The 57671-nt window shown below is 69.6% G+C and carries 51 protein-coding genes, 2 tRNA genes and 1 pseudogene (2 of these 54 cut by a window edge); 35 read left to right on the forward strand and 19 right to left on the reverse strand.

Annotated elements, in window-relative coordinates; all coding sequences use genetic code 11:
- The 3 genes from ACTWPP_RS06765 to ACTWPP_RS06775 form a co-directional block, all read left to right on the forward strand.
- Positions 1-583: the 3' portion of an inositol-3-phosphate synthase gene (locus tag ACTWPP_RS06765; RefSeq protein ID WP_443103207.1), read on the forward strand. Its footprint begins 497 nt before the window's first position; the window shows 583 of its 1080 coding nt (coding positions 498-1080); its start codon lies beyond the left edge, outside the window; it ends in the stop codon at positions 581-583.
- A 174-nt stretch (positions 584-757) separates the two neighbouring features.
- Positions 758-2527, forward strand: coding sequence for an ABC transporter substrate-binding protein (locus ACTWPP_RS06770; protein ID WP_443103208.1), 1770 nt, complete (start codon positions 758-760; stop codon positions 2525-2527).
- 171 nt (positions 2528-2698) lie between these two features.
- Positions 2699-4009, forward strand: a complete 1311-nt coding sequence (locus ACTWPP_RS06775) for an MFS transporter (RefSeq protein WP_443103209.1) — start codon at positions 2699-2701, stop codon at positions 4007-4009.
- Between the two features lie 8 nt (positions 4010-4017).
- Here the strand turns inward: ACTWPP_RS06775 and ACTWPP_RS06780 are convergent, their stop codons facing one another.
- Positions 4018-5331 (reverse strand): adenosylmethionine--8-amino-7-oxononanoate transaminase, encoded by a 1314-nt coding sequence (locus ACTWPP_RS06780; RefSeq protein WP_443103210.1) that lies wholly within the window; start codon positions 5329-5331, stop codon positions 4018-4020.
- Positions 5328-6797: a CCA tRNA nucleotidyltransferase gene (locus ACTWPP_RS06785; protein ID WP_443103211.1), complete on the reverse strand. Its 1470-nt coding sequence runs from the start codon at positions 6795-6797 to the stop codon at positions 5328-5330. Before ACTWPP_RS06785 ends, ACTWPP_RS06780 begins: the two co-directional genes overlap by 4 nt.
- A gap of 377 nt (positions 6798-7174) precedes the next feature.
- Between ACTWPP_RS06785 and ACTWPP_RS06790 the strand changes: the two genes are divergently transcribed.
- The 6 genes from ACTWPP_RS06790 (at position 7175) to ACTWPP_RS06815 (ending at position 15445) form a co-directional block, all read left to right on the forward strand.
- Positions 7175-7708, forward strand: coding sequence for an aminoacyl-tRNA deacylase (locus ACTWPP_RS06790; protein WP_443103212.1), 534 nt, complete (start codon positions 7175-7177; stop codon positions 7706-7708).
- A gap of 206 nt (positions 7709-7914) precedes the next feature.
- Positions 7915-10359, forward strand: coding sequence for a DUF6049 family protein (locus ACTWPP_RS06795; RefSeq protein ID WP_443103213.1), 2445 nt, complete (start codon positions 7915-7917; stop codon positions 10357-10359).
- Between the two features lie 112 nt (positions 10360-10471).
- Complete coding sequence (gene murJ, locus ACTWPP_RS06800; RefSeq protein ID WP_443103422.1) at positions 10472-12085, forward strand: murein biosynthesis integral membrane protein MurJ; 1614 nt, start codon at positions 10472-10474, stop codon at positions 12083-12085.
- Between the two features lie 192 nt (positions 12086-12277).
- On the forward strand, positions 12278-13888 hold the full coding sequence (locus ACTWPP_RS06805; RefSeq protein WP_443103214.1) for an AMP-binding protein: 1611 nt from the start codon (positions 12278-12280) through the stop codon (positions 13886-13888).
- A 169-nt stretch (positions 13889-14057) separates the two neighbouring features.
- Positions 14058-14681 (forward strand): RNA polymerase sigma factor SigM, encoded by a 624-nt coding sequence (gene sigM / locus ACTWPP_RS06810; RefSeq protein WP_443103215.1) that lies wholly within the window; start codon positions 14058-14060, stop codon positions 14679-14681.
- Positions 14678-15445 (forward strand): anti-sigma factor family protein, encoded by a 768-nt coding sequence (locus ACTWPP_RS06815; protein WP_443103216.1) that lies wholly within the window; start codon positions 14678-14680, stop codon positions 15443-15445. The genes sigM and ACTWPP_RS06815 overlap by 4 nt, the downstream gene beginning before the upstream one ends.
- 57 nt (positions 15446-15502) lie before the next feature.
- Here the strand turns inward: ACTWPP_RS06815 and ACTWPP_RS06820 are convergent, their stop codons facing one another.
- Positions 15503-16075: a dienelactone hydrolase family protein gene (locus tag ACTWPP_RS06820; protein ID WP_443103218.1), complete on the reverse strand. Its 573-nt coding sequence runs from the start codon at positions 16073-16075 to the stop codon at positions 15503-15505.
- A gap of 330 nt (positions 16076-16405) precedes the next feature.
- Here ACTWPP_RS06820 and trxB point away from each other — a divergent pair, with 330 nt between their 5' ends.
- Positions 16406-17359, forward strand: coding sequence for a thioredoxin-disulfide reductase (trxB, locus tag ACTWPP_RS06825; protein ID WP_443103219.1), 954 nt, complete (start codon positions 16406-16408; stop codon positions 17357-17359).
- 111 nt (positions 17360-17470) lie between these two features.
- Positions 17471-17785 carry a thioredoxin gene (trxA, locus tag ACTWPP_RS06830; RefSeq protein ID WP_443103220.1) on the forward strand — a complete coding sequence of 105 codons (315 nt, stop codon included), beginning with the start codon at positions 17471-17473 and terminating at the stop codon, positions 17783-17785.
- Between the two features lie 114 nt (positions 17786-17899).
- Here trxA and ACTWPP_RS06835 read toward each other — a convergent pair whose 3' ends face one another.
- Positions 17900-18517 carry a GNAT family N-acetyltransferase gene (locus tag ACTWPP_RS06835; protein WP_443103221.1) on the reverse strand — a complete coding sequence of 206 codons (618 nt, stop codon included), beginning with the start codon at positions 18515-18517 and terminating at the stop codon, positions 17900-17902.
- A 385-nt stretch (positions 18518-18902) separates the two neighbouring features.
- Here ACTWPP_RS06835 and ACTWPP_RS06840 point away from each other — a divergent pair, with 385 nt between their 5' ends.
- Together ACTWPP_RS06840 and ACTWPP_RS06845 are read left to right on the forward strand one after the other, a co-directional pair.
- Positions 18903-20135, forward strand: coding sequence for an aminotransferase-like domain-containing protein (locus ACTWPP_RS06840; RefSeq protein WP_443103423.1), 1233 nt, complete (start codon positions 18903-18905; stop codon positions 20133-20135).
- Positions 20136-20247: 112 nt separating this feature from the next.
- Positions 20248-21189, forward strand: coding sequence for a D-alanine--D-alanine ligase family protein (locus ACTWPP_RS06845; protein ID WP_443103222.1), 942 nt, complete (start codon positions 20248-20250; stop codon positions 21187-21189).
- A gap of 599 nt (positions 21190-21788) precedes the next feature.
- On the opposite strand, the gene ACTWPP_RS06850 is transcribed toward ACTWPP_RS06845, so the two are convergent.
- From ACTWPP_RS06850 to rsmG, 3 genes are all read right to left on the reverse strand, one after another.
- Entirely contained in the window at positions 21789-22802 is a 1014-nt protein-coding gene (locus tag ACTWPP_RS06850) for a ParB/RepB/Spo0J family partition protein (RefSeq protein ID WP_443103223.1), read from the reverse strand.
- Positions 22799-23614 (reverse strand): ParA family protein, encoded by an 816-nt coding sequence (locus ACTWPP_RS06855; RefSeq protein WP_443103425.1) that lies wholly within the window; start codon positions 23612-23614, stop codon positions 22799-22801. The genes ACTWPP_RS06850 and ACTWPP_RS06855 overlap by 4 nt, the downstream gene beginning before the upstream one ends.
- A 347-nt stretch (positions 23615-23961) precedes the next feature.
- Positions 23962-24639: a 16S rRNA (guanine(527)-N(7))-methyltransferase RsmG gene (rsmG, locus tag ACTWPP_RS06860; protein ID WP_443103224.1), complete on the reverse strand. Its 678-nt coding sequence runs from the start codon at positions 24637-24639 to the stop codon at positions 23962-23964.
- Positions 24640-24810: 171 nt separating this feature from the next.
- Here rsmG and ACTWPP_RS06865 point away from each other — a divergent pair, with 171 nt between their 5' ends.
- Entirely contained in the window at positions 24811-25278 is a 468-nt protein-coding gene (locus ACTWPP_RS06865; RefSeq protein ID WP_443103225.1) for a DUF6458 family protein, read from the forward strand.
- 211 nt (positions 25279-25489) lie between these two features.
- Here ACTWPP_RS06865 and ACTWPP_RS06870 read toward each other — a convergent pair whose 3' ends face one another.
- Genes ACTWPP_RS06870 through rpmH form a run of 5 tightly spaced genes read right to left on the reverse strand, consistent with a single transcriptional unit; the run spans position 25490 to position 27993 of the window.
- Complete coding sequence (locus tag ACTWPP_RS06870) at positions 25490-25975, reverse strand: Jag family protein (RefSeq protein ID WP_443103226.1); 486 nt, start codon at positions 25973-25975, stop codon at positions 25490-25492.
- Positions 25976-26012: 37 nt separating this feature from the next.
- A complete protein-coding gene (gene yidC / locus ACTWPP_RS06875; RefSeq protein WP_443103227.1) occupies positions 26013-27077 on the reverse strand; it encodes a membrane protein insertase YidC in 1065 nt (354 codons plus the stop codon).
- Positions 27070-27477 (reverse strand): membrane protein insertion efficiency factor YidD, encoded by a 408-nt coding sequence (gene yidD / locus ACTWPP_RS06880; protein WP_443103228.1) that lies wholly within the window; start codon positions 27475-27477, stop codon positions 27070-27072. Before yidD ends, yidC begins: the two co-directional genes overlap by 8 nt.
- Positions 27474-27842 (reverse strand): ribonuclease P protein component, encoded by a 369-nt coding sequence (rnpA, locus tag ACTWPP_RS06885; RefSeq protein WP_443103229.1) that lies wholly within the window; start codon positions 27840-27842, stop codon positions 27474-27476. Before rnpA ends, yidD begins: the two co-directional genes overlap by 4 nt.
- Positions 27843-27855: 13 nt before the next feature.
- Positions 27856-27993 (reverse strand): 50S ribosomal protein L34, encoded by a 138-nt coding sequence (gene rpmH / locus ACTWPP_RS06890; protein WP_358453316.1) that lies wholly within the window; start codon positions 27991-27993, stop codon positions 27856-27858.
- Between the two features lie 698 nt (positions 27994-28691).
- Between rpmH and dnaA the strand changes: the two genes are divergently transcribed.
- The 10 genes and pseudogenes from dnaA to ACTWPP_RS06940 all read left to right on the forward strand — a co-directional run bounded on the left by dnaA (position 28692) and on the right by ACTWPP_RS06940 (position 42901).
- On the forward strand, positions 28692-30878 hold the full coding sequence (gene dnaA, locus ACTWPP_RS06895; protein ID WP_443103230.1) for a chromosomal replication initiator protein DnaA: 2187 nt from the start codon (positions 28692-28694) through the stop codon (positions 30876-30878).
- Positions 30879-31531: 653 nt separating this feature from the next.
- Positions 31532-32674: a DNA polymerase III subunit beta gene (gene dnaN / locus ACTWPP_RS06900; protein WP_443103231.1), complete on the forward strand. Its 1143-nt coding sequence runs from the start codon at positions 31532-31534 to the stop codon at positions 32672-32674.
- A 224-nt stretch (positions 32675-32898) separates the two neighbouring features.
- Complete coding sequence (gene gnd / locus ACTWPP_RS06905; RefSeq protein ID WP_443103232.1) at positions 32899-33819, forward strand: phosphogluconate dehydrogenase (NAD(+)-dependent, decarboxylating); 921 nt, start codon at positions 32899-32901, stop codon at positions 33817-33819.
- A gap of 161 nt (positions 33820-33980) precedes the next feature.
- Entirely contained in the window at positions 33981-35105 is a 1125-nt protein-coding gene (recF, locus tag ACTWPP_RS06910; protein WP_443103233.1) for a DNA replication/repair protein RecF, read from the forward strand.
- A gap of 267 nt (positions 35106-35372) precedes the next feature.
- Positions 35373-35909, forward strand: a complete 537-nt coding sequence (locus ACTWPP_RS06915; protein WP_443103234.1) for a DUF721 domain-containing protein — start codon at positions 35373-35375, stop codon at positions 35907-35909.
- 477 nt (positions 35910-36386) lie between these two features.
- The gene (gene gyrB / locus ACTWPP_RS06920) at positions 36387-38303 is read left to right on the forward strand and encodes a DNA topoisomerase (ATP-hydrolyzing) subunit B (protein ID WP_443103426.1); all 1917 of its coding nucleotides are present in this window, start codon (positions 36387-36389) and stop codon (positions 38301-38303) included.
- A gap of 87 nt (positions 38304-38390) precedes the next feature.
- Positions 38391-40895: a DNA gyrase subunit A gene (gene gyrA / locus ACTWPP_RS06925; RefSeq protein ID WP_443103235.1), complete on the forward strand. Its 2505-nt coding sequence runs from the start codon at positions 38391-38393 to the stop codon at positions 40893-40895.
- Positions 40896-41711: 816 nt separating this feature from the next.
- A pseudogene (locus ACTWPP_RS06930) lies at positions 41712-42083 on the forward strand (DUF3566 domain-containing protein); the annotation flags it as partial.
- Positions 42084-42150: 67 nt separating this feature from the next.
- Positions 42151-42224, forward strand: a tRNA-Ile gene (locus ACTWPP_RS06935).
- A gap of 398 nt (positions 42225-42622) precedes the next feature.
- Positions 42623-42901: a hypothetical protein gene (locus ACTWPP_RS06940; protein ID WP_443103236.1), complete on the forward strand. Its 279-nt coding sequence runs from the start codon at positions 42623-42625 to the stop codon at positions 42899-42901.
- A gap of 308 nt (positions 42902-43209) precedes the next feature.
- On the opposite strand, the gene ACTWPP_RS06945 is transcribed toward ACTWPP_RS06940, so the two are convergent.
- The gene (locus tag ACTWPP_RS06945) at positions 43210-44100 is read right to left on the reverse strand and encodes a dioxygenase family protein (protein WP_443103237.1); all 891 of its coding nucleotides are present in this window, start codon (positions 44098-44100) and stop codon (positions 43210-43212) included.
- A 1303-nt stretch (positions 44101-45403) separates the two neighbouring features.
- Here ACTWPP_RS06945 and ACTWPP_RS06950 point away from each other — a divergent pair.
- From ACTWPP_RS06950 to ACTWPP_RS06960, 3 genes are all read left to right on the forward strand, one after another.
- Positions 45404-45637, forward strand: a complete 234-nt coding sequence (locus ACTWPP_RS06950; protein ID WP_443103238.1) for a hypothetical protein — start codon at positions 45404-45406, stop codon at positions 45635-45637.
- The gene (locus ACTWPP_RS06955) at positions 45594-46511 is read left to right on the forward strand and encodes an AraC family transcriptional regulator (protein ID WP_443103239.1); all 918 of its coding nucleotides are present in this window, start codon (positions 45594-45596) and stop codon (positions 46509-46511) included. The genes ACTWPP_RS06950 and ACTWPP_RS06955 overlap by 44 nt, the downstream gene beginning before the upstream one ends.
- Before the next feature lie 355 nt (positions 46512-46866).
- On the forward strand, positions 46867-47784 hold the full coding sequence (locus tag ACTWPP_RS06960; protein WP_443103240.1) for a DMT family transporter: 918 nt from the start codon (positions 46867-46869) through the stop codon (positions 47782-47784).
- Positions 47785-47910: 126 nt separating this feature from the next.
- Here the strand turns inward: ACTWPP_RS06960 and ACTWPP_RS06965 are convergent, their stop codons facing one another.
- Together ACTWPP_RS06965 and ACTWPP_RS06970 are read right to left on the reverse strand one after the other, a co-directional pair.
- The gene (locus ACTWPP_RS06965) at positions 47911-48702 is read right to left on the reverse strand and encodes an SDR family NAD(P)-dependent oxidoreductase (RefSeq protein WP_443103241.1); all 792 of its coding nucleotides are present in this window, start codon (positions 48700-48702) and stop codon (positions 47911-47913) included.
- A gap of 17 nt (positions 48703-48719) precedes the next feature.
- Complete coding sequence (locus tag ACTWPP_RS06970) at positions 48720-48929, reverse strand: hypothetical protein (protein WP_443103242.1); 210 nt, start codon at positions 48927-48929, stop codon at positions 48720-48722.
- Positions 48930-49158: 229 nt separating this feature from the next.
- On the opposite strand from ACTWPP_RS06970, the gene ACTWPP_RS06975 reads away from it, so the two are divergent.
- Both ACTWPP_RS06975 and ACTWPP_RS06980 read left to right on the forward strand, forming a co-directional pair.
- Positions 49159-49278, forward strand: a complete 120-nt coding sequence (locus tag ACTWPP_RS06975) for a DLW-39 family protein (RefSeq protein WP_358453362.1) — start codon at positions 49159-49161, stop codon at positions 49276-49278.
- A 23-nt stretch (positions 49279-49301) separates the two neighbouring features.
- Positions 49302-50018, forward strand: a complete 717-nt coding sequence (locus ACTWPP_RS06980; protein ID WP_443103243.1) for an HAD family hydrolase — start codon at positions 49302-49304, stop codon at positions 50016-50018.
- 111 nt (positions 50019-50129) lie between these two features.
- On the opposite strand, the gene ACTWPP_RS06985 is transcribed toward ACTWPP_RS06980, so the two are convergent.
- Entirely contained in the window at positions 50130-51032 is a 903-nt protein-coding gene (locus tag ACTWPP_RS06985; RefSeq protein ID WP_443103244.1) for an SDR family oxidoreductase, read from the reverse strand.
- A 35-nt stretch (positions 51033-51067) separates the two neighbouring features.
- On the opposite strand from ACTWPP_RS06985, the gene ACTWPP_RS06990 reads away from it, so the two are divergent.
- The 3 genes from ACTWPP_RS06990 to ACTWPP_RS07000 all read left to right on the forward strand — a co-directional run bounded on the left by ACTWPP_RS06990 (position 51068) and on the right by ACTWPP_RS07000 (position 52667).
- Positions 51068-51628 (forward strand): TetR/AcrR family transcriptional regulator, encoded by a 561-nt coding sequence (locus ACTWPP_RS06990; protein ID WP_443103245.1) that lies wholly within the window; start codon positions 51068-51070, stop codon positions 51626-51628.
- A 385-nt stretch (positions 51629-52013) separates the two neighbouring features.
- Positions 52014-52181 carry a hypothetical protein gene (locus ACTWPP_RS06995; protein ID WP_443103246.1) on the forward strand — a complete coding sequence of 56 codons (168 nt, stop codon included), beginning with the start codon at positions 52014-52016 and terminating at the stop codon, positions 52179-52181.
- 315 nt (positions 52182-52496) lie between these two features.
- Entirely contained in the window at positions 52497-52667 is a 171-nt protein-coding gene (locus ACTWPP_RS07000; protein ID WP_443103247.1) for a hypothetical protein, read from the forward strand.
- Positions 52668-52734: 67 nt separating this feature from the next.
- Here ACTWPP_RS07000 and ACTWPP_RS07005 read toward each other — a convergent pair whose 3' ends face one another.
- Positions 52735-53328 carry a TetR/AcrR family transcriptional regulator gene (locus ACTWPP_RS07005; RefSeq protein ID WP_443103248.1) on the reverse strand — a complete coding sequence of 198 codons (594 nt, stop codon included), beginning with the start codon at positions 53326-53328 and terminating at the stop codon, positions 52735-52737.
- A gap of 100 nt (positions 53329-53428) precedes the next feature.
- On the opposite strand from ACTWPP_RS07005, the gene ACTWPP_RS07010 reads away from it, so the two are divergent.
- Together ACTWPP_RS07010 and ACTWPP_RS07015 are read left to right on the forward strand one after the other, a co-directional pair.
- Complete coding sequence (locus ACTWPP_RS07010) at positions 53429-54676, forward strand: erythromycin esterase family protein (RefSeq protein WP_443103249.1); 1248 nt, start codon at positions 53429-53431, stop codon at positions 54674-54676.
- A gap of 277 nt (positions 54677-54953) precedes the next feature.
- Positions 54954-55026 (forward strand) — tRNA-Ala (locus ACTWPP_RS07015).
- A gap of 364 nt (positions 55027-55390) precedes the next feature.
- Here ACTWPP_RS07015 and ACTWPP_RS07020 read toward each other — a convergent pair.
- A complete protein-coding gene (locus ACTWPP_RS07020; protein ID WP_443103250.1) occupies positions 55391-55594 on the reverse strand; it encodes a hypothetical protein in 204 nt (67 codons plus the stop codon).
- Between the two features lie 219 nt (positions 55595-55813).
- Between ACTWPP_RS07020 and ACTWPP_RS07025 the strand changes: the two genes are divergently transcribed.
- Positions 55814-56800: a formylglycine-generating enzyme family protein gene (locus ACTWPP_RS07025; RefSeq protein ID WP_443103427.1), complete on the forward strand. Its 987-nt coding sequence runs from the start codon at positions 55814-55816 to the stop codon at positions 56798-56800.
- Here ACTWPP_RS07025 and ACTWPP_RS07030 read toward each other — a convergent pair.
- Positions 56789-57671, reverse strand: partial view of a sulfatase-like hydrolase/transferase gene (locus ACTWPP_RS07030; protein ID WP_443103251.1) — the 3' portion only. It continues 974 nt past the right edge of the window; only the last 883 of its 1857 coding nucleotides appear in the window; its start codon lies beyond the right edge, outside the window; the stop codon is at positions 56789-56791. The two genes, ACTWPP_RS07025 and ACTWPP_RS07030, sit on opposite strands and share 12 nt — an antisense overlap.

The raw sequence follows: 57671 nt of genomic DNA on the forward strand, positions 1-57671 counted from the left end.
CGACCCCGAGTGGGCCCAGAAGTTCACCGACGCGGGCGTCCCGATCGTCGGTGACGACATCAAGTCGCAGGTCGGCGCGACCATAACGCACCGCGTGATGGCCCGGCTGTTCGAGGACCGCGGTGTTGAGCTGCTGCGCACCTACCAGCTCAACTTCGGCGGCAACATGGACTTCATGAACATGCTGGAGCGCAAGCGCCTCCAGTCCAAGAAGATCTCCAAGACGCAGTCGGTGACCTCGCAGATCCCGCACGAGATGGCGAAGGCCGACGTGCACATCGGCCCGTCCGACCACGTGCCGTGGCTGGACGACCGCAAGTGGGCCTACGTCCGGCTGGAGGGCAAGTCGTTCGGCGACACGCCCCTCAACCTGGAGTACAAGCTGGAGGTCTGGGACTCCCCGAACTCCGCCGGCGTGATCATCGACGCGGTGCGCGCGGCGAAGATCGCCAAGGACCGCGGTATCGGCGGCCCGATCCTGTCGGCCAGCTCCTACTTCATGAAGTCGCCGCCGGAGCAGTACAGCGACGACCAGGCGCACGAGGCGGTGGAGAGCTTCATCCGCGGCGAGGTCGACCGCTGAGAGCCTGATCACAAAGTTTCCCGGGGACGCCCTGGCAGTGGACATTCCACTGTCAGGGCGTCCTTACTTCTGTAGGGAAAACGGTGATGCACCGGCCCCTTGTCACGCTCCGGCCCTACTGTGACACCGCCGGTGACTGCGCGCCAAGTTCCGAGTCTTCGAGGTGAGAACCTGATGGCACGCGAGATGATCAAGGTGACGGTGGGGCTGACGGGGCTCGTGCTCGGGCTCACGGGATGCACAGGGGGAGGTGACGACGCCTCCGCCGAGGGCCGTCCCCGCGACGGCGGCACGCTGAAGATCGTCGGCTCCTCCGACGTCGAGCACCTCGATCCGACGTCCGTGGCCAGCGTCGGCGCGTACGGGCTCGCCCGCACGTTCGCGCGGACGCTGTTCGGGACGCGTGCCTCCAACGACTTCCAGGAGACGATCCCCGTCCGGCCCGACATGGCCGCGCGGATCCCGACCCGCGAGAACGGCGACGTCGGCAAGGACCGCCGCACGTACACGGTGCGGCTGCGCGAGGGCGTCCAGTGGAACACGGACCCGCCGCGTCCGGTGACCGCGCACGACTTCGTCCGCGGCTTCGAGCGGCTGTGCAACCCGGCGTCGCCGTCCGCCGGCAAGGGGTACTTCATCTCCACTCTGAAGGGCATGAAGGAGTTCTGCGCGGGCTTCGGCTCCGTGGACGCCAAGGACGCCGCGGCGATGGCCGACTACCAGCGCGACCACGAGATCGAGGGCGTCCGCGCGAAGGACGACCAGACGCTCGTCTTCGAGCTGGAGCAGCCCGCGAGCGACTTCCTCCACCTGCTCTCCCTGCCGTACACGGCCGCCGCACCGCAGGAGTACGACCGGTACGTCCCGGATTCGGCGGAGTTCAGGCAGAACACGATCTCCAACGGCCCGTACCGGATCAGCGAGTACCGTCCGGGCCTGTCGTACCTGCTCACCCATAACCCGGCATGGCGGCAGAACGGCGACCCTCTCCGCGAACGGCATGTCGACAAGATCCAGATCACGCTCGGGCAGGACTCGCCGGAGACCGTGCAACAGCAGATCGAGCAGGGCGTCGCCGATCTCGCCTGGGACCAGCCCGTCCCGACGTCCGCGATCCCCCGGCTGCGGGACGACCCCCGGTTCGCGATCAGGGACACCCCGAGCAACAGCCCGTACCTGGTGTTCAACACGCTCAGCCCGAACAACGGCGGCGCGCTGGGCAAGCGCGAGGTCCGGCAGGCGCTGGAGTACGCCGTGGACCGCAGCGCCCTCATCAAGATCGTCGGCGGCCCGTCGGTGGCCGAGCCGCTCCACACGGTCATCCCGCCCGGCAACTCCGGGTACGCCCCCGCGAATCACTACCCGACGCCCGGCGAATCCGGCAACCCCGCCAAATGCCGCGAACTACTCGGCAAGACCGGTCACACCGACCTCACGCTGAAGTTCCCGTACCGCACCAACAGCGTCCACAAGCTCATCGCCCAGTCCATCGCCGAGAACCTCGACGCCTGCGGCGTGAAGACCGAACTCGGCGCCGACTCCGGCGGCTCCTTCTACGCCGGCACGATCTCCACCCCCGCGAACGCCCGCGAAGGCCAATGGGACATCGCCGCCCCCGGCTGGACACCCGACTGGTACGGCAACAACGGCCGATCGATCATCCAGCCGCTGTTCGACGGCCGCACCTACGGGCAGAACTCCACCAACTACGGCGGCTACAACAACCCGGAGGTCAACGGCCTCATCGACGCGGCCCTCACCGCATCCGACCCGTCCCGCGCCGCCGGCTACTGGCAGCAGGCCGACCAGAAGATCATGGAGGACGCGGCGATCATCCCGCTGCTCGACCGCGCCCACACGATCTTCCACTCGTCCCGCGTCCACAGCGCCTTCTTCCTCCCCACCACAGCCGGCTACGACTACACGCGGGTTTATTTGCAGTGATCGCTGCATCGCTCCGGCTCACCCTTGGGGCTCGCTGCGCGATCAGGTCCTCGCTCCGCTCGAACTTGCTTCCGGACGCGATCGCGGCTGTTGAGGTCGGTGCGGGGCTCAGGTTTCGTTGACGTGGGCGGAAGCGTCCTTCTAGGTCAACGGAGCACATATGGTGATCTGATGCGGGCTGGCGAGTTGCGGGAGATCTTGCGTGGGCGGGATTTTCGGCGGCTCTATGCGACGCGGCTGGCCTCGCAGTTGACCGACGGCGTCTTCCAGGTGGCGTTGGCCGGTTACGTGTTCTTCTCCCCCGAACGGCAGACGACGGCGGGCAAGGCCGCGGCGGCGTTCGCGGTGACGTTGCTGCCGTACTCGGTGCTCGGGCCGTTCGCCGGGGTGTTCATCGACCGCTGGCGGCGGCGGCAGATCCTGGTGTGGACCCCGGTGCTGCGGGCCGTGCTGGTGCTGCTCGTCGCGGGGCTGGTCGCGGCCGGGCAGGACGGGGCCGGCTTCTTCCTCGGCGTGCTGGTCGTGCTCGGCGTCAACAGGTTCTTCCTCGCGGCGCTGTCGGCGGCGCTTCCCCATGTGGTCCGCCGCGATCAGCTCGTGACGGCGAACGCGTTCTCGGTCACGTCCGGGACCGTCATCGCGTTCATCGGGGCCGGGATCGGTTACCTGCTGCGGCTTCTGTTCGGTGCCGGACACGGCGGGACGGCGCTGATCCTCGTGGCGGCGGCGGCGCTGTTCCTGCTGGCGGGCACGATCGCGACGATGTTGCCGAGGGGGCTGCTGGGGCCGCACCCGGCCGAGGGCGCCGTGACGGGACTCGCGAAGAAGGATTCCCCGCGACTGGTCGAGGCGCTTCGCACCGTCCTGGACGGCCTGGTGGACGGGGCGCGGCACATCGGGCAGCGGCCGCATGCGGCGCTGGCGCTCGGCGCCATCTCGTTCCACCGGTTCCTGTACGGCATCGTCCTGATCATGACGCTGCTGCTGTGCCGGAACCATTTCGCGGACGATCCCGACCAGGGCCTGCGGACGTTCGCGGTGATGCTCGGCGTGTCCGGCGCCGGTTACTTCGCCGCGGCGCTGATCACCCCGGCGGTGGTGCGGCGGATCAGCAAGCAGGCGTGGGTGGCGTGGCTGCTGGCGGGAGCGGCGCTGAGCCTGCTCGTGCTCGGGATGCCGTTCACCGAACGTCCCTGGGCGGTGGGGGCGTTCGCGCTGGGGGTCGTGTCGCAGGGCGTGAAGCTGTGCGTCGACACGACGCTGCAGGAGTCGATCGACGACGCCTACCGGGGCCGGGTGTTCGCCGTCTACGACATGCTGTTCAACGCGCTGTTCGCGGCGGCCGCCGCGGCGGCCGCGACATGGCTGCCGGCCGACGGACGCGCCGGCCTCACCCTCCTCATGGTCATCGCCGCGTACGCCGGGGGCGCGGTCGTCTACCGGTCGGCCGTCGCTCGCAGGCCCGCCCACGCCCTCCGCTGACGCGCGTTCTACAGGGATTCGGCGATCGCGTGGAGCGCGGCGGCGATGTGCAGAACCTCGTCGTCCGTGCAGATGTAGGGCGGCATCGTGTAGATCAGCTTGCCGAACGGCCGCAGCCAGACACCGTGCGCCATGGCGATCTCCTGGACGGACGGGATGTCGACCGGTTCCCGCGCCTCGACCACCCCGATCGCGCCGAGGACGCGGACGTCGGCGACGCCCGGGAAGTCCGCGGCGTCGTGCAGCTCGCTGGTGAGGATCGCCTCGATGGCGTCCACCTCGTCCCGCCAGTCACGCGACAGCAGCAGGTCGATGGACGCGGAGGCGACGGCGGCCGCGAGGGGATTGGCCATGTAGGTGGGGCCGTGCATGAGCGCGCCCCCCTCACCCGACGTGATGCCGTGGGCGACGCGGTCGGTGCACATGGTGGCGGCCATCGTCAGGTAGCCGCCGGTCAGGGCCTTGCCGAGGCACATGATGTCCGGGGTGATCTCGGCGTGGTCGCAGCCCCACAGCTCACCCGTCCGGCCGAACCCGGTCGCGATCTCGTCCAGGACGAGGAGAAGGCCGTGCTCGTCGGCGATGTCGCGGAGGGCGCGCAGGTACTCGGGGGCGTAGAAGCGCATGCCGCCCGCGCCCTGGACGACCGGCTCCACGATGATCCCGGCCAGTTCGCCCGCGTGCTCGGCGGCCAGCCGGGACAGCTCGTCCAGGTACGACCGGTCGGGGTCGGCGGAGTAGCCGAGCGGGGGCGGCGGCGCGAACACCTGCTTCGCGAGGACGTCGCGGAACAGGTGGTGCATGCCGTTCACCGGGTCGCAGACGGCCATGTCCCCGAACGTGTCGCCGTGGTAGCCGCCGCGCACGGTGAGCAGCCGGTGCCGTTCCGGCCGCCCCTGCGACCGCCAGTACTGCAACGCCATCTTGATCGCGACCTCGACCGCGACGGATCCGGAGTCGGCGAAGAACACCTTCGTCAGCGGCTCGGGGGTGATCTCGACGAGCCGTTCGGCGAGCCGGACGGCGGGCGGGTGGGTGAGCCCGCCGAACATCACGTGCGCCATCTTGCCGAGCTGCCCGGTGACGGCCGCGTTCAGCTTCGGGTGGTTGTAGCCGTGCACGGCCGCCCACCACGACGACATCCCGTCGATCAGCTCGGTGCCGTCCGCCAGCGTCAGCCGGACGCCGTCCGCCGACACGACCGGCAGGGCGGGCGTCGGCGCGGGCATCGGCGCGTACGGGTGCCAGATGTGCTCCCGGTCGAACTCCAGCATGCGTTCCGTCTCGCGGGGGCTCATCCGCCCGAGCTGCAGCGGGATCATTCGCCGCGCTCCTTCCCGCCGGCGGAGCCGATGCCTTCGGCGGCGGCCCAGCGGCGCAGCTCGTCCGCCGCGGCGTCCTTGCCGATGATGCCGCGGTCGAGCCGCAGGTCGAGGAGGAACCGGTACGCCCTGCCGACGAGCGGGCCGGGCGTGATGCCGAGGATCTCCTGGATCTCGTTCCCGTCGATCTCGGGGCGCATCGCGGCCAGCTCCTCCTCTTCCGCCAGCCGCTCGATGCGCGCCTCCAGGTCGTCGTAGGTGCGGCGCAGCCGGTCGGCCTTGCGCCTGTTGCGCGTGGTGCAGTCGGCGCGGGTCAGCTTGTGCAGGCGGGTGAGCAGCGGCCCGGCGTCGCGGACGTACCGGCGGACGGCCGAGTCGGTCCACTCGCCTGTGCCGTAGCCGTGGAACCGAAGGTGCAGTTCGACCAGCCGGGACACGTCGGCGATGACGTCCTTGGGGTAGCGCAGCGCGGTCAGGCGCTTGCGCGTCATCTTCGCGCCGACGACCTCGTGGTGGTGGAACGACACCCGTCCGCCCGGCTCGTACCGGCGCGTGCGCGGCTTACCGATGTCGTGCAGGAGAGAGGCCAGCCGCAGGACGAGGTCAGGCCCCTCCTTCTCCTGTGCGATGGCCTGCTCCAGGACGATCAGGGTGTGCTCGTAGACGTCCTTGTGCCGGTGGTGCTCGTCGATCTCCAGCCGCAGCTTCGGCAGCTCGGGCAGGACGTGCGCGGCGAGACCCGTCTCCACGAGCAGCGCGAGCCCCTGCCGCGGGTACAGCCCGCAGACCAGCTTGGACAGCTCGTCCCGTACCCGCTCCGCCGAGACGATCTCGATGCGGCCGGCCATGTCCGTCATGGCGCGGACGACGTCCGGCGCGACCGTGAAGCCGAGCTGCGAGGCGAACCTGGCGGCGCGCATCATCCGCAGCGGGTCGTCCCCGAACGAGTCCTCGGGTTTGCCGGGCGTCCGCAGCACCCTGTCCCGCAGGTCGGTGAGCCCGCCGAACGGGTCGACGAAATCGTGCCCGGGCAGCCGCGCCGCCATGGCGTTCACCGCGAAGTCGCGGCGCCGCAGATCTTCCACCAGGGACGTCCCGTACGAGACGTCGGGCTTGCGCGACTTCGGGTCGTAGGACTCGCTGCGGTAGGTGGTGATCTCCAGCTCGACGCCGTCCTTGCGGAGGCCGACCGTGCCGAACTCGATGCCGATCGTCCAGTGCGCGTCCGCCCAGCCGCGGATGATCTCCAGGGTGCGCTGGGGCGGCGCGTCGGTGGTGAGGTCGACGTCCTTGGTCGGACGGCGCAGCAGCGCGTCCCGGACCGGACCGCCGACCAGCGCCAGCTCGTGACCGGCCGCGGCGAAACGGGCTCCGAGGTCGTCGGCGACGGGCGCGATCCGGCGCAGCAGTTCGGCGATCGCGGTACGCCGCGGCTCGGGGGTCACGTTGTGGTTGGGCACGGCCATCGAGCGTATTTCCTTGATAGACGGGCTGACAAAGGACTTTCTGGTGATCGGTGGGGCCCTCGCGGGAGTCCTTGCGGGGCCGAAGAAGGACTGGGCCCTTCACATGCCGCGATCCCCGGGTTACGTTCTGGTCACTCCGATGACGCCAGCGCGACCGCCGGTGAGCCTCCCGCACGACAACGGTAGCGGGATACGGAAGGCCACGGCCCGCCGCATGTGCGGCAGAGGCGCATCGTGAGGTTTCAGGTGACGTATGGCGAGGGTTAAACCGGACGTCTCGGGTATGTGGGGATATCCCTCGCAAGAGCGCGAAGCATGGGGACACAGGGAAACCAGTTGCGGGGTGAGCGGGCGACCCCCGCGGGATGGAGACGATCATGAAGGACGCTCTGACCATCCACCGTGCGCTACTCGAATGGGAGGCCGTGCACGAGATCGTGCGGCTGCCCATCGCGCTCACCCACGCGGACGAACTCCCCCGAGCGCTCGGCCTGCCCCCCGAACGGTGCCTGGTGACGCGCGTCTACTCCTGCGACGACGTCTACAGGGGCCGCCGGTTCCTCACCGGAGTGATCGTCCCGGCGGGTGGGCGCCCGTCCATGGAGGCGGTGCGGCTCACGGTCGGAGCCAAGACCGTCCACCCGGCCCATGCCGACGTCGTCAACGCCGTCACCGAGTACGCGGCGGGCCTCGTCTGCCCCCTGCTCCTCCCGGAGGACATGCCCCTGCTGATCGACCAGCGCGTCATGGACACCCTCCCGGCCGAGGACGTCGTCTACACGGCGACCGGCGAAGCGTCCACCGCCCTGGGCATCAGGGGCCGGACCCTCTACGCCCTCTCCCGCGCAAAACCAGCAGACCTCTCCAAACCGGCCCCTACCACCCGCGCCCCTCGCCACCCGGTCCCCTGATGCAGCGATCGCACCGCGGTGCCCGCCGAAGGAGGGCGCCCCGGCTCCCGGTGCCCGGTGCCAAGGGCGCCGCAGTAAGCACAGCGATGCAATAAACTCGCAACCGTGCGGGATATCGATGCCCGCCGTCCCGAGGCGGCCAGGTTCGTAGCCGTTGCGGCTTTCGTAGTCGGTGCGGCGTCGGGCGCCCCCTGCGCGGATACGGCGTGAGAAGGGTCAAACGTGCGGTCGCGCTGGCCGCTCTACTGCCTTGCATCGCGTTGTCGGCACCACCGGGTCTGGTGCCGCAGGCCACGGCGTCCGCCCACGCGGAGAAGCGGTCCCAGGTGGGCCTCGCGCTCACGAAGGTCGGCCCGAAGACCGTGCACGCGAACTCGAAGATCCAGATTTCGGGCGTGGCGAAGAACCGGTCGGACGATCGGCTCGACGGGCTCACGATGAGGTTGCGTTACAGCGCGCAGCCGGTCGTCAGCCGCGGCCAGCTCGACCAGTACGCGTCCGGCCGGCCGCAGCAGATGCCCAACATCGGCCCGCAGCAGCGGCTCACGGACATCGTCGCGCCCGGCGCGACGCAGAACTGGACGTTCAAGACCAGCACCAAGGCGTTGCGGCTGCGCGCCCCCGGAGGGACGCCGGGCGTCTACCCGGTGGGCGTCGAGGTGCTGAACTCGGCGCAGCAGGTGGTCGGCGGCCTGACCACGTTCGTGACGTTCATGCCGAAGGACCGGCGGTTCAAGCCGGTGGCGATCAGCTGGGTGTGGCCGCTGATCGACCGGATGCACCGGACGAACGACCGGACGTTCTTCGACGACCAGCTCACCGAGGACATGTCGCCCGACGGGCGGCTCGGCAGGCTCGTCGAGGCGGCCGCGGCGAGCGACACGCCGGTCACGTGGGGGATCGATCCTGCTCTTCTGGACGACGCGCAGCGGATGGCGTCCGGTGAGTACACCGTGAAGCCGTTCGGCGCGAAGAAGGGGACGCAGAAGGAGAAGAGCACGGTCGCGGCGACGTGGCTGACGTCGTTGAAGGAGGCCGTCAAGGACGACCCGTACTTCACCGTCCCGTACGGCGACCCCGACGTCGTCGCGCTCGTCCGCCACAAGATGCCCCACGACATCGGTGTCGCGTTCGACGACCGGAACACCGGTGTCGCGACGAAGGTTCTCGACCGGGCGGCGGACTCGCATGTCGCGTGGCCGCCGTACGGCGCGGCAGGGCCGGGAACGCTCGAACAGCTCGCCGAGCATGAGCTGAAGGGCGGCGGGACGTTCCTGATGAACAGTTCGCAGTTCCAGAACCCGCCGCAGGGGTCGCTGCCGAACGCCACCACGACGATCCAGACGAGGGCGGGCAAGAAGAACGCCCTGCTGTACGACGCCAAGCTCAACCAGATCGTCAGCGAGGGGTCGGACTCCGCCACCGGGGCGCTGCTGACGGAGCAGCGTTTCCTCGCCGAGACGGCGATGATCGCCGCGGAGGCGCCGAACCTGCAGCGCACCGTGGTGGTCGCCCCGGACCGGCACTGGGACCCGGCGCCCGGCCTCGCCGAGAACCTGCTGGATTACACCGCGGACGCGGACTGGCTGCGCGACATGCCGCTGAGCAGGATCGAGTCCGCTGATCCCCAGCCGAGGGTCTTCAACGGCTACCCCGACGCCTACGAGCGGTACGAGCTCACTGACGCGCACCTGGAGCAGGTGCGGGCCATCACCCGCCGGGCCGGGACGTTCCAGTCCGTGATGACGGGCCGGGTCAACATCTCCTACGAGCGTGCCCTGCTCCGTCTGGAGTCGGTGGCGTGGCGGGCGATGCCCGGCCGCGCCAAGCGAGCCCGCAACGAACTCGCGGATCAGCTCGAAGCCGACATGGACCAGGTCCGCATCGTCACCACCAAGAACAAACGGGTGCTGATGGGGGGCAGCACGGGCAAATTGCCGGTGCTCGTGGAGAACACGCTGAGCAACCAGTCGGTGAAGGTCCGGCTCGTCGCGACGCCGGAGAACACCGCGAAGCTCCAGCTCGGGAAGCTGGATCCGGAGGAGGCGGTCATCGAGCTGCGGCCCGGGGAGCGGGCGCAGCGGTGGATTCCGGCGCAGGCGGCGGGCAACGGCAACTTCCGTGTGCAACTGGATCTGATGATCCCGGGCTCGGGCGGCCGGACGTTCGGCAGCGGCGAGACGATCACCGTCGTCACCACCGGGTACGGGCGTATCGCCTTGCTCATCACGGGCGGCGGACTTGCCGTACTCTTCGTGGGCGTCGGAGTGCGGGCCATCAGAGCAAGGCGCCGCCGGAATTCGGAGGCAGCCGGTGACGGGTCGACCGGAACGGGACCAGCAGGGACCGCGGAACAGGGGAACGGGTTCCCCGGCACCTCGTTCGCAGGGCCCGGGGCACCCGCCTCCACCGAATTCCCCGGGACACCCGGGGCAGGGCTACCCGGCACAGGGCGGCCCCCAGGGGCAGGGGCACCCCCAGGGCCCGCCGCCCCAGGGTCCATCGCAGGGCCCGCCGCCCCAGGGGTATCCGGCACAGGGGCCGCAGAACCCCGGGGCGGGGTACCCGAGCCCGCCGCCGACGGGAACTCCGCCGGGCGCGGGAAACGCTCCGCCGGCAACGGGGAACGTCGCGGCCGAGACGGCGATTGACCTTCCCATCCCCAGCGGGAAGCCGCCCGCGGGTGAGACGGTCGTCGACACGCTTCCCGGCGAGAGCCCCGGTGAGCCGGGCGCGGGCGGCAAGGACGCGGGCGGCGGCATCCTGCGCTCCGGCGCGATCATGGCGGTGGGCACCCTCGCGTCCCGCGTCACCGGGTTCCTGCGGACGGCGGTCATCGTCGCCGCGCTCGGCACCGGCATGCTCGCCAACGCCTACAACACCGCCAACACGATCCCCAACCAGATCTACGACCTGCTGCTCGGCGGCATCCTCGTCAGCGTCATCGTCCCGCTGCTGGTGCGGGCCAAGCAGCGCGACCGCGCCTACGGCGAACAGTACGAACAGCGGGTGTTCACCCTCGCGGTGATCGGCCTCGGCGTGCTGACCGTGGTCGCGGTGCTGTGCGCGCCGCTGTTCATCGACGTCCTGGCGGGCAGCTACACCGAGGACCAGCGGGCCGTCGCGATCCTGTTCGCCCGGTTCTTCCTGCCGCAGCTGTTCTTCTACGGTGTCGGCGCGTTCGCGGGGGCCATCCTCAACACGCGGGGCAGTTTCGGCGCCCCGATGTGGGCGCCGGTGCTGAACAACCTCGTGGTGATCGGCATCGGCGGCGCGTTCCTGGCGATCACGGCGGGACCGGTCGACCCGTCCGGCATCTCCGACGGCGAGCTGCTGCTGCTGTCCCTCGGCACCACCGGCGGAATCGTGCTGCAGACGGTCGCGCTGTGGCCGTCCCTGCGCCGGGCCGGGTTCCGGTGGCGGCCCCGCCTGAACTTCCAGCGCGGCGAGATCGGCGAGGTCGGGCGGATGGCCGGCTGGACGCTGGTGTACGTCATGGCCACGCAGGCCGCGCTCGCCGTCGTGACCGCGCTGGCGAACCGGGCGGGGAACCTCGCCGTGGACGAGGGCATCGGCGAGGGCTACGGCTACACGCCGTACTTCAACGCCTACCAGCTCTTCCAGCTGCCCTACGCCATCGTCGGGGTCTCGGTGATCACAGCGCTGCTGCCTCGGATGAGCCGGTTCGCCGCCGAGGGCAAGACCGCCGACGTGCGCGCCGCGTTCTCCAGCGGCCTCCGGCTCTCCGCGGTGATCATCATGCCGGCGGCGGCGCTGATGCTGGTGCTCGGCCCGGAGATCACCACGGTGCTGTTCGCGCACGGCAACACCTCGCCCGCCGACGCCCTGGTCATCGCGCGGGTGATGCAGATGTTCGCGATCGCGCTCGTGCCGTTCTCCACCTACCAGCTGATGCTGCGGGTCTTCTACGCGCACGGCGACACCAGGACGCCCGCGCTGGTCGGCCTCGCCGCCGTGACCACCAACATCATCATGGCGTTCACCGCCTACAACGTCCTCGCCGTGAAGTGGATCGTGGTCGGCATCGCCGGCGGGTTCGCGGTCACCAACGTGGTCGGCGCCATCACCTGCTGGCTGGTGCTGCGCCGCAAGCTCGGCGGCATCGACGGCAGGCGCATCGTCGGCGGCCACCTGAAGCTGCTCGTCGCCATCTGGCCGCTGGTCGGATTCGCGTACGCCACGCACACCGTCGCGGACGCCCTCGGCGACACCACCACCCTGCTCCCGGCGCTGGTCACACTGGTCGTCGGCTCCACCGGCGGCGGCCTGCTGTACCTGGTCTTCGCCAGGCTCATGCGGGTGGAGGAGGTCCAGACGGCGATCTCCACGTTCGCCCGTAAACTCCCCGGCCGCTGACCCGCGGCCGGAAAGCCGGGCAAAGTAAAAAGGACGCGCGGCGATAAGGCGGGCCACTCGTGCGAGTAGCCACTACCATGTGGGGGACCACGGCTTGCGGGGCGACACCCTGGGGAACGCAAAGAGGAGGGTCGGAGGCGTAAGCTGCCACGCCACTAACATGGGATCTGACCACCTTTCCAGGACGCTGCCGTGAGCACGTCCGTCATTGAGCCCGGCACACGTCTCGCCGGCCGCTACCGGCTCGAAGAGCGCATCACCGACTCTGGCGGCTCATGCCTCTGGAAGGCCATCGACGAGATCCTCGCGCGGGCCGTCGCCGTCCGCACCTTCGACCCGGAGTTCCCGCGGATCCGCGAGGTCGTCACCTCCGCCCGCGCCGCCAGCCGGCTGACCGACCCGCGGCTCACCCAGGTGTTCGACGCCGACGACAGCGGCGAGAGCGCCTACGTCGTCAGCGAGTGGGTCGTCGGCGAGAACCTCGAGGGGATGCTCACCAAGGCGCCGCTGGAGCCGGGCCGCGCCGCGACGCTGCTGTACGAGGCGTCCGAGGCCATCGCCGCCGCGCACTCCGCCGGGCTGTCGCACCTGTGCCTGACGCCCCGCGACCTCGTCTGGACGACCGGCGGCACCGTCAAGCTTCTCGGCGTCGCGACCGACGCCGTCCTCGTCGACCGGCAGACCGACGACCCCGCGGCCGAGGACGTCCGCGGCCTCGGCCGGATGCTGTACGCGGCGCTCACCGCGCACTGGCCCGGCGACGAGGACGGATCCGGCCTGCCCGCCGCGCCCGCCGTCGACGGCGTCCCGTACGCGCCCCGGCAGGTCCAGGCCGGGATCTCGCACGCGGTCGACGCGATCGTCTGCCGCTGCCTCGGCATCGGCCAGGCCGAGCCGCTCGCGTCCCCCGCCGACCTGGCCAGGGCGCTGCGCGGCGTCCCGCGGACCCCGCTGCCGCTGTTCGCCGGCCTCGGCCACACCCAGCCGCCCCCGCGGCCCACCGGGCACCGCCGTCCCGCCACGGCGTCCACGTCCGCGTCGACGCAACCGCATCGGCCGCCCTCGCAGGAGCCGGCGCCCTCGCACGTCCCGCCGCCGCGGGCGCGAGGCCAGCGCGGCGACTACCCGCCTCCGCCGGCGGCGTCGTCCACCCGCACCGCGCCGGCGCGCCGCCGCGGTGCGCACGGCGGCGACCGCCGTCCCGGCAACCGCGCCCTCATGGGCGTCGCCGCCGCCGCGCTCACCGTCATCGTCGGGCTCGGCGTGTGGGCGCTGTCCGGCATCGCGGGCGACGGTGAATCCCCGGACGGCGGCGTCACCGACAAGGGCCGGCAGAGCACGCAGCCGGAGCCGTCCACGGCGAAGCTGGACGTGCAGGGCGTGGTCGCCGCCCAGGACTCGCGCCCCAACCACCAGGACACCTCGATCGGCGAGGGCGTCGAAACACTCATCGACGGACGGGCGGACGGCAAGTGGGAGACCCAGAGCTACGCCGACCCCAACTTCGGCCGGTACTCCAAGGGCCTCGGCGTCATGCTCGACATGGGCCGGCCCGTCAAGGTCGCCAAGGTCGAGATCCACTCACCGTCCAGCGGCGGGATCGTGCAGGTCAAGGTCGGTGACTCGCAGTCACCGGGCGGCCTGAAGGCCATCGGCCGGCAGCCCGCCAACGGCGGCGTGCTGAACATCACCGCGAACCCCCAGGCCACCGGCCAGTACGTGCTCGTCTGGTTCACCCAGCTTCCCTCCTCGCCCCACAAGGGCAAGCTGGGCGAGATCACCGTCTACGGTTCCGCAGGCTGAACTCACTCCCCGCGGTGGTCATGAGCTGTGACGTGGAGTGGTGCATGTCTGTATCGTGCCTGTGAGCACGAATGTCCCCTCGCCCCCAGGAATCTGTGGTGCCTTCACCAGCAGCCGGTCGCGGACGCCCGGCACCGACCGGGCGTCCCGAACGAGAAAGCGGTCGCTCATGACGTCGGTGAGCATGCGTCGCGTTGACGAGGTGCCCGACAAGGAGCTCCTCGCCCGCCACGCCCAGGGGGACCCGCACGCCTTCGCCGAACTCGTGCACCGCCACCGCGACCGCATGTGGGCCGTCGCGCTGCGAACCATCGGCGACCCCGAGGAGGCGGCGGACGCGCTGCAGGACGCATGTCTTTCGGCGTTCCGCGCCGCCGCACGGTTCCGCGGGGACGCGGCCGTCACCACCTGGCTGCACCGAATCGTCGTGAACGCCTGCCTCGACCGCATCAGGCGCAAGTCCGTGCGGCCGGCGACCCCGATGGGCGACGACACCACCTTCGACGCCGTCGCACCCAAAATGCCCGACCCGACCGACGCGCACGGCGTGTCCCTCGACGTCCGCACCGCGCTGGAGCAGCTTCCCTTCGAGCAGCGCGCGGCCCTCGTTCTCGTCGACATGATGGGCTACTCCGTCGACGACGCCGCGCAGGTCATGGAGGTCCCGCCCGGAACGATCAAGAGCCGGTGCGCGCGGGGACGCGCCCGGCTCGCGCCCCTTCTCGTCCACCACCGGAACCGACGGGAACGCAAAAACGTCGGAGGTGTGGAAGGAGGTGGCATGCCCAAGTGAACCCCGCACATCTTGACTACGACGTCTTGGCCGACCTGGCCGAGGGGCTGCTCGAAGACGACGAAGCCGCCTCCGTCAACGCGCACCTCGACACCTGCGCCGACTGCCGTGACCTGTCCGCCGACCTTGCGGACGTGTCCCGGATCCTGGCGGAGGCACCCGCGCCCTCCATCCCCGCCGAACTGGCCGAACGCATCGACACCGCGATCGCCGCGGAGTCGCTGAACAACGCCACCGTGGTGAGCATGGAGCAGCGGCGCGGAAGGCGGCATTGGCGGATACTGTCGGCCGCCGCCGCGGCCGTGATCGTGGCCGGCGGCGGCGCGGCGGTCGGTTCGATCGCTTTGGGCGGAGCGAACGGCGACGACGGCGCGGCCTCGGCCCCCGCACACGACAAATCCGATCAAACCGGTTTGGAAGGTGTGGGCCCGAAGGCCGCCCCGTCGGCCGCACCGGCGTTCAAGGTCTACCGCAGCAGCACCGAGTACCGGGCCGGGACGCTCGGCACCCAGGTCGGGAAACTCCTGGACGGCCGGCGGAAGCAGGGAACGGGCGAGTCGCCCGGGCCCCGGCTCAGGGGATGCGTCTACGGCGTCACCAAGGGGCAGGCGCCCGCGCTGGTCGACCGAGCGGACTACGAAGGGAAGCCGGCCATCGTCATCGCGACACGCGGCAACGAATCCGGCAAATGGAACGTGTGGGTCGTCAGGCCGGACTGCTCGGCCGGTGACCAGCACGTACTGAAGATGCTAGAGAACGCCTGACCACATATTCGGGGGCCATGGGCGGGCACTGTCCGCCCATGGCCATCCGGCCGTTCGTCAGACAGAGCCCAGGAAGTCCAGGGCGATCGCCCAGGCGCGTTCGGCTGCCTCGGCGTCGTGGTCGGGCAGGTCCGGGTCGGTGAACAGGTGTCCGGCGCCCCGGTACCGGAAGACCTCCACGTCCGCGCCCGCCCTGCGCATCCGCAGATACCAGGCGTTCAGCCAGTCGACCGGTTCGTAGGTGTCGGGGTCGGCGACGTGCAACTGCACCGGGATGTCGGTGGACACGTCGTCCGCCATGTCGGACGTGCCGTGCATCAGCAGCAGCCCGCCCGCCTTCGGGTCGGCGAACGCGAGGTTCTGCGCGAGGGAGCCGCCGAGCGAGAACCCCGCGTAGACGAGGCCGCCGTCGCCCACCAGCGGAGCGGCCGCCGCCACCGCACGCCGCAGCAGCTCGTCCCGGCCGATCTCCTCCTTGATCTCGATGCCCGCCTCGGGCGTGTCGACGACCCGCCCGCCGTACAGGTCGGGAACATGCACCTCATGCCCCGCCGCGCGGAGCCGGTCCGCCGCCTGACGCACCGCCGGACGCAGCCCGTACATCGAGTGGAGAAGCAGAACACGCGCCATGCCCACGAGCCTATTGCAGTGCCCTTGGCTGTCGGGCCTGGGCTGTCGGCCTTGTCGGGCCTCCCTTCGGCGGGCGCTGCGTGCGAGCGCTGCGTGCGAGCGCTGCGTGCGAGCGCTGCGTGCGAGCGCTGCCTCGCTCCAGCTCACCTGGCGGCTCGCTACGCGATCGCTTCGCTCGGAACCGCCTTCGGACGCGGTCGCGATGGTCCAGGTCGCCGCGTGGCCGCGCCCGGCGGGAATCAGCGGGGCCTAGGATCGGTTGACGCGACTGGCAGGCCGGGTCGTGCGGCTACAGACGGCCAATGAGCCAATGAGGAGAGGCGCAGAACAGTGAGCGACGTCCGTAACGTCATCATCATCGGCTCGGGCCCCGCGGGCTATACGGCCGCCGTCTACGCGGCCCGCGGCGACCTCAAGCCGCTGGTGTTCGAGGGTTCGGTGACGGCCGGCGGTGCCCTCATGAACACCACCGACGTGGAGAACTTCCCCGGCTTCCCGGACGGGATCATGGGTCCGGACCTGATGGACAACCTGCGCAAGCAGGCCGAGCGCTTCGGCGCCGAACTCGTCACCGACGACGTCACCGAGGTCGACCTCACCGCCGACCCGAAGGTCGTCAAGGTCGGCGACGACACCTACCTCGCCAGGACCGTGATCGTCGCGACCGGCTCCGGCTACCGGGAGCTGGGACTGCCGGACGAGAAGCGCCTGTCGGGACGCGGCGTCTCCTGGTGCGCGACCTGTGACGGCTTCTTCTTCCGCGAGCAGGACATCGCCGTCGTCGGCGGCGGCGACACCGCGATGGAGGAAGCGATCTTCCTCACCAAGTTCGCCCGCTCCGTCACCGTGATCCACCGCCGCGACCGGCTGCGCGCGTCCAAGATCATGCAGGATCGCGCGTTCGCCAACGAGAAGATCAAGTTCCGGTGGAACGGCGAGGTCACCGCGATCGCCGGCGACGATCGCGTCACCGGCGTGACCGTCCGCGACACCAAGACCGGCGAGACGTCCTCGCTGGAGGTCACCGGGCTGTTCATCGCGATCGGCCACGACCCGCGCAGCGAGCTGTTCGCGGGCCAGCTGGAGACCGACACCGACGGATACCTGCTCGTCGACGCCCCGACCACGAAGACGAAGGTCCCCGGCGTGTTCGCCTGCGGGGACGTCGTCGACCACGTCTACCGTCAGGCCATCACCGCCGCCGGGACCGGCTGCGCCGCCGCCATCGACGCCGAGCGGTGGCTCCAGGACCAGGACGCCGCGGAGACGGTGCCTCAGGCCTGAGGCATCGGCGACCACCTCCCGCGTGCGCACGCCGGACATTCCGGCGCAGGGACACGAACGCCAGGCACGCGGCGGACGCTGCCCGCCCGCCGCGAGAACAGAAGGAGAACCATGAAAGCCGTGACCGACGCCGACTTCGCGTCCGAGGTCCTGGACAACGACAAGCCCGTTCTCGTCGACTTCTGGGCCGAGTGGTGCGGCCCGTGCCGGATGGTCGCGCCGATCCTGGAGGAGATCTCCAAGGAGCACGGCGACAAGATCGACATCGTCAAGCTCAACATCGACGAGAACCCGCAGGTGCCGCAGAAGTACGGCGTCATGCAGATCCCGACGATGAACGTCTACAAGGGCGGCGAGGTCGTCAAGCAGATCATGGGCGCCAAGCCGAAGGCCGCCCTCCTGAAGGACCTGGCCGACTTCATCTGAGCCCCCAGGCCGACAGAGGCCCGACGGCCGGGAGCGACGCTCCCGCCGTCGGGCCTTTGCCATCGGCGACCCCACCCATCGCTAGGGCCCGACGCCAAGGGCGCTGAAAACGGCTCAGACGGGCCGTAGTGCACCCTCTGGTGTCATGGAGCCCAGGAGCCGTTCCAGGGCCACCTCGACGTCCTCACGCCACGACAGGGCCGACTTCAACTCCAGCCGCAGCCGCGGGTACCGGTGATGCGGGCGGACGGTCTTGAACCCGACGGACAGCAGATAGTCGGCGGGCACCATGCAGCCGCCGTCCTCGCCCTTCAGGTCGCCGAACGCCTCGATCGCCTTCACCGCGCGCCGGGTGAGGTCCTTCGCGACGCCCTGCACCAGCATCCGGCCGAGGCCGCCGCCCGCGAACTCCGGGACGATGTGCGCGGTCATCAGCAGCACCGCGTCCGCGCTGACCGGGCTCGTCGGGAACGCCACCGAGCGCGGCACGTACAGCGGCGGGGCGTACATCACGAAACCCGCCGGGACGTTGTCGACGTACACGATCTTGCCGCAGCTGCCCCATTCGAGGAGCGTCGAGGAGATCCACGCCTCCTTCTCCAGGCCGGAGTCGCCGGTCTCCAGCGCCCGGTCCCGGGTCACCGGATCCAGTTCCCAGAACACACAGCCGCGGCAGCGGTGCGGCAGATCACCCAAATTGTCCAGCGTGATGTTGACGAGACGACGCGACACCGGGTCGGCACCCCCTGTTGCGATCCTCGCCCGCCTGGCCTGAAACCTTGTGGCCGGGCCGGGCCGTCGGCTTCTCGGCGGAACGCCGTTCGCGGAAGTTCCCGGCAACATTCCGGGCTCCTCGGGCATCGTATCGGACAGGGGAGTTCCCACCCGGGCGGCACGCCCGATAAGGATCTCGCGGCGGGCCGGCCCGCCGGCCGAGGCGGCGTCCTCACGGTGCGGCGTCCCGGACGGCTCGGGACGGCACACCCGGGGTTCCACCCGGATCGCCCCGGCCGATGCCGTAGTTTGCAGGCAAGCCAGTCCACCTCGGAGGTGCCTCGTGGAACAGCACTCGCGCACAGATGCCTACACCGATCGCTACGCCGCTCGTGCCGCCGGCATGGTGCCGTCCGAGATCCGGGCTCTGTTCGCGATGGCCGCCCGTCCCGAGGTCGTCTCGCTCGCGGGCGGGATGCCGTACGTCTCGGCGCTCCCCCTCGACGCCGTCGGCCGGATGGTCGGCGACCTCGTCGGCGGCAAGGGCGCGGAGGCGCTGCAGTACGGCTCCGCACAGGGCGACGGACTGCTTCGCGAGCACATCTGCGACGTGATGTCCCTCGAAGGCGTCCAGGCTTCCTCGGACGACGTCGTCGTCACGGTCGGCGCCCAGCAGGCGCTCGACCTCATCACCAAGATCTTCGTCGACCCGGGCGACGTCATCCTCGCGGAGGCACCCTCCTACGTCGGCGCGCTCGGCACGTTCGCCTCCTACCAGGCCGACGTCGTGCACGTCCCCCTCGACGACGCGGGCCTCGTCCCCGGCGCGCTCCGCGAGACCCTGTCGCGGCTGCGCCGCGAAGGCCGCCGGGTCAAGTTCCTCTACACCGTCCCGACGTTCCAGAACCCGGCAGGCGTCACCCTCACCACCGCCCGCCGCGCCCAGATCCTCGAGATCTGCGCCGAGCACGACGTGCTGATCATCGAGGACAACCCGTACGGACTCCTCGGCTTCGAGGGCGAACCGATGCGGGCACTCCGCGCGGACGACGCCGAGCGCGTCATCTACCTCGGCTCGTTCTCCAAGACGATCGCCTCCGGCCTCCGCGTCGGCTGGGTGCTGGCGCCGCACGCCGTGCGGGCGAAGCTCGTCCTGGCCGCCGAGTCCGCGATCCTGTGCCCGTCGAACTTCTCGCAGCTCGCCGTCCGCGAGTACCTCGCCACGCAGCCGTGGCGGGAACAGATCAAGGACTTCCGCGAGCTCTACCGGACGCGCCGCGACGCGATGCTCGAATCCCTCGAACAGCTCATGCCGGACGGCTGCACTTGGACGCGTCCCGCCGGGGGATTCTTCGTCTGGCTGACGCTCCCCGAAGGTCTCGACTCCAAGGCGATGGCGCCCCGCGCGATCGCCGAGCGTGTCGCCTACGTACCCGGCACCGGCTTCTACGCCGATGGAACCGGCCACCGGCACATGCGGTTGTCCTACTGCTTCCCCGAACCCCACCGGATCCGCGAAGGCGTCCGGCGGCTCGCGGTGGTGGTGGAACACGAGATCCGTCTCCGGGACACTTTCGGTGGGACGGTCGCGGGCGGCTCCACCGGCTTCCAGGCTCCGGGCCCGGACGTCGTCTGAATGTTTCACGTGAAACGCGCCGGCCTCCCGGACCGCTGAGCCCTCGGCACAGCCGCCGCCCAGGAGGCCGGCGCGTTCTTTCAACGTCACATCACCTAGAGGGGCACCACCAGTGGAACTCGGGCACGTCGTCGTCCTGGCCGGGGGACTGTCCTACGAGCGGGAGGTCTCGCTCCGCTCCGGCCGCCGAGTCACGGACGCGCTGCGCTCCCTCGACATCCCCGTCGAACTCCGCGACGCGGACGCCACCCTCCTGGACTCGCTCACCGACGATCCTCCGGACGCCGTGTTCCCCGTCCTGCACGGCGCCGCGGGTGAGGACGGCTCCATCCGGGACGTCCTCGAACTCCTCGGCATGCGCTACGTCGGCGCCCGCCCGGACGCCTGCCGCGTCGCATGGGACAAGCCGACCGCCAAGTCCGTCGTGCGCCGCGCCGGCCTCCAGACCCCCGCCTCGGTCGCGCTTCCCAAGGAGGTCTTCCACGACCTCGGCGCCGCGTCCGTCCTGGACCAGATCATCCAGAGCCTCGGCCTCCCCCTCTTCGTCAAGCCCACCCGGGGCGGCTCGGCCCTCGGCGCATCCGTCGTCCACGACGCCGCCGACCTCTCCGCCGCCATGGTCGGCTGCTTCGCCTACGGCGACGCCGCCCTCGTCGAACGCTGCGTCTCCGGCATCGAGGTCTCCGTCAGCGTCATCGAACGCGACGGCACCCCCACGGCGCTGCCCGCCGTCGAGATCGTCGCCCCCGGCGGCCGCTACGACTACACCGCCCGCTACGACGCCGGCGACACCGAGTTCGTCACCCCGGCCCGCCTGACACCCGAAGCCACCGCACGCGCCACCGCCGCCGCCGTCACGGCCCACCGCGCGCTGGGCCTCCGCGACCTCTCCCGCACCGACCTCATCGTCACCCCCGACGACGAGGTCCACTTCCTCGAAGTCAACGTCGCCCCCGGCATGACGGAGACGAGCCTCTTCCCACGAGCCGTCAGTGGCGCCGGCCTGGACCTCGGCGAGGTCTGCCGAGACCTCCTCCTATCCCGCTTCCCCTAACCCGAAGCCACCCCTGGCAGGCAGGGCCAGACGCCGTTTCACGTGAAACACCCCCGGGACGCGCGCGCCTCGACGCCGCCCCACTCCTGACCACACAACGTCCCCCGCCCGCCCGGCCAACGCACCGTCCGGCACCGCCTTGCGCCGCCCCGGGTCCAGCCTCGGTTGTCGGGAAACAAGGCCGGATGCAGTTTCACGTGAAACGTCGCCGAGAAGCGAATGATGGATGCTTCGGCGGACGCCGGCGCCCTTGCACGGCCGCCGACCGTAAACACGCTCGGTTCGCCACACCGGCAGTACCGGCAGCCAGACCACCACCACACCCAACTGAAACCGCTGAGTGCTCTGAGGCGCCCACGGCATGCCGTGCCCACCCACCACGCCGAACCGATCCGCTGAGGTGCTCTGAGGGCATCATGCCCGGCCGTCCCGGGTGCTCCTACCTCGTGAGCGTGTTTCACGTGAAACGAGGGAAGGCATGGGCGGTGTGGTCTAGTTGGGCTTGGTGGGCGTTGCTCGGGTTGGGTGAGTGTCGCCGTCACAGCAGAGCGCCCCGGAAGCTCGGGGCTTCCGGGGCGCTCGGGTGTACGTGGCGGCGATCAGGGTTCGCTGACGCCGTCCTCGTCCGGGGCCATGGACTTGATGATGCGGTCGAGGTCCTCCAGCGTCGCGAACTCGACCACGATCTTGCCCTTGTTGCGGCCCATGTCGACTCGGACCTTGGTCTCGTAGCGGTCGGAGAGCCGGTCGGCAAGTTCCTTGAGGCCGGGGGCGACCGGCTTCTTGCGGCGGCCCTGCCGCGGTGCCTTCGGTTCGTCGTCGACCTCGCGGAGCGCGATGAGCTCTTCGAGCGCGCGGACGGAGAGGCCTTCCTGGACGATGCGCTGCGCCAGGTGCTCCTGGGCCTCGATGCTGTCGAGGGAGAGCAGCGCGCGCGCGTGGCCGGCGGACAGGACTCCCGCGGCGACACGGCGCTGGACGGCGGGCGGCAGGTTCAGCAGGCGGAGCGTGTTCGTGATGTGCGGACGCGACCGGCCGATGCGTCCGGCGAGCTGCTCGTGGGTGGCGCCGAAGTCCTGGAGCAGCTGCTGGTACGCGGCCGCCTCCTCCAGCGGGTTGAGCTGCTGGCGGTGGAGGTTCTCCATGAGGGCGTCACGGAGAAGGTCGTTGTCGCCGGTGTCGCGGACGATCGCCGGGATGACGTCCAGCCCCGCCATCTGGGACGCGCGCCAGCGGCGCTCGCCCATGATGAGCTCGTACTCGTGCTCGTCCGACGGGGACCTTCGGACGACGATCGGCTGCAGGAGGCCGACGATGCCGATCGACTCGGCGAGTTCCGCCAGGGCCTGCTCGTCGAAGTGCTCGCGCGGCTGGCGCGGGTTGACGGTGATCGAGCTGAGGGGGAGTTCGGCGAAGTGTGCACCGGCGACCGGTTCGAGTCCCGGTTCGAGTGCCGGTTCGGACGAGGCGGTGCCGTTCGGCGGGGGCGGGACGGGGCCGCCCGGGAATCCCGGTTCGCCGACGCCGTCCGTTTCGCCGGGCGCCGCCGGGGGCGGGGCGGTGGGGATGAGGGCGCCGAGCCCCTTGCCCAGGCCGCGTCGCTGCTGGCTCACTGGACAGCTCCTCCGTGGGCCATCTCCGAGGCGGCCTCGCTGTAGGCGAGGGCGCCGCTGGAACCGGGGTCGTAGGTCAGGACGGACTGCCCGTAGCTCGGGGCTTCGGAGACCCGGACGCTGCGGGGGATGACGGTGTTGAGGACGACGTCGCCGAAGTGGTTGCGGACGTCCTCGGCCACCTGCGCGGCGAGCCGCGTCCGGGCGTCGTACATCGTGAGCAGGATCGTGGACACCTTCAGTTGCTGGTTGAGGTGCGCCTTGACGAGGTCGACGGTCCGGATGAGCTGCCCGAGCCCTTCGAGCGCGTAGTACTCGCACTGGATCGGGATGAGCAGTTCGTCGCCGCCGACGAGGGCGTTGACCGTGAGGAGGCCGAGCGACGGAGGGCAGTCGATCAGGACGTAGTCGAACTTGTCGGTGTCGTAGGCGTCGAGCGCCCGCCGCAGCCGCGACTCGCGGGCCACCTTGGAGACGAGTTCGATCTCGGCGCCGGCGAGGTTGAGCGTCGCGGGCGCGCAGAAGAGGTTGGGGATCTCCGCCGCCGGGACGACGATGTCGGCGAGCGCCATGTCCTCGATCAGCACGTCGTAGATCGACGGGACTTCCGCGTGGTGCTCCACCCCGAGGGCCGTGGAGGCGTTGCCCTGGGGGTCGAGGTCCACGACGAGCACCTGGGCGCCGTGCATGGCGAGGGAAGCGGCGAGGTTCACCGAACTGGTGGTCTTGCCCACGCCGCCCTTCTGGTTGGCGATGGTGATGATGCGGCATCTGTCGGGCCGCGGCCACTCCCTGTCCTTGCGGCCCGGTATCGCCTTGATGGCCGTGGCCGATGTTTCATGTGAAACCTTGGCGTCCTTGAGCGCCTCGCGCACGAGTTCTGACTCCCCCTGAGATGGTCCCTTGCGCGGCCCCGGCGGCTGAGCGCCGGAGTGCGTCGGTACATAGCCGACGTTCTCCGCGGTACCGGACGTCGTCGTACCCCACATTGCGTGTCCGGAGGGCGCGGTTCCCGGCGCGGTGCCCGGGGCCGCCTCCTCCGGCGTGCCGGGAGGGGACACCGCAGGGGCGTCGTCCTCACCGGCTCCGGCCAGGCCGGACGGCTGATCGTCGGGGGATTCGCCGGCGCGGTCAGGCCGGCCCAGTCCTGGTCCCGTGCTCATGAAGACCTCTTCCTCGACCCTTTGGCGCGCCGGGGTGCGCGCTGTCGTCGCCCGACAACCACGCCCCGTCCGGCGACCACACGGACGAGTGTTGTCGGCGGATCGACCATACCGTGCCCGACTTGAAGCAGTTCCGCCGTGCGGGCCCCGAACCGCTCCAGGACGGGTCCCGCCTCGTCCAGTTCGGCGGCCGCCCGCTCACCCTTGAGGGCGAGCAGTTCGCCGCCCGGACGCAGCAGCGGAAGCGCCCATGTCACGAGGCGTTCGAGCGGTGCGACGGCCCGCGCGGTGGCGACGTCCACGGAGAACTCGCCGGCCACCTCCTCGGCCCGGGCCCGGCGGACCTCGACGTTCGGGAGGCCGAGCAGCTCGACGCACTCGTCGAGGAACGTCGTGCGCCGCAGCAGCGGTTCCAGGAGGGTCACCCGGAGGTCGGGCCGGACGATCGCGAGGACGACGCCCGGCAGGCCCGCCCCCGAGCCGACGTCGACGACCTGCGCGTCCGCCGGCACGGCCGCGGACACCACCGCGCAGTTGATCAGGTGGCGTTCCCAGAGACGGTCGACCTCGCGCGGCCCGATGAGCCCGCGCTCGACCCCGGCTTCCGCGAGGAACGCCGCGTAGCGCTCCGCGACCGGCAGCGCGTCACCGAATACCTCACGTGCAATCCCCACCAGACGAATCGTTCCACAAAAACCGGCGGGGGCGTGCACGCGCGGCGCCGGGACGCCGTGTCGGCCGACCCTTGCGATATGGGGAGAACCACATGACCCCTTCGCATAATCGGGGTTCGCCGGGTAGGGGCGCAGTGTCGCCCAGACTCCCCCCGGAAGGAGCTCCGACAGATGGGAATCGGAGTCAGTCTCGCATTCATCACCATCGGCGCGATTCTCGCGTTCGCCCTCCAGGTCGACCTCAGCGGCATCAACATTGAGCTGGTCGGCTGGATCCTGATGCTGGTGGGGCTGTTCAGCATGGGTTTCACCGTCAAGTACACGCGTCCGCGGCGCCGCGCCGGACGTGTCGTCGGCGCAGATCCCGCCTACGGGGACGAGCCGGGGACCGTGGTCCGCGAGGAGCACGTCATCGAGGACCCCGCGCCCGGCGGGCGTCCGGGTGAACGAGTCGAACGCGTGATCGAACACCCGGCGGGCGAGGGCGTGCCGCGCGGCCATATCGCGCAGGACCCGGCGTTCGAGCAGGACCCCGCGCACGCCCAGGATCCGGCGGAGCAGCAGAGCCCGTCCGTCATCGACGCGGAGGGGCGGCCCGTCCCGCAGCGCCGCCGGTGGCGGCGGACCGTCAGGAGATGACCCCGCCTTCCGATACCGCTCGGTGTGCCTGGGCGGCGGTGCACACCGAGCTTCCGGGGCCCCGCGCCGGGCAGGGCGCGGGGCCCTCCCCGCTCCGGGCGGATCGGCCGGCATCACACCGTCCGGTCCGCATGCGAACGGCCCCGATGCGGGTGGGCACCGGGGCCGTTCGGGGTCGGGGCAGCGTCGTCCGGGCGGGACGGCCGAGGCGTCAGGCGGGGTAGACGACCACGTAGCGGTCGGGTTCTTCGCCTTCGGACTCGCTGCGCAGGCCCGCGTCGGCGACGGCATCGTGAACGATCTTGCGTTCGAACGGGGTCATCGGGGCGAGCGGTTTCGGCTCGCCGCCCTGCTTGACCTCGTCGGCGACGTCGGTGCCGAGCTTGGTCAGCTCGGCGCGGCGGCGCTCACGGTAGCCGCCGATGTCGAGCATGAGGCGGGTACGGTTGCCCGTCTGCCGGTGGACGGCCAGTCGGGTCAGCTCCTGCAGCGCTTCCAGGACCTCGCCGCGTTTGCCGACCAGTTCGTCCAAGGCGCCGCCGACGACCGCGACGATCGCGCGCTCACCCTCGACGTCCATGTCGATGTCGCCGTCATAGTCACCGATGTCCAGCAGGCCCTCGATGTAGTCGGCGGCGATCTCGCCTTCCTGTTCGAGCGCCTGGACGTCGACCTCGGTTGTGTCGGTCTGGCTCAACGGGGTCTCCTTCTCCGGCACGTGCTCGGGGTTCAAACTAGCGCTTCTGGGTGCCGCTGCGCTTGCTGCGCGGCTTGCGGGTCGGCTGGTTGCGGACGACCTTCGGCTTCTCGTCGTCCTCGGGGACGGTGTCCGCCTCCTCCTTCTTCAGCCTGGCCTTGCCGCCGGACGGGGCCTGGCCGTTCTTCGCACCGGCTCCCTTGGCGCCCGACTTGGTCCCCGCCTTGGCACCCGGCTTGGCGCCCGACTTGACGCCGGCCTTCGTGCCCGGCTTGGCGCCCGACTTCGCGCCGGCCTTCGTGCCCGACTTTGTGGTGGAGACCGGCGCGGTGTCGTCCGTGCTGGGCGGCGGGTACTTCTTGAAGATGTAGTGCTGCTGCGCCAGCGTCCAACTGTTGGATGTGACCCAGTACATGAGGACGCCCAGGGGGAAGCCGAGTCCGAAGAGGCCGAACAGCGGCGCCATGAAGACCATCATCTTCTGCGCCTGCATCATCGGGTTGGCCTCGTCGGTGACGGGCTGGCGCTTCATGCTCGCCCGGACGGTGAAGAACGTCGTGACCGAGCTGATCACCACGGCGACGCCGGTGATGAGGATGGCGGTCCAGCTCTTGGGGTCCGAACCCCACGCGTTGAGGAAGGTGTCCGGGATGTGGGCGCCGAAGATGCTGGCGTTCTGGGCGCTGGCGACCAGTTCCGCCGACACCGCGAAGACGCTCTCACCGGGGTCGGCGTCGGAGATCTTCTGCAGGGTCTGGAACAGCCCGATGAAGATCGGCATCTGGACCAGGAGCGGCAGGCAGCCCGACAACGGGTTGGCGCCGTTCTCCTGGTAGAGCTTCATGACCTCCTGGTTCATGCGCTGCTTGTCGTTCTTGTACTTCTTGCGCAGCGCCTGGACCTTGGGATTCAGCTCCTGCATCTTCCGCGAAGCGTGGATCTGCTTCACGAACAGGGGGACGAGGACGACTCGCAGCAGGACCGTCAGCAGGATGATCGAGCCACCCCAGGCCCATCCACTGTCCTTGGGGACGACGGTGCTCAGCCCCGTGTGAATCCACACGATGAGCTGAGAAACGATCTCGTACAACCAATCAAGCACCGGGCAGCTCCTTGGGCTCTGCTAGGGCGGGACCGCTCTCCTCGCGGCCGGAGTTCGAAGAAGCCGCCGCGGATCGCTCCTGGGCGGCGGGCCCCCCGGATCCCCCGGAGAAACGCCCCTTGGCCGCCTTCTTCGGCGGCACCGGGTCGTAACCCCCCGGGTTGAAGGGATGGCACCGCACGATCCGGCGGGCCGTCAGCCACGTGCCGCGCAGCGCCCCGTGCACCTGGAGCGACTCCAGGCCGTACGCGCTGCAGCTGGGCTGGAACCGGCACTGCTGCCCGAGCAGGGGACTCAAGAAGCGGCGGTAGGCGCGGACGAGAAAGATCAGCAGGGTCGCGACGGGGCCCGGGGACCCCGGGTGCTGCGAGGGGAGCACCGTCCCCTGCCGACTCCTCATCTTCGCCCCTTGGACGCGGGCCGCATCAGCCGGTCGAGCGCCGACTCCAGATCCGCGGCCAGTTCGTCAGGACGCGCCGTCCCCGCCCGGGGGTTGGCGCGCACTACGAGCAGGCTACCCGCTGCGAGCCGGTCGAGGTGCGGGCGCATCAGGTGGCGGAGCCGGCGCCGCACGGAGTTGCGGACGACGGCGTTCCCCACGGTGCGCGCCACGATGAACCCGACCAGCGGCGGTGCGGGCGCATCGGGGGCCTCGTCCGGCTGAAGCAGGTGAACCACGACAGTTGGCCGTCCAGCGCGGCGACCGCGCCGGACGGCCAACGTGAAGTCGTCCCGCCGCCGCATCCGGTTTCCGGACGGCAGCACAGTGAGCGGTGGGTCAGACCGCGATGCGGGTGCGGCCCTTGCCGCGCCGGTTGGTCAGGATCGCGCGGCCGGCGCGAGTGCGCATGCGCAGCCGGAAGCCGTGCTTCTTGTGGCGACGACGGTTGTTCGGCTGGAAAGTACGCTTGCTCACTTGAGGCTCCAGTGCTGCGGTCGGTTCGTCTTCGAAAGGCTCGATAGCTCGCATCGAGGGCCGCGTCCGGTCCCCCGCAGCGGGGGCCCACCCGAACTTGCCTGGAGGGGCTTCCGGCGGGCACGCGTCATCTCCGTCGATGCGACTCGACCTCAGCACGTTACGGGCAACCTGGGTATCCGGTCAAACGGAGCCGACGCCTCTCCCGGCACGCCTCACCGCGCTCTCCCGGCGTATTTCACCAGGTTCACCGGGCACACCTCACCGGGCACACCTCAACGGGCACGACCACCGTCGACACCTCCGGTCGCGGACGCGGAGGCCGGGTGGGGCGGGGGTCCGAGCGTGTTGCAGGTGTGGCTCACAGGGGTTAAGGTCGTCCGGGCGAGCCGACGCTCCTTCGACGAATTCGACGATCTGATGTCGGTGTTCTGCCCCCGCAAGCCCCCGTTCGAGAACAGCCCTCGCACCGGCCGTCCGAAGGCCGGAGTCTTCCCGACCTCGTTCACCGGAACCCGCCGTACGGGTTTTGCACAGGGTCCCCCATGCCTATGCACAGCATGTGGACAACTCTGTGGACAACTCGTGAGAGAGTTAGTCTTCCGCGTCGCGACCGTGCCCTGTGAGGCCGATCGCAACTCGCGGGAAAGCCGGGCAGTCAGGTACTCCGTAGAACGGAGGGGGAGGGGACCTTGCGCATGGACGGTCAGGATCTCGGATCGGTCTGGGCCCGCACCCTCACCGCGCTGTCCGAGAGTGATCTGTCTCCGAGTTACCGCGCTTGGCTGCCGATGGTCCGTCCGCTGGCGCTGGTCGAGGGGACGGCTCTGCTCGCGGCACCGAACGAGTTCGCCAAGGACGCGCTGGAGACCCGGCTGCGCAACCTCATCACGCAGGCCCTGTCCCATGAGCTGGGCAGGGAGATCCGCGTTGCGGTGACCGTCCAGCCGGAACCGCCCGCGGCGAGCGGCGCCGGGCCCGGAGGGGGTTCGCGTCCCGGAACCGGTGAGCCGCTGTCCGCGCCGATTCCCGGCCCAGGGGCCGGGCTTGGGATGCACGAGAACACACCTTCTTCTTATGGCGATCCCTACGGGGAACGGCCGCAGGACGACCGGGACCGCGACCGCGACCGCGACCGCGACCGGGATCGTCCCTACAAGGATCAGGCGTACGGCGAGCAGCAGTACGGCGGCGATCCGTCCTACGGCGAGCGGTCCGACCGTCCGTACCCGGAGCAGCCGTTCGGCGATCAGGGCTACCGGCCGCAGCCGGGAGTTACCCACAGCCACGGGTCACCCGGAGGTTATCCACAGGCTCAGGACGACGACCGTGGGTCTTATCCGCCAGCGCCTCGTCCCCCCGCGTATGGGGCGGGCCCGGGTGGACGGGGCCCGTCCCCGTACGAAGGACGCGGCCCGCAGGGCTTTCCGCCGGGTTACGGGGGCCAGGAAGGCTTCGGCGGAGAGCCGCCGGGACGGTCCCCGCACTCGCATCTGAACGACCGCACGCTCGGCCCACGCCGTTCCGGCGGCCGTGCCGAGCAGATGGGGCACGAATCCCAGCACGGTGGGAACGAGGCACCGCTCGGGCATGCGGAAGACACGTTCCAAGCCGAAAACCCGTCGTTCGCCGGCGGCGAGCAGCAGTACAAGGGGACGGAACAGTACGGCAACGAGCAGTACGGCGGTGGCGAGCAGTACAGGGGTGAGGAGCCCTACCGCGGTGAGGGCGGCTTCCGGGATGAGGAGGGCTCCGACTCGCGCGGACCCGTGCCGGTACCGGGCGGCGGCGCCGGGGGAGGCCCCGGCGCGAGTTCGGGTTCGGGATCGGGTTCGGGTGCGTCCGAGCACGCCCGCCTGAATCCCAAGTACACGTTCGAGACGTTCGTCATCGGGTCGTCGAACAGATTCGCGCACGCCGCCGCGGTCGCGGTGGCCGAGCAGCCGGCCAAGGCGTACAACCCGCTGTTCGTCTACGGCGACTCGGGTCTCGGCAAGACTCACCTTCTCCACGCGATCGGGCATTACGCACAGAGCCTCTTCAACGGGGCGCGCGTCCGTTATGTGAGTTCAGAGGAATTCACCAACGACTTCATCAACTCGATCCGTGACGGAAAGGCCGACGGGTTCCGCCGCCGCTACCGGGATGTGGACATCCTCCTCGTCGACGACATCCAGTTCCTTGAGGGCAAGGAGCAGACGCAGGAGGAGTTCTTCCACACCTTCAACACCCTCCACAACGCCAGCAAGCAGATCGTGATCTCCAGTGACCGTCCGCCGAAGGAGCTGGTGACCCTGGAGGACCGGCTTCGCAACCGGTTCGAGTGGGGGCTGACGACCGACGTCCAGCCGCCCGAGCTGGAGACGCGGATCGCGATCCTGCAGAAGAAGGCGCGCCAGGAGGGCCTGGCCGCGCCGCCGGACGTGCTGGAGTTCATCGCCTCGCAGATCGCGACGAACATCCGCGAGTTGGAGGGCGCGCTGATCCGGGTCACGGCGTTCGCGAGCCTGAACCGGCAGTCGGTGGACATGAAGCTCGCCGAGATCGTCCTGAAGGACCTCATCCCCAACGACTCCGGTCCCGAGATCACCGCCGCGATGATCATGGCGCAGACGGTGGAGTACTTCGGGACGACGATCGAGGACCTGTGCGGGCCGTCGCGTTCGCGGATGCTCGTGACCGCCCGGCAGATCGCGATGTACCTGTGCCGGGAGCTGACCGAGCTGTCGCTCCCCAAGATCGGGCAGCAGTTCGGGGGCCGCGACCACACGACGGTGATGCACGCCGAGCGCAAGATCCGGTCGCTGATGGCCGAGCGCCGTGCCATATACAACCAGGTCACGGAGCTGACGGGGCGGATCAAGCACCAGGCCCGCAAGCGCTGACGGCGCGGGCGTACACATTGTGGACAGACCGGCGCGATGCCTGTGGACGGGTCGCGATCGCCTCGTCCACACCTCGTCCGGCGCGCGAAACCGGCAAAAGACGCGCATCCCCCGAGAACCGGAGCCGCTACTCACAAGTTGTGGAAAACTCTGGGGATTTTCGTGGATAACCCGGTGGGCAACCCATGGAGAAGCTGAGGATGAAGAGTGGACGGACGTGGGCCCGCTGTGCACGGACACCCGGCCTCCTGGGGAAAACCGGTGGACGACCTGGGGACGGACCTGGGGGCGAACTCCGGTGACCATGGGTCCCGTGTACACAGGCACTCGAAACTACCGGCATACCCGTGGAGAACTCGTGGAAAACCGGGGGATGACATGAGGACGACGTGTGGGGATGATTTCGCCGTCCCCAGGCGCCGCCGCGCCGTCCACTCCCGATGCACAGCACCGGTGGACAGAGAAACAGCGCCTCACCTGGGAAAACGAGGTCTGTCCACACTATCCACCGCCCCTATGACTAGTACTGCACCTCTTCTCTATCCAAGAAAAGATCCATCTCAAGTCAGGGCCTGGGGAGAACCTGCCCCGAGCGCCCCGGCCGAGCCAGGATCACGTCACCGTTGTCCGACACCTGCAGGAGGCGGGTCCCCTTGAAGTTCCGCATCGACAGAGACGCCCTCGCCGACGCCGTCGCCTGGACCGCACGCACGCTCCCGGTCCGGCCGCCGGTACCGGTCCTCGCGGGAATGCACATCGTCGCCGGCGGCGAGGAGAACAGTGACCGGCTGAAGTTGTCCGCCTTCGACTACGAGGTCTCCGCCCAGGTGTCCACGGACATCGACGTGGAGGAGGCCGGGACGGCCCTGGTGTCCGGGCGGCTCCTCGCCGAGATTTCGCGCAGTCTTCCCCCACACCCTGTGGAGGTGACCACGGACGGGGCGAAGGTGATGCTCCGCTGCGGCAGCGCGAAATTCACACTTCTCACCATGCCTGTGGAGGACTACCCCACCCTGCCGGAGATGCCGCCGGCCGCCGGGTCCGTGGGAAGTGACGAGTTCGCCGCGGCTGTCTCCCAGGTCGCGATCGCCGCAGGCAAGGACGACACGATCCCCATGCTGACCGGCGTCCGTGTGGAAATCGAGGGCGAGACCGTCACTCTGGCGTCCACCGACCGCTACAGGCTGGCCGTCCGTGAACTGCACTGGAAGCCGGAACGTCCCGACTTCTCCGCCGTCGCGCTCGTCCCCGCCAAGACGCTCGCCGACACGGCCAAGTCGCTGACGGCGGGCGCGGAGGTGTCGATCGCACTCGCCGCGACGGGCAGCGCCGGCGAAGGCATGATCGGCTTTGAGGGCGGCGGCCGCCGGACGACGTCGCGTCTCCTGGACGGCGACTTCGTCAAGTACAGGTCGCTGCTGCCGAGCGAGTACGCGGGCCTCGCCGAGATCCAGACCTCGCCGTTCATCGAGGCCGTCAAACGCGTGTCGCTGGTTGCCGAGCGCAACACCCCCGTGCGGCTCTCATTCAGCCAGGGCGAGGTCGTCCTGGAGGCCGGGACCGGGGACGAGGCTCAGGCGGTGGAGGCCCTGGAGGCGACGCTGGAGGGCGAGGACATCGACATCGCCTTCAACCCCGCCTTCCTCCTCGACGGGCTCACCGCGATCGGCTCGGATGTGGCGCGGCTCTCCTTCACGACCCCGACGAAGCCGGCCGTCCTCACCGGCAAGCCGCCGCAGGACGGCGAGAACCCGAACTACCGTTACCTGATCATGCCCGTCCGGCTGTCCGGGTAATCCGGTTCATCCGGGTAAGGAGCCAAGGGGCCTTTCGTTCGCGAATACACGGGCTCGTGCGATGAAAGGTTCGCCCTGGGGCATGCACAGCCCCGGGGCACCTGGGGACGACGTCCCGCCGGGGTCGCCCCCGCGGCCGCGCACGCATGGAGACCGGCGCGCACGGTCACGCAGCCGTGCGGTCACGCACGCGTGCAGTTACGCACAGGGGAGAGTGAGCTTGCATGGAGCTTGGGATCATCGGCCTGGGCAAGATGGGCGGCAACATGGCCGAGCGGCTGCGCCGGGGCGGCCACACGATCGTCGGCTATGACCGCGATCCCGACATCACCGACGTCGGCTCGGTCGAGGAGCTGGCCGAACGGCTGGCCCCGCCGCGCGCCGTGTGGGTGATGGTGCCCGCCGGCAAGCCCACCGCCGACACCATCCACAGGCTGGGGGAGGTTCTTCAGCCCGGCGACGTCGTCGTCGACGGCGGTAATTCACACTATGTGGACGATCAGAAACACGGCGAAGAGCTGGCCGCCAAGGGGATCGGGTTCGTGGACTGCGGCGTCAGCGGCGGCGTGTGGGGCCTGGAGAACGGCTACGCGCTCATGGTCGGCGGCGACGACGACAACGTGAAGCGCCTGATGCCGATCTTCGAGACGCTCAAGCCGGCGGGCGAGTACGGCTTCGTCCACTCCGGCAAGGTCGGCGCGGGCCACTTCGTGAAGATGGTCCACAACGGCATCGAGTACGCGATGATGCAGGCCTTCGGCGAGGGCTACGAGCTGATCGAGGCCAGCGACCTCGTGACCCGGGTTCCGGAGACGTTCCTGAGCTGGCAGGAGGGCACGGTCATCCGCTCCTGGCTGCTGGAACTGCTGAACAGGGCCCTGGCCGGCGACCCGGAGCTCGACGACCTGCGCGGCTACGCCAACGACTCCGGCGAGGGCCGCTGGACGGTCCAGGCCGCCGTCGAGCACGCCGTCCCCCTGCCCGCCATCAGCGCCTCCCTGTTCGCGCGGTTCGCCTCCCGCCAGGAGGACTCGCCCACGATGAGGGTCGTCGCCGCCCTCCGCAACCAGTTCGGCGGCCACGCGGTCGAGGCCGCCGGCGACGGCGACTCCCCCGGCGCCGACGTCGACCCGCCCGCGGTCTGAGACTCCGCGAGTTATCCACAATTCCGGTTCCGGGTCCCGGCCGGCGTCCGCCTCCCCGAGTCTTGTGAGCGGGCCGGCCGCGAGGGCCGCCGGGAGCCGCGGAGGTGGTGGACGTGAGGGCGTGCGCTGCGTGGGTGCTGGAGGCTCTACGCTCGTGTCTCGTGCACGTCGCCCACCTTTCCTTGCAGGACTTCCGCTCGTATCCGGCCGCCGAGGTCGGGCTGGAGCCGGGGGTGACCGCGTTCGTGGGCCCGAACGGCCAGGGGAAGACGAACCTGGTCGAGGCCATCGGATACGTCGCCACGCACGGCAGCCACAGGGCGGCGACGGACGCGCCGCTCGTCCGGCACGGCGCCCCCCGCGCGATCGTGCGCGCCGGGGTGGTGAAGGACGACCGCAAGGCGCTGATCGAGCTGGAGATCAACCCGGGGAAGGCGAACCGGGCGCGGCTCAACCGGTCCCCCGTACCCAGGCCGCGCGAGATCCTGGGGATGCTGCGGACGGTGTTGTTCGCCCCCGAGGACCTTTCTCTTGTGAAGGGCGATCCGGGGGAGCGGCGGCGGTTCATGGACGAGCTGCTGACCGCGCGGGCTCCGCGTTTCGCGGGTGTGCGGTCCGACTATGACCGCGTCCTCAAGCAGCGCAACGCCCTGTTGAAATCGGCGGCCGCGCACAGGCGCTCCCCTGGCCAGGAGGTCCTCGCGACCCTGGATGTGTGGGATTCGCACCTGGCGCGCACCGGATCCGAGCTTCTGGCCGCCCGGCTGGACCTGGTCGATGCGCTCCGTCCCCTCGTCGTCCGTGCCTATGCGGCGCTCGCGCTGGGCGGTGACGCGGCCGACCTGTACTACAAGAGCTCCCTCGGGGACGTCGAGTTGTCCACAGACCGTGGACAACTGGCCGAGCAGATGCTGGCGGCGGTAGGGGAGGCGCGCAAGCAGGAACTGGAACGCGGAGTGAGCCTCATCGGCCCGCATCGGGACGAGCTCGTCCTGCGGCTCGGGGACCTGCCGGCGCGCGGCTACGCCAGCCACGGCGAGTCGTGGTCGTTCGCGCTCGGGCTGCGGCTCGCCGCGTTCGACCTGCTGCGGGCGGACGGCGACGACCCGGTACTGATCCTGGACGACGTGTTCGCCGAGCTGGACACCGGCCGCCGCAGCCGGCTGGCCGGGATGGTCGTCCCCGCGGAGCAGGTGCTCGTCACGGCGGCCGTCCCCGCCGATGTACCGGCCGAATTGACAGGGGGGTCGTATACCGTTTCCGACGGCAAGGTCGTCCGGGACTGACCGGTGCCCGGAGGGAGCGAAAGGCGTCGGCGGTCACGCTCGGCACGGCGGCCGGGCATGGCTCTCGCAGGCAGGGTGATCCTCGGGGATCATCCAGGCAGGCACCCGCAGGCCGGGGTGGTCATCCCCGGAGCGACCGCCGCGAAGCATCGGCGTGGCGGAGGACGTGATCCGCCGCCCGCGGAGCGGAGGGCGTGGTCGGGCCGGTTTCGCCGAGGGCCGGAGGGCGTCCGCCGAGAGTGGTCGACGACCGGAAGGGGCGAGCGCGTGAACGACGATCCACAGCATGTGCACAACTCCCCCGAACCCGCGGAGGAGGAGGCGAGCGAACCGCCGGCCAAGTCGGGGATCGAGCTGGCCCGCGAGGCGCTCGCCCAGGCGAAGGCGGACGCCGTGAAGCGCGGCACGCTTCCCGGCCAGAACGGCAAACGCAGAAGCGGCGGACGGGTCGTCCGTGTGCGGGAGCCCGGACGGGGCGGAGATCCCAAGCTGTTCGGCGCGGCGATCAACGAGCTGATGGCGTCTCGCGGATGGGAGCAGAGAGCGGCCGTCGGCGGCGTGTTCGGCAACTGGGCCGGCATCGTCGGCGCGGAACTGGCCGAGCACACCCGGCCGGAGCGCTTCGAGGAAGGCGAACTGACCGTCGCCGCCGACTCGACGACGTGGGCGACGCAGCTTCGCCTGCTGTCGTCCACGCTCGTGCGGCGGCTGAACGAGGAACTCGGCCACGGCACCGTTCGTCGGGTGAAGGTGGTGGGCCCCTCGTCCGGCCCGCGCCGCACCGGCGCCTGGCGCGTCCGTTGACCGTGCGCCGCGCCGCGTGCCGCCCCAAGATCCGCCCCAAGATCCGCCCCAAGATCCGCACCGTGCGCCGCGCCGCGTGCCGCACCAGGTGTCGCATCGATCGGCCGTTGGTGCCCAGCCGCCGGGCCGGAGCCGGGTGGGAACAACTGTTCGGCGGGCCAAGTGCCGAGTTCAGCAGCCAGCGCCACGTAGGCCAGAGAAGCCCCCTGGCCCTATAGGGGGGTGTAGCTCCAGGCCCGCCCGGCCGCCACACGCGCACACAGCGCTCGGGAGTGCCACTTTTGGCCGTGTCACCCGGTAGAATGAAATCGGTTCAGGATGCTGCGCCGCCAAAGGGTGCCCGGGCCTCTGACCAAGGTGAACAGAGCACAACCGGGCGCCCTCATGTGTGTTACGGGGCACACCGCGCCTCCCTCGGGTGCGGAGCGGCAGACATCCCCGGCAGGAGGATCTCCTTTGGCGTACGACGCTAGTTCGATCACTGTCCTTGAAGGGCTTGAGGCGGTTCGCAAGCGCCCGGGCATGTACATCGGCTCGACCGGTGAGCGCGGCCTGCACCACCTCGTCTACGAGATCGTGGACAACGCGGTCGACGAGGCCCTCGCCGGCTATGCCGACGACATCGTGGTGACACTGATGGCCGACGGCGGCGTGAGCGTGCTCGACAACGGCCGCGGCATCCCCGTGGGCGAGCACCCCGTGGAGAAGCGTCCGGCCATCGAGCTGGTGCTGACCACGCTGCACGCGGGCGGCAAGTTCGACGGCAAGTCCTATGCCGTGTCGGGCGGCCTCCACGGCGTCGGCTCCGCCGTGGTGAACGCGCTTTCGACACGGATGGAGGCCGAGGTCCGCACCAGCGGCTTCGTGTGGCGCCAGTCGTACACGTGGCAGGGCCCCGAGACCGAGCTGCGCAAGGGCGAGCCGACCGACGAGACCGGCACCCTCATCACGTTCTGGCCGGACCCCGAGATCTTCGAGACCCTCGAATGGAACTTCGAGACCCTCTCCCGCCGCATGCAGGAGATGGCGTTCCTCAACCGCGGCCTGGCCATCACCCTTCGGGACGACCGTCCCGAATACATCAACGGCGAGCCGCACATCGTCCGGTACCACTACGACGGCGGCATCGAGGACTTCGTGCGTTACATCAACGCGCGCAAGGACGCCGTCCACGAGTCGGTGGTCTACTTCGACGACGACACCACGGGCATGTCGCTGGAAATCGCCATGCAGTGGAACTCGTCGTACGCCGAGTCCGTGCACACCTTCGCCAACACGATCAACACGGCGGAGGGCGGCACCCACGAAGAGGGGTTCCGGGCGGCGCTCACCACGATCGTCAACCGGTACGCCCGCGACAAGGGCCTGCTGCGCGACAAGGACGACAACCTCACCGGCGAGGACGTCCGCGAGGGCCTCACCGCGATCATCTCGATCAAGCTGGCGGACCCGCAGTTCGAGGGGCAGACCAAGACCAAGCTCGGCAACACCGAGGCCAAGTCGTTCGTCCAGAAGGCCTGCAACGAGCACCTGCGCGACTGGTTCGAGGAGAACCCCGGCGAGGCCAAGGAGATCATCAACAAGGCCTCGCAGGCGGCGCGGGCCCGGGTGGCGGCGCGGCAGGCGCGCGACCTGACCCGCCGCAAGAGCCTGCTGGAGTCGACGTCGCTGCCCGGCAAGCTGTCGGACTGCCAGTCCACCGACCCGGCCAAGTCGGAGCTGTACATCGTCGAGGGCGACTCGGCGGGAGGCTCCGCCAAGGGCGGCCGCAACCCGCACTTCCAGGCGATCCTGCCGATCCGCGGCAAGATCCTCAACGTGGAGAAGGCCAGGATCGACAGGATCCTGAAGAACAACGAGGTGCAGGCGATCATCACCGCGCTCGGCACCGGGGTGCACGACGAGTTCGACATCGGGCGGCTCCGCTACCACAAGATCATCCTGATGTCGGACGCGGACGTCGACGGCCACCACATCAACACGCTGCTGCTGACGCTGCTGTTCCGGTTCATGAAGCCGCTGATCGAGGCCGGGCACGTCTACCTGTCCCAGCCCCCGCTCTACAAGATCAAGTGGGACTCGCGGGGCACGGAGGCCGACTACGCCTACTCCGACTCCGAGCGCGACGCGATCATCGAGGCCGGGGTGGCCTCCGGCAAGCGCGACCCGCGTCCCCGCGACCTGGTGCAGCGCTTCAAGGGCCTCGGCGAGATGAACGCCAACGAGCTGTGGGACACCACCATGGACCCCGACCACCGGGTTCTGCTCCAGGTCCAGCTCGACGACGCCGCGCAGGCCGACGAACTGTTCAGCGTGCTCATGGGCGAGGAGGTCGAGCCCCGCCGGGAGTTCATCCAGCGCAACGCCAAGGACGTGCGCTTCCTCGACATCTGAGGTACGGGCCTCGCGGCCGCGCTCCCAGCGGCCTGACTCCCAGAGGCGACCGTACGTGCATCCCACCGAGCAGAAAAGGTCTTGAGAGTGACGGACGTGACCACAGAGAGCGGCTACCCGGGCGAACGGATAGAACCGGTCGACATCCAAGTCGAGATGCAGAAGAGCTATCTCGACTACGCGATGTCGGTCATCGTCGCGCGCGCGCTGCCCGAGGTGCGTGACGGCCTCAAACCCGTCCACCGCCGCGTCCTCTACGCGATGTACGACGGCGGGTACCGACCCGACCGCGGCTACTTCAAGTGCGCCCGCGTCGTCGGCGACGTCATGGGGAACTACCACCCGCACGGCGACTCCGCCATCTACGACGCACTCGTCCGGCTCGCCCAGCCGTGGGCGATGCGGTACCCGCTGGTCGACGGCAACGGGAACTTCGGCTCGCGCGGCAACGACCCCGCCGCGGCCATGCGGTACACCGAGTGCCGCATGGCGCCCCTTGCGATGGAGCTTCTGCGCGACATCGACAAGGAGACCGTCGACTTCTCCCCCAACTACGACGGCCGTTCGCAGGAACCGGACGTCCTCCCGTCCCGGTACCCGAACCTGCTCGTCAACGGGTCCGCCGGCATCGCCGTCGGGATGGCGACCAACATCCCGCCGCACAACCTCCGCGAGGTCGCCGACGGCATCCGCTGGTACCTGGACAACTACGGCACCTCCGACGAAGAGCTGCTCGAGGCGCTGATCGAGCGGGTCAAGGGCCCCGACTTCCCGACCGCCGGGCTGATCGTCGGCCGCAAGGGCATCGAGGACGCCTACCGCACCGGCCGCGGCTCCATCACCATGCGGGCCGTCATCGAGGTCGAGGAGATCCAGGGCCGCACCTGCCTCGTCGTCACCGAGCTGCCCTACCAGGTCAACCCGGACAACCTCGCGCTCAAGATCGCCGACGGGGTGAAGGACGGCAAGCTCGACGGCATCGCCGACGTCCGCGACGAGACGTCCGGCCGGACGGGGCAGCGCCTCGTCATCGTCCTCAAGCGCGACGCCGTCGCCAAGATCGTCCTGAACAACCTGTACAAGCACACCCAGCTGCAGGAGACGTTCGGCGCGAACATGCTCGCGCTCGTCGACGGTGTGCCGCGCACCCTGCGCATCGACCAGTTCGTCCGGCACTGGGTCACCCACCAGGTGGACGTCATCGTCCGCCGCACCCGGTTCCTGCTCCGCAAGGCCGAGGAACGCGCCCACATCCTGCGCGCCCTCCTGAAGGCCCTCGACCGCATCGACGAGGTCATCGCGCTCATCCGCCGCTCGCCATCGGCGTCGGAGGCGCAGCAGGGCCTGATGGGCCTCCTGGAGATCGACGAGATCCAGGCGCAGGCCATCCTCGACATGCAGCTGCGCAAGCTCGCCGCCCTGGAACGCCAGCAGATCACCGACGAGTACGACAAGCTCATGGCGGAGATCGCCGACTACAACGACATCCTGGCCTCGCCTGAGCGGCAGCGCCAGATCGTCGCCGACGAGCTCGCCCCGATCGTCGAGAAGTACGGCGACGAGCGGCGCACCCAGATCATCCCGTTCGACGGGGACGTGTCGTACGAGGACCTCATCGCCGAAGAGGGCGTCGTCGTCACCATCACCCGCGGCGGCTACGCCAAGCGCACCAAGACCGACCTGTACCGGGCGCAGCGGCGCGGCGGCAAGGGCGTCCGCGGCGCGCAGCTCAAGCAGGACGACATCGTCGACCAGTTCTTCGTCACCTCGACGCACAACTGGATCCTGTTCTTCACCAACAAGGGCCGCGTCTACCGCGCCAAGGCCTACGAGCTGCCTGACGCGGGCCGCGACTCGCGCGGCCAGCACGTCGCGAACCTGCTGGCCTTCCAGCCCGATGAGCACATCGCCCAGGTCATGACCTTGCGCGACTACAACGTGGCCCCCTACCTGGTGCTCGGTACCAAGAACGGCCGCGTCAAGAAGACCGCGCTGCAGGACTTCGACTCGCCCCGCACCGGCGGCATCATCGCGATCAACCTGATCGAGGACGACGAGGTGATCGCCGCGCGGCTCGTCTCGTCCGACGACAACCTGCTGATGGTCTCCACCGGCGCCCAGGCGATCCGCTTCCGCGCCGACGACGAGTCGCTGCGGCCGATGGGACGCGCGACGTCCGGCGTCATCGGCATGCGTTTCGAGGAGAGCCAGGAAGTCCTCAACATGCTCGTGGTGCAGGACACCTCCCATGACGTCCTGGTCGCCACCCGGGGCGGCTACGCCAAGCGGACCCCGGTCGACCAGTACCCGCTCCAAGGCCGTGGGGGTAAGGGGGTCCTCACCGCTAAGATCGTTGAATCGCGGGGGATGTTGGTAGGGGCCCTCATGGTGGGTCCGGACGACGAGGTGTTCGCGATGACGTCCAACGGCGGCGTCATCCGCACCACCGCCGCGGAGATCAAGCAGTCCGGCAGGCAGACCATGGGCGTCCGCCTGATGAACCTCGCGGACGGGGACAGCGTGGTGGCCATCGCGAGGAACGTAGAGTCCATGGAGGACTCAGACGACGCCGAGGGGGGCGACGGTGAATGACGGACCCCACCGCGGCACCGAGCCGATAGGCCAGGAGGACACGTGAGCACCGAGCCCGGCAAGAGCAAGGGCGGGCCCGGCGCCGGTGGTGCCGGCGCGGGCGGCTCCGGCAAGAAACCCGGGGCCAAGCCCGGCGCCAAGCCCACCGGCAAGCCCGGCAAGACCGTGGCCGCCGCGTCCGCCAAGTCGAGCCGGGACGAGACGACCGTCGAAATCGACTCCGCCGACACCGACACCGCCGCGCCCGAGTCCGGCACGGACTCGGCCGCGGCGGCGTCCGGCACGGAGGAGACCCGGACCGACATGGCCTCCCTCAAGGACGAGCCGGCGAAGGGCGACGGCTCGTCCTCACCGGAGATCGCCCCGGTCAGGGACACCACCGAACCGCCCAAGGACAAGGACACCAGGCCGGCGAGCCCGTCGCCGGAGAAGCCCTCGGTCCCGAAGGCCGCCGCCCCGACCAAACCGCCGCCCACGTCCACGGAAACCGCTCCGACCTCCTCCGGTTCGGCTTCCGGCTCAGCTTCTGGCTCGGGTTCCGGTTCGGCTTCGGGTTCGGCTTCCGGCCCGACGGGCTGGGCCAAGCCCGCCGAGCCGTCCGGTTCGGTCTCCACAGGTCGTACGGAACAGCCCGCCAAGCCGTTCAATCCGGGCGGCCCGTCGCCCGCCGCGGCCAACACCTCCAGCGCCGGCAAGGGCGACTCCGGCCGGCCGAACCGCCCGAGCTTCGCGAGCACCGTCCTCAAGAACCGCCCGTCCACATCGGCGGCGCCCCAGAACACCTCGTCCAAGCCCGCCACCGGCGGCAAACCGGCGCGCAAAGCCCAGCTCCAGCTGGCCCGGCTCGAACCGTGGTCGGTGATGAAGTTCAGCTTCGTCATGTCCGTCGTCTGCTTCGTCATCCTCCTCGTCGCCGTCATCGTGCTCTACGCGATCCTGGCCGGCCTCGGCGTGTTCGACGCCATCAGCGACACGATCAACAGCCTCACCCGGGAGCAGGGCGAGACCACCGGGAGCGTCGACGCGGGCGACTGGTTCTCCTTCTTCCGCATCTTCGGCTACACCGTCCTCGTGGGCGCCCTCAACGTCCTGCTCATCACCGCGCTGTCCACCGTCGGCTCCGTGATCTACAACCTCGCCGCCGACCTCGTCGGGGGCGTCGAGGTGACCCTCAAGGAGGCCGAGTAATCGATTTCCGGTTGCCGCGCCAGATGGGGTAACCTCTCGTTGCGCCGCCAGACCAGCGGCACAACCCGGGCCTATAGCTCAGTCGGTTAGAGCGCATCCCTGATAAGGATGAGGCCGGAGGTTCAAGTCCTCCTAGGCCCACCCTCTCAAAGACCCCCGCAGGGTATTGGCGGGGGTCTTTTGACGCCTAACGGCCTAGCTTCCGAGTTGCCGCCAAACACCCCGGCCGCACTATCGAGCCCCGACCGGCGACCCCTCGCTGTCACCCGAGCGTAAATCTCCGGGGGCGGCGCCGCGCAGGCCGCCGGGCGGCGGCCTCGCGCCAGGCCGCACGGAGGGTGCGGCTTGGGCACCTGTCACCGGACGGCCGCACCGTGCCGCGCATTGCGACGCATCCGCCGTGTCCGCCGCCGCCCCTCGGCGGTGACCGGGCCCCACCCCGACCGCCAGCCACAGGGCCGCGCCACCGCCCTGGGGACGACCCTCGCCAGCGTCCGGTAACGATCGACAGGCCGAGCGCGTGAACATAGCTTTGACCTATGACCGCCGTGAGCCCGGAACGGGTCGCGTTCGATGCTGCGCGCGTCCTGGTGATGGCGGCTGGTAGCGATCTCTGCTGGTGGATAAGCGGCGAAGTCGGGCGCTGTCTTGGGCCGAATTTCGAAGCCCGGCTGGTCGAAACCCGCTTACGTCTTCAGCAGGAAGACGCCTACTACAAAGAGGCGGGGTACTGGCGGGCAGTGCTGGAGGACGCGCTCTCTGACCGGCCTGATCTGGCTGACGGTCTCTACAGCGTCATAAGTCCACTGCTGACCTGAACGCCACTCGCGCGCGTCGCTGACAACGAGGACGCGCACTTTGATGGAGCCGAGACGTGTGTGCTTGTTCGCCCACCACTCCGGCCGACCTGGTCCCTTGCAGCGGTCCACGCTCGCCGGTATGGCCGTAGACGTTCGAGCAGGCCGGGTGTGCGGTGGTCGCCCAGCGGCTGTGCAGGTCAGGGCGGGTTATCCCGAGATAGGGAGTGCTTTTCCACAGGTTGTGGATAGTGGGGTCGTGGAACGCGAGCCCGAGTTGTGTGCCGAGTTCCAGATCGGCCGGCGGAGCCCGACAGGAAGGGACGTCGTTATCGGACCGGCTCTCTGCTCAGCACCAGGTCGAACTCCGCATGCCGGAAGGGGGCTCGGACGGCGTGCTGCGCGGCCGCCTCCTCGTCGCCGGACTCGTTGAAGTCGACGATGAGGCTCTGTTTGACCGCGAAGACCGCGTCGGAGTCGAGATAGGGACTTCCCGCCACGAAAACGTGGGTGGTCAGCGGCGTGTGGCCGTCCGCTTGGACGATGAAGTGGATGTGCGCGGGGCGGTAGGGATGGCGTCCGGTGGCCTCCAGGAACCGTCCGACCGGTCCGTCCGTGGGAATTGGGTAATGGCTGGGGACAACGGTGCGGAACCGGAATCGTCCTTCGGCGTCGGTGTGGAAAAGCCCACGGCCGTTGCCGGACGGCTGCCCGCCGGGCTGCTGGACGTCGTAGAACCCTCGCTCGTCGCATTGCCACACGTCGACCTCGGCATTGGGCAGTGGCGTCCCATCGGTGTCCAGGACGCGTCCTGAGACCACGCAGGGTTCCGCTTCGCCGACCAGGTCGATGCTGTCGCCGAGCGCGCGTGGGGGCGATTCGACCATGTGGAACGGGCCCAAGACGGTGCTCTCTGTCCCGCCTTCACGTTCGTTAAGGGTCTCCACCAGCATCGATACGCCCAAGACGTCGGAGAGCAGGACGAACTCCTGTCGCGTGTCGGTGCAGCTCTGGCCCACGGCGGTGAGGAACTGAATCGCCTGCTCCCACTCCTGGATGGACGGCCTGGTCTCGCGGACGAAGTCGTGCAAGTGGCGGGTGAGGGCGGTCAGGATCTCATGGAGGCGCGGGTCGGGGGTCTTGCCGAAACTCTCCCGGACGGCCTGGGTGGCGGTGTGCTCGTTGAAGTCCACGGGATTGCCTCCGCCCTCATCGTCCACAAGCTGTGGATAACTCTGTTCTAAGGTATGACCTGCCCCACCCCCAAGACTCCGGCCGTGCTGTCCCGCGGCCCGTCCGGCGGTGGGATCGAGGGCATGGATCCCCGGCCCGCGCCTTGAAGATCGCACCGGGGCACTGCGGTTCGGCGCAGCCCCGGCGGCTGCGATCATGCACACATCATCCTCTCCCGGCGTGGGCTCCGTACGGCTGAACGACGCGTCCACACCGTCCGGACAGTGGACGATCGCGTGGGGCGTCGGCACGCGGGCGCCTGTCGCCGGCGATGAGGGCTCGGCGCCCATCTGGTCGCGGACGGGATTGGCCGACCAGCCCGTCGCGGCTGGCCGACTCGCGGGTGGGCGGCTTGGGGACATGGCTGGGGATCCACGGTGGGCGGCGTTGTCCACCGGTGACGCCGGGTTGTGGAGGCGGATTGCCCACAGGGTGTGAACGGGCTGTGGGCAACGACTCGCCCAGGGTGCTTTCGTTGCTGGTCAGCGGCTTTTCCACGACGTGGACAAGTGGTCGCCGAGGTTGGGGGCGGGCTGGGGAAGAATGGTGGACGTGGGAACCGGTGGCCGTACCCAGGGTGTGCACGCCGGTTATCCACAGGTTGTGGATTCCGTGCATCGCCGCCCGGTCGCGAGGATGCTGAGCATGCCGGCGTCCACGATGGCGCTCCAACCGTGGAAAGGCCCGTTGTTCTGGGGATCTCCCTGTGGACGCGATCTTCTGGAGCGCCTGTCGGAAGGGGTGGGGAGGTGTGTGCAGACGGTGTCCCCAGCCTGTGGATAGAGGCCTTCTGGCGGGGGCCGGCGTTGACAGGCGTTGCCGTCCGGGAAGTTGAGGATCTCCTGGGCGAAAGCGCGGTCCGTCCCCACGGGGGGGTGGTACCGCGGTCCGTCCTTGCGGGAGGTGGTAGCGCGGTCCGTCCCCGCAAGGGCGGTAGTGCGATACGTCTCCGCGCGAAGGCGGTAGCGCGGAGACGGACTGCGGGCGAGGGTGGTAGAGCGGTCAGTCCCCGCGCGAGGGCAGGGCGGTAGAGCGGTCAGTCCTCGGGCGAGGGCTGCTGCGCGGCCTCGATGGCCGTCGCGGCAGCGGGATGAGGGAGGTGATGTTTGTCGTTTGGCCTGTACATGGGCCACACGTTCCGGCTGAATGTCGGCATGAAGTCGAGTGCCGTGCCACGCCCGGCGGTGTGGGGGCGCGGGTGCGTACGATGGCCTGAGGCTGGCGCCCCCAAGGCCCGGGAACCCCTCCTGGCCTGCGAACACCAGTTCGAATGCGTGCTAGGCTCGCGGAATGGGGCACTTGCTGAACGAGCCGATCCGCGCCGAGCACGACCCGGCGGGACGGCTCACCGCGTACGAGTGGCGGGGATCGCGCTACGCGGTCGACGAGGTGCTGAAGACCTACGGGTCCGCCCAGGAAGGCCGGGTCTACAGGGTCCGCGTCACGGGCGCCGAGGGAGTGGCCGTCGCGGAGCTCGGCCGTGACGAGGATCGCTGGCGCCTCCGGCACGTCTTCTCTGCCTGACCACGGGGTCATCACGGTCGACCGGACCCTCTGGACACGCGTCAACGGGATTCAGGGAACCTCCCTCGACCTGCTGACGGCCCGGATCGGCCGCCGGCACTATGCGCCGCACATCCACGACGAATACGCCATCGGGGTCACCGTCGACGGCTTGGAGACGATGCGCTACCGCGGCGAGAAGATCTACTCCGGCGCCGGCAGCGTCGTGGTGATCGAACCGGGAGAGGCGCACACCGGCGGTCCGGCCCGTCCCGAAGGCTTCGCCTACCTGTGCTTCTACCCGGACGCCGAGCTGCTGGGCGCCGCGACGACGGCCGACGCGGGTCCGGCGCCGGTGCGGCCGCACTTCCGGGAACCGATCATCGACGATCGGCGGCTCGGCGAGGCACTGCGCCTCGCCCACCATGCCCTGCGGCTCGGCGACGACCCGCTGGAGGGCGAGTCGCGCCTGCTCGGCGTGCTCGGCACGCTCGTCCGGCGCCACGCGGGGCCGGGCCCGAACCCCGTTGCGGGACGCCGCCGGACCGACGCAGGGCGGATCGCACGCGTCGTCGCGACCCGCCTGTCGGACGAGCTGATCGCCCCGCCGACCCTCGCGGAAGTCGCCGCCGACCTGGAGCTCTCCCGCTACCAGCTGCTGCGCGCCTTCCGTGACGCCATGGGCATGCCGCCGTATGCGTGGCTTGCGCAACACCGGGTGACCCGGGCCCGTGCCCTGCTGGACGCGGGACACCGCCCCGCGGAGGCCGCGACGCTCGTCGGATTCGCCGACCAGGCGCACCTCACACGATGGTTCCGGCGTGTCGTGGGCGTCACACCTGGCGCGTACCGCAACAGCGTTCAAGACAGCGCACCCCGCCGCGCCGCATCCTGAACCCGTCCAACCTGGCCGCATGTCATCGTCCGGCGGGGGCCGTCGAGGTCGTCGGTCGCGTGTCGCCGCATGCTACGCGCGTCGTGTCAGCCGTCACGGTGTGGTGGCGTGTTGCCGGGCGACATTGGCGGGGGCGCATGTCGCTGGTCGCGCGCCGCCGACTGCACCGCTGGTCGTGACGGCCGGTCGCGCAGTGGCGCGGCGCAGGCCGGTGGTCGGCGTGCGGTTGGCCGCGTGCCGCACGTCGTATGCCCGGTCGGTCACGTCCTGCCGGACGTGTACGCCGGCGTCGCATGTTGCCGGGCGCGGGCCGGTCGTCGTGTGCGGTCGGGTGGAGGGGAACGGGAGGTCGGGGTTGAGTCGCCGTGGCTGGATGCTGTTCGCGCTGATGGGGGTGCTGTGGGGCATCCCCTATCTGATGATCAAGGTAGCGGTCGAAGGCGTCTCGGTGCCGATGGTGGTGTTCGCACGGACCGCGCTCGGCGCGGCCGTGTTGCTGCCGCTGGCGATCCGGGCGGGGCAGTTCGACGTGGTCCGCCGCCACTGGCGTCCGCTGCTGGCGTTCACGGCGGTGGAGATCCTCGGCCCATGGGCGCTGCTGTCGGACGCCGAGAACCGGCTGACCAGTTCCATGACGGGACTGCTGATCGCCGCCGTCCCGATCATCGGGGTCGTGCTGGCCAGGCTCACCGGCGACGCCGAGCGGCTCGGCCCGGCGCGCTGGGCCGGGTTGCTGGTCGGGCTGGCCGGCGTCGGTGTGCTGGCGGCGCCGCACCTCGGCGGCGGCAGCGCGTGGGCCGTCGGCGAGGTCATGCTGGTCGCGCTCGGGTACTCGATCGCGCCGATGATCGCCACCAGGCGCCTCCAGGAACTCCCGAGCCTGCACATGGCCGCGTACGCGCTGGCCATCGCCGCCCTCGTCTACACCGGGCCGGCGGTCCTCACCTGGCCGGCGGCGATGCCGAGCGGGCAGGTGTTGGCCGCGCTCATCGGTCTCGGCCTGGTGTGTACGGCGCTCGCGTTCATCGTGTTCTTCGAGCTCATCCGGGAAGTCGGCACGTCCAGGGGGATGGTGTTCACCTACGTGAACCCGGCCGTCGCGGTCGCCGCCGGCGTCCTGTTCCTCGGCGAACCCCTCAGCGGGACGATCATGGCGTCGTTCGCGCTGATCCTCGGCGGTTCCGTCCTCGCGACCGCGCGCCGGGGATCCGCACCCGCGCAGGCGGCTCAGCTCGGCGACGATCCCGCCGATGCCGAAGAGGCCCGGGCTTAGAGACTCATGGGGCGGGCCCGGCGGGCCCGGCGGGCCCTGCGCCCCCGCCATGGGTGTGCTGAGCCCACGCCCCCGCTGACCAAGCGGCGACCGCCCGGAGCACAAACTCGCAGACCGGATACTCCGCTAGCGTTTGCCGCGCTGGCCGTCGGCGAGGCCGCGCGAGACGCGGTGCCCGCCCGCCCGCCGCTGCACGGCCGCCGAAAGGACGGGCGCCACCCCGCCCAGCCTGGCCCCGAGCCGCAGCCCGAGCGGCGCAACGTCGATCTCCGCGGTGTTCCTCTCGATGGCCCGGACGGTCGCCCGCGCCACGTCCCGCGGCGACTTCGTCCCGACCCCCTTGGGCAGCGTGACCCCGGCATCGGCGAACATGCCCGCGTCCCGGATGAAACCCGGGAACACCGTCGACACGCCGACGCCGTGCGGCCGCAGATCCTCCCGCAACGCCAGCGCGAACCCCCGCATGCCGAATTTCGTCGCGTTGTACAGCGACGCGTGCCCGGACGCCGTCTTCCCGGCCAGTGACGAGACGAACACCAGATGCCCGCGGCCACGATCGGCCATTCGCGCGCCCGCGAGCTTCGCCATCACGATCGGTGCACGCAGGTTGACGTCCAGCGCCCGGTCGATCTCGCTGATCGAGTACTCGTCCAGCAGCCCGGACGCCGGCAGCGCCGCGTTCGCCACGAGCACGTCCACCCGGCCCGCCTCGTCCAGCAGCCGCTCGGCCGCCGCACGATCCGCCAGGTCGGCCACGATGGACCGGCCGCCGAGCCGCTCGGCCAGCGGTTCCAGCACGTCCGCCCGCCGCCCCGTCAGGACGACCTGCGCGCCGCGTTCGGCCAGCGCCGTCGCCAATGCCCGGCCGATCCCGCCGGTCGCCCCGGTCACCAGGACGTTCGCTCCGCGCAGCTCCATGGCGAGATCATGGCGGATCACATCCCGATGCGCCACAGCAGCAGAATGATCGACGAGAGCACCAGCCCGGCGGTGCCCAGCGGCACCTCACCCATCGCGATCATGGCGGCGCACCCCGTCGCGGTCACACCCGCGGCCAGCACCATTCCCCGGCCCCCGGACGGCTTCTCCACCGGCGCGCCCGAATCGAACTCGCGTTCCCAGCGCCTGAAGTCGTCTTCCGCCATCGGCTCTCCCGAAGGTCGTCCCTCCGGATTATGCGGGCGTCCGGGCGTCCCGGCGAGATGGCGCGGACGTGACAGCACCAGCATCGGGATTGGACGGCGGGTCCGATAACGGCGAGGGGGTGCGGACCGCCCATGAACGATTGCTAGGCTGCGAGGAGCCTGGGAAGCAGACGCTGATGCGAACGAATCCCGGGTTTTGACTTCATAGTCGAGGTGAAGGGGTCCCACCGTGAAGAAGCTGCTCATTCTCGCCGTTGTCGCTCTCGGTGGCTTTGCTGTCTGGCGCCGGCTGCAGCAGGATCGCGCCGAGCTGGACCTGTGGAACGAGGCCACGTCGTCCGACAGCTGAGACGCCGGCGATAAGGCCCCGGCGTGAACGAAGCAGACCCGATCACCGTCGCCTGCCTCGATCTCGCCGGGACCACTGTCGCGGACGGCGACACCGTCCGCACCGCCTTCGCCGAGGCGATCGCCGCCCTGGGGATCGTCTCGGGCACGGCGGCACATGAGCGTGCCCTGGCCCGCTTCCACGAGTCGTGCGGCGGATCGAAGATCGACATCTTCCGCTCGCTCTTCGACGAGCCCCGCGCCCGGGCCGCGAACCTCGCGTTCGAGCGCTCCTACGGCCAGCTCGTCGACCGGCACGGCCTGAAGCCCGTGCCCGGCGCCGACCGGGCCCTCCAACGCATCCGGACCGCCGGCGTCAGCGTCTGCCTGCTCACCGGTTTCGGCCGCAGCACACAGGCCCGCATCCTCGACACCCTCGGCTGGTGGGACCGCGTCGACCTGACGCTCTGCCCCGAAGACGTCCCCCGCGGCCGCCCGTGGCCCGACCTCGTCCTCACCGCGGCGCTGCGCCTCGGCGCGGACGACGTCCGCAACATCGCCGTCTGCGGCGACACCGCCGCCGACATGCTGTCCGGCCGCCGCTCCGGCGCGTCCATCGTCGCCGGCGTCCTCACCGGCGCCCACGACCGACACCGCCTGCTCGCCGCCGGCGCCACCCACATCCTCCCCAGCGTCGCCGCCCTCCCCGACCTCGTCCTCCCGGCCCCCGTCGGTGACACGGTGACCGCCGACCACGGGTAGGGTTCGCGCCCGAACTCGAACTGCTCACGATGATCCGAAGCAGTCTGCGTCGGCCAGAGGGAGAACGCCGGGTCTCCCGGTTCTGCGTCACCGCTGACGGAGTCAAAGCGGCTAATGGGGCCCGGTGAAGTCGCAGGCGTGGTCGCGGGCCCATTGCGCGTAGGGGCGGGCAGGGTGACCGAGGACCTCGGTGAGGGTGAGGTAGGGGCCGTGGAGATCGGTGTTCGTTTCGTGGGGTTCGTCGGTGCCCCCTTCTACAGCGTCGTAGCTTGAGAAGCCGAATAGCCAGTCGGCGTTGTCGGCGGCGAACCCGCCTTGCCGGCGGTAGAAGCTGCGCGCTTGTTCGGGAGTCACCTCGTCGAGGGTGACGTCGTCTCCGATGGCAGCGGCGATGGCGGCGACCTGTTCGCGCTTGGTGAGCGTGTCGGGACCGATGATCGTGTCGATGCGTCCACGACGGTCGGGCTCAAGCAGGTCGGCGATGATCACGTCGGCGATGTCGCGCTCGTGGATCGGGTTGCCGGCCTGGTCGGGGAACGGCTCGATCACGCGTCGGCTGGAGCGGATGGAGGGCCCCCAGATGAGCAGGGAGTTGGTGGCGAACTCGCCGGGCCGCACGATCGACCAGTCGAGCCCGGACGCCTGCACCGCGCGCTCGACGGGCAGGTTGTAGGTGGTGTCGTAGCCGGCGGTGACGGCGGCGGATGACACGACCACGATGTGCTCGATGCCTGCCGCCTGCGCGCACGCGACGACCTCGGCAGCGGTGTCGGGCACTGAGATGAGCACAAGAGCCGTAGCGGCGGTGAAGGCGGTGTCGAGCGTTGACGGCTCGTGGAGATCGCCTGCAACGACGTCCACGCCAGGAGGTAGACCGGCTCGCTGGGGACGCCGGGACACGGCGCGAACTGGTCGACCGGCGCTCAGCAGCCCATCCACGATGTGCCGGCCGAGCATGCCGGTCGCGCCGGTCACCACAGTGAGAGGCAGAGTCCTATCAGAATGAGACATCATAGTCTCATGATGGTACTGCGCTATATGATCTGGCAATGGACTTGTCACCGCAGAGGCAGCGCACGTACCGCGCCATCCTCGACGCGGCGGCCAGGGAGTGGGCCCAGGACCCCGCCGTGGACCTCGGCCGTATCGCCGCGGCGGCGGGGGTGGGCAGAGCGACCATCCATCGCTACTTCCCCGACCGCAAGCGCCTCCAGTCGGCGCTCGTCAGCGATTCCTGGGATGCACTGCACACGGCGATCGTGGAGGCTGCTCCCGGCACCGGCTCGGTGTTGCAGGTGATCGACCGGATCGTCACCGCCATGGTTCACGTTGGTGACCGCGTGTTGTTCCTGTTCGCCACGACCGGGGGCAGCCTCTCTAATGCGGACGCTTCGATTGCGGGCGCAGTCGATGAGATCCTCATTGCGGAGATCGAGCGAGGGCAACAGGACGGCGAACTCGACGCCACCGTCCCCGCCCAGTGGATCGAACGCATGGTGTGGAGCATCGTCTACACCGGTCTCCACGCTGTCGGTGACGGGCTCGTCGCACGACACGGGGTCGATGACCTGATCCGATGGTCCCTTCGCGGTGCGATCAGCGCACGATGAGGCAGGTGTTGATCACAACTCCGCTGACGAGTCAGGGCGGACTTGCTCGACCGGTGCGCGGGCGGTGATCAGCCCAACGGCGAACCGTGCGGCCGGAGAGACCTCGTGCCTCCAGGGTACTAGCGGTCACTGAGATCCGGGGTGGGCGGTCAAGATCTGGTGACAAGCGGACAGCGAATCTGGTGGTGAGCGGTCACGGATGTGGTGGTGAGCGGTCAGGTTGGGTGGTGGCCAGGTGGCTGGTGGCACGCGGACAGGGAGAATGGCGGTCCGGTCCACGGCTGGGGTTGATCAAGGGGCGTGTTCACGCGTCGGGGTCCCCTCCGCGAGGGGAGAGTTCGGATGTCACTGCGCGAACTCTTCTCACGGAGGGGGCCCGTTCGGTATGAAGTCTGGCACGGAGATCGTCGGAATCCTCAACGCCTACGATCTGACACGCAGTGCGTGGTCGGCCGCTGAGCTGGTGGGGTGCAGCCCGGAGACGGTCAAGCGGTACGTGGCGATGCGGGACGAGGGCCAGATCGTGGTGGGGCGCGAGCGTCCGACCGGATGATCGAGCCGTTCCTGGAGAAGATCGAGGAGAAGGTCGAGGCGTCCGCGGGAAGATCCGCGCCGACATCGTGCACGAGACGGTTGCGGCGATGGGGTTTACCGGGTCGGAGCGCACGACGCGTCGGGCGGTCTCCGAGGCGAAGAAGGCATATCGGGCAGGGCGCAAGAGGATCTACCGCCCGTGGATCGCCGAGCCGGGCCTTGGCTGCAGTTCGACTGGGGAGAAGGGTCACGCGCACCTGATCGTCACCACCGGCGAGTCGTTCCGCTTCACCGAAGCCAAGAACGCCGGCGGCGTCACCCCGCTGGTCGAGTCATGGCCGGCCCCACGAGCGTCGCGCCCTGGGGTTCCGGGGACCCCGCCGAACTCGGCGCCCAGCTCACCGACGACATCGAGAACACTGTGACCGGCGACCGGCCCGCCGACCTACCCGAACCGCAGATCGACCAGGGCAAGCCAGAGCGCGGACCTGACGTTAATCCATAAGAACCAGAACGTGCTGGTGTGTCCGTGACGCTATGCCGTGGTGTCCGCGCGGACGGTCGTCGGTGGATCAGGTGGGGCGCAGAATCCGCAGGGCGCTGTCGCTGAGGACGGCTCGGGCGTCTTCGGCGGTCATTCGTTGCGCGGCGACCTCCTCGGCTGCCGCGTGCGCGAGCGCGACGATCGCCGCAAGCAGCCAGTGCAGCGGAAGCTGACTGCCGAACTCGCCGGTGTGCTGGCCCCGCCGGATCACCCGGGACAACCGGTCGAAGATCGGGCGGTGCAGGTCGTGTGCTTTCTGGGGTCTGGCGGGCTGCGCTCGCCGGAGGAGGGGGTAGCGGTCGGCGGCGCGCCAGCTCGCGTCGAGCAACCGCACCAGGGCACCCTCGGCTGGCTGGTCATCCGGTATACCGATGGCGTCCATGGCGGCCACGACCTCCTCGGTGACGTGGTCGATGACCGCACTGATCAGTTCCTCGCGGCTGGCGTAGTGCGCGTACACGGTCTGCCGGGTCAGAGCCGCGGCCTTGGCGATGTCCTCCAGGCTGGCGTCGGGCTGCTCCCCGAGGACCTGCGCGGCCGCGTTCAGGATCGCGGTTCGGCTGCGGTCGGCGTCAGCACGACGCCGACGCGCTCGGGAGGCGCTGGTGCTCTGCTCGGACATCACCGCCACCCTATCAACTTTGACATCCATGTAAGAGATCCATAACGTTGTCACGGCTGTAAAAGTTAGCTGGCTACTCCCCGGACGGCGGCAGGTGGATATGAGATTCGCGCAATGGCTGGACCAGAACGCGTTCACGGCCGAGACGATCGACCCGACGGCTTCGCTCGACGATCTTGCGCCGCTGCGTGCCATGATCGGCGACGCGCGGGTGGTCGCCATCGGCGAGAGCGCGCACCATGTTCGGGAGTTTTACTTGCTGCGCCATCGCCTGTTGCGCTTCCTCGTCGAGCGGTGCGGTTTCACCGTGTATGCCTTCGAAGCGCCGTACGTCGAGGCTGAGGCCGTCGACGCCTGGGTGTACGGCGGGCCGGGCACCATCGCCGAACTGACGGCCCCCAACACCATGGACCTGACCCACTGCCCGGAAATGCACGACACCCTGGCCTGGCTGCGGGACTACAACACCACGACGAACCACCCGGTGCGCTTCGCTGGAACCCTCGCGGGTAACGGCGGAGGGTCACCCCTGCCCGAACTCCAGAAGGTTGCCGACTACCTACGCCGAGCCGACCCGGACGCGCTGCCCCTACTCGACCGGGCGATCACGGCGGCCGGCACCTACCACGCCGCGGATCCGATGCGAGCCATCCACAACTACCTGACGGTCGACCAGGCTGTCCGGGACACGGTCACGGCGAACCTGAGCCGACTCCATGCCCGGCTGGAGAGCATGGCCGCCCGACCACCTGCGGGCTGGGCGGCCGCCATGACCTACCTGCGGGGCGCCTGGCTGGTGGACCACCTGCACCGGGACATGGCGGGTCAGGGACTGGCGACCGGGACGACCCCATTGGACGCCTTCATCGCCGAGTCGGTCCTCCAGCGACTCGAACTCGACCCCACCGCCAAGATCGTGCTCGCGGTACACAACGTGCATCTTCGTACTACGGAGGTAGACCACGACGGACCCGCTGGGCTGTTCCCCGCCGGGTACCACCTGCGAAACGCGCTCGGCGACGCCTACCTCGCGATCGCCGCGACCGGCAACCACGGGCAGATCGCCGCCGGGGCTGTCGACGCGGACGAGCCGACCGGCTTCCAGTACACCGAGCACCAGCTGCCCGAACCGCGACCGGACAGCATCGAGGCCGCCTTCGAGGCCACCACGGCCCTGACGATCGCCGACCTGCGAGCCGCCCGGCCGGACATCGACGACGCCGCGGCCTTCCAGTCGTTCCGCCAGAACGACCACTTCCTCGGCGTTGCGGTGTTCGACGCACTGGACGCGGTGGCCTACCTCCCGCACCTGCACACCACGGCGCAGCCAGCGGCGCCCCATTCGTAAGTGAGCTCTTTTCAACCTGGTGACCAGGCGGACGAGCTGACGATGGTTCGGACATGACGAAGCTGTCCTGCGCCTCGAATCCCACCTGACCACGAAGAAGATCAAGACCAACGAGCAATGAGCGGGCACCTTCGCCAACGTGGGGTACCTCCGGAGGGGTCGGTGGGCGCGGGTGTCTTCGGCCGCCCCGTCCGGAAAGCCTGTGCTCAAACCACGGTGTACGATCGACGTCGGTTGCGCCGGTACAGCGTTACCGCAGGTAGAAAACAGGAGACGAGGGGCCTTAGCTCAGTTGGTAGAGCACCGGCTTTGCAAGCCGGGTGTCAGGGGTTCGAATCCCCTAGGCTCCACCCACCACGAAGCCCAGGTCAGAACCGAAGTTCCGGCCTGGGCTCACGCCGCTCACGATCTCTTCTTCCGCTTCCGTGCCCGATCGCTTCTTCCCCTTGACCTAACTCCTCCCGCCTGTCACGACTATCGGACACCAGCAGGCCCGATTACGCCGTTGGGAACGGTCGACGCGAGAGCCTCAGCCATCCGGTCCGCCAGCTCCATCGGCGTCGCCGCTTCGAAGGGCACCCACCACGCTGCCCCGGCAGCAGCGCCCACCACCGCGATGTGTGCTGTCCGAACCAGACGGACGACCCGGGAACCGGCGCTGCAAGGTGGTGATCGCCGCTGTCACATCATCCGGAGCGTCCCCGCTCCACGACCTCACGGCCGCAACCTCGCCCGGTTGGACGGCGCCGACTCGCCCATGAACGCGGTAATCCGTTCCGCGGCCCCGTCCAGGTCCGTGACCGGGTGAAGGTTGTCGACCCGCCACCACGAGACCTCGCCCTTGCGCCGATTCACGACGACGTCCATTGCAGTCCCGCCGGGCCGGGTGATCGTCAGTCCAGGGATCGCGTCGCGCATCTGGACGTACAGACCACGCCTGACCAAGACCTGGCAGAGATCACCCAGTACCCGAAGTTCGGCGTCTCGGGAGATAGAAGGACCGAATGCAGCGACGCCGACGAGGAAGTGGCCGCGCTGCGGTCCGGGACAGTCGAGCGTCGAATCGGGCCGTAGGATGCGTTTGATTATGGTTCGCATCCTGTAATGGCCGCTGCCGGAGAGACGCTGATGGACACCATGAAGGGGGCGGATTCCCCGTCGGGCTGCTGCGCTCCGCGACGTGGCGGCGGCGAGTCGCCGGTTGCGCCCGGGGCCGCACCTGCCCGCGTTCCCGTATCGGTGTCATATGGGGACGCCGCGAGCGACGGCATGGTCCTGCTGCCCGGCGGTGAGTTTCTCATGGGATCCGATGACACCGAGGGCTTCGCCTCGGACGGCGAGGGGCCCGTGCGCCGTGTACGCGTCGCCCCGCTTCTCATCGGCGTGCATGCCGTCACCAACAATCGGTTCGCGGCCTTTGTCGACGCCACGGGGTATGTCACGGAAGCGGAACGGCTCGGCTGGTCCTATGTGTTCGCTGGTTTCCTGCCCGCCGCGCTCCGGCGCGGCGCACCGCGCCCCGAGCATGCGCCCTGGTGGTGTGGCGTCGCCGGTGCGGACTGGCGCAGGCCGGAGGGGCCGGGCAGCTCGCCGGCCGGTCGGGAGGACCATCCCGTGGTGCACGTGTCGTGGAACGATGCGGAGGCGTACTGCCGCTGGGCGGGCGGGCGGCTGCCGACCGAGGCCGAGTGGGAGTACGCGGCGCGCGGTGGCCTGGAGCAGCGCCGTTACCCGTGGGGGGACGAACTCGACGCGGACGGCCAGTACCGGTGCAACATCTGGCGGGGCGTGTTCCCCACCAAGAACAAGGCGGCCGACGGTTTCCGGAGCACGGCGCCCGTCGACGCGTTCGAGCCGAACGGGTTCGGGCTCTACAACATGTCCGGCAACGTGTGGGAGTGGTGCGCCGACTGGTGGTCGGTCGGCCACGACGCATCCGTCGTCGCGGTCAGTCCGGCGGGGCCGGCGACCGGGCGGGACAAGGTGATCCGGGGTGGGTCGTACCTGTGCCACGACTCGTACTGCAACCGCTACCGCGTGGCGGCCCGCACCGCCAACAGCGCCGACAGTTCCAGCGGACACATGGGGTTCCGCTGCGTCCGTGACGCGGACTCAGAAGATTAGTGCGTTGGGCTTGTAGGTGCCGGTCAGGACCAGTTCGAGGTAGCGGGCTGCTCGGCGCAGGTATTCGTCCAATGAGAACGCTGCGCGCTTGATTTCCGGTAGCGCGGGCCGGGCGGCCGGGCCTATGTAGGTGAGGGCGTTGAGTGCCTGCAGCCGTACTTTGAGGCCAGTGTTCGTGGCAAGGGTGTTGGCGAGGAACGGTACGGAGCGTTCGGTGTAGCCCAGTATGGCTAGTGCCTCGGCCGCCACGATGCGTACGTGCGGGGACGGGTCGGTATTCAGGATTCGGACGAGCGCGTCGGTGGCGGGTGCGGCTTTGCGTTTGAGCATGAGCAGGCCAGACGTGGCCCAGTAGCGGATTACCTCGTTGTCATCGTTGAGGTTGCGCATGAGCATTGCCGTATTGCCGGGATCTCGCTGGATCGCGGTCCAGGCCAGCGTGAGGACGCGGCGGAGCGGGTAGGCGCCCGGAGCTCGGCTCTGGTCGTAGCCTTCCAAAGGCGAGCCTTCGGGGATGAAGCCGTTGTCGTTGATTTGGAGGATGTGTTCGTCCAGTGCGCGGCGCATCCGGTCGAGCCGATCCCGATGGTGGGGATTCTCGGTGAGGTTTTGGATCTCGTCGGGGTCGGTGTGCAGGTCGTATAGTTCCTCGGCGGGTTTCTCTCGCCAGAACCGGTCCTGGATGTCGTTGAGTGTGCCGTCGATATGGGCTTGTTCCCAGTCTTGGTAGCCCTTCTGGAACCAGGCGAATGCCTGGTGCTGCCCGTATATGCGGTGTGGCGAGTAGTTCCGAATGTAGCGGAATCGTTCGTCTCGGACGGTACGTACCATGTCGTACCGCTCATCCATGCGGTTGCGCATGCCGAATGCG

Origin of the sequence: Actinomadura sp. 3N407, from assembly GCF_052245875.1 — a bacterium.
In the GTDB taxonomy this organism is placed as follows: Bacteria; Actinomycetota; Actinomycetes; order Streptosporangiales; family Streptosporangiaceae; genus Spirillospora.

What these genes read in the sequence shown, in the direction of transcription:
- ACTWPP_RS06770 (WP_443103208.1), top strand. Translation starts at nt 758, where the DNA reads ATGGCACGCGAGATGATCAAGGTGACGGTGGGGCTGACGGGGCTCGTG.
- ACTWPP_RS06775 (WP_443103209.1), top strand. Translation starts at nt 2,699, where the DNA reads ATGCGGGCTGGCGAGTTGCGGGAGATCTTGCGTGGGCGGGATTTTCGG.
- ACTWPP_RS06780 (WP_443103210.1), bottom strand. Translation starts at nt 5,331, where the DNA reads ATGATCCCGCTGCAGCTCGGGCGGATGAGCCCCCGCGAGACGGAACGC.
- ACTWPP_RS06785 (WP_443103211.1), bottom strand. Translation starts at nt 6,797, where the DNA reads ATGGCCGTGCCCAACCACAACGTGACCCCCGAGCCGCGGCGTACCGCG.
- ACTWPP_RS06790 (WP_443103212.1), top strand. Translation starts at nt 7,175, where the DNA reads ATGAAGGACGCTCTGACCATCCACCGTGCGCTACTCGAATGGGAGGCC.
- sigM (WP_443103215.1), top strand. Translation starts at nt 14,058, where the DNA reads ATGACGTCGGTGAGCATGCGTCGCGTTGACGAGGTGCCCGACAAGGAG.
- ACTWPP_RS06820 (WP_443103218.1), bottom strand. Translation starts at nt 16,075, where the DNA reads ATGGCGCGTGTTCTGCTTCTCCACTCGATGTACGGGCTGCGTCCGGCG.
- trxA (WP_443103220.1), top strand. Translation starts at nt 17,471, where the DNA reads ATGAAAGCCGTGACCGACGCCGACTTCGCGTCCGAGGTCCTGGACAAC.
- ACTWPP_RS06840 (WP_443103423.1), top strand. Translation starts at nt 18,903, where the DNA reads ATGGTGCCGTCCGAGATCCGGGCTCTGTTCGCGATGGCCGCCCGTCCC.
- ACTWPP_RS06865 (WP_443103225.1), top strand. Translation starts at nt 24,811, where the DNA reads ATGGGAATCGGAGTCAGTCTCGCATTCATCACCATCGGCGCGATTCTC.
- yidD (WP_443103228.1), bottom strand. Translation starts at nt 27,477, where the DNA reads ATGAGGAGTCGGCAGGGGACGGTGCTCCCCTCGCAGCACCCGGGGTCC.
- dnaA (WP_443103230.1), top strand. Translation starts at nt 28,692, where the DNA reads ATGGACGGTCAGGATCTCGGATCGGTCTGGGCCCGCACCCTCACCGCG.
- gnd (WP_443103232.1), top strand. Translation starts at nt 32,899, where the DNA reads ATGGAGCTTGGGATCATCGGCCTGGGCAAGATGGGCGGCAACATGGCC.
- ACTWPP_RS06940 (WP_443103236.1), top strand. Translation starts at nt 42,623, where the DNA reads ATGACCGCCGTGAGCCCGGAACGGGTCGCGTTCGATGCTGCGCGCGTC.
- ACTWPP_RS06950 (WP_443103238.1), top strand. Translation starts at nt 45,404, where the DNA reads ATGGGGCACTTGCTGAACGAGCCGATCCGCGCCGAGCACGACCCGGCG.
- ACTWPP_RS06965 (WP_443103241.1), bottom strand. Translation starts at nt 48,702, where the DNA reads ATGGAGCTGCGCGGAGCGAACGTCCTGGTGACCGGGGCGACCGGCGGG.
- ACTWPP_RS06970 (WP_443103242.1), bottom strand. Translation starts at nt 48,929, where the DNA reads ATGGCGGAAGACGACTTCAGGCGCTGGGAACGCGAGTTCGATTCGGGC.
- ACTWPP_RS06985 (WP_443103244.1), bottom strand. Translation starts at nt 51,032, where the DNA reads ATGATGTCTCATTCTGATAGGACTCTGCCTCTCACTGTGGTGACCGGC.
- ACTWPP_RS06990 (WP_443103245.1), top strand. Translation starts at nt 51,068, where the DNA reads ATGGACTTGTCACCGCAGAGGCAGCGCACGTACCGCGCCATCCTCGAC.
- ACTWPP_RS06995 (WP_443103246.1), top strand. Translation starts at nt 52,014, where the DNA reads ATGAAGTCTGGCACGGAGATCGTCGGAATCCTCAACGCCTACGATCTG.
- ACTWPP_RS07000 (WP_443103247.1), top strand. Translation starts at nt 52,497, where the DNA reads ATGGCCGGCCCCACGAGCGTCGCGCCCTGGGGTTCCGGGGACCCCGCC.
- ACTWPP_RS07005 (WP_443103248.1), bottom strand. Translation starts at nt 53,328, where the DNA reads ATGTCCGAGCAGAGCACCAGCGCCTCCCGAGCGCGTCGGCGTCGTGCT.
- ACTWPP_RS07010 (WP_443103249.1), top strand. Translation starts at nt 53,429, where the DNA reads ATGAGATTCGCGCAATGGCTGGACCAGAACGCGTTCACGGCCGAGACG.
- ACTWPP_RS07020 (WP_443103250.1), bottom strand. Translation starts at nt 55,594, where the DNA reads ATGCGCGACGCGATCCCTGGACTGACGATCACCCGGCCCGGCGGGACT.
- ACTWPP_RS07025 (WP_443103427.1), top strand. Translation starts at nt 55,814, where the DNA reads ATGAAGGGGGCGGATTCCCCGTCGGGCTGCTGCGCTCCGCGACGTGGC.